General features: G+C 72.1%; 47 protein-coding genes, 1 pseudogene and 1 riboswitch (2 of these 49 only partly in view). Of the genes and pseudogenes, 12 read left to right on the top strand and 36 right to left on the bottom strand.

What is annotated here, in order from left to right; genetic code table 11:
* From OEIGOIKO_RS09580 to OEIGOIKO_RS09570, 4 genes are all read right to left on the bottom strand, one after another.
* Positions 1-1,214: the 5' portion of a metal-dependent hydrolase family protein gene (locus OEIGOIKO_RS09580; protein WP_125053689.1), read on the bottom strand. The gene continues 22 nt to the left of window position 1, outside the view; only the first 1,214 of its 1,236 coding nucleotides appear in the window; its start codon is at positions 1,212-1,214; its stop codon lies off the left edge, out of view.
* Between the two features lie 67 nt (positions 1,215-1,281).
* On the bottom strand, positions 1,282-3,030 hold the full coding sequence (locus OEIGOIKO_RS09575; RefSeq protein ID WP_170251673.1) for a flavin monoamine oxidase family protein: 1,749 nt from the start codon (positions 3,028-3,030) through the stop codon (positions 1,282-1,284).
* A complete protein-coding gene (locus OEIGOIKO_RS41525) occupies positions 3,018-4,529 on the bottom strand; it encodes a glutamate--cysteine ligase (protein ID WP_170251672.1) in 1,512 nt (503 codons plus the stop codon). Before OEIGOIKO_RS41525 ends, OEIGOIKO_RS09575 begins: the two co-directional genes overlap by 13 nt.
* 41 nt (positions 4,530-4,570) lie before the next feature.
* The gene (locus OEIGOIKO_RS09570; RefSeq protein WP_125053687.1) at positions 4,571-5,224 is read right to left on the bottom strand and encodes a hypothetical protein; all 654 of its coding nucleotides are present in this window, start codon (positions 5,222-5,224) and stop codon (positions 4,571-4,573) included.
* A 1,801-nt stretch (positions 5,225-7,025) separates the two neighbouring features.
* Between OEIGOIKO_RS09570 and OEIGOIKO_RS09555 the strand changes: the two genes are divergently transcribed.
* Complete coding sequence (locus OEIGOIKO_RS09555; RefSeq protein ID WP_125053685.1) at positions 7,026-7,352, top strand: hypothetical protein; 327 nt, start codon at positions 7,026-7,028, stop codon at positions 7,350-7,352.
* A gap of 511 nt (positions 7,353-7,863) precedes the next feature.
* Here OEIGOIKO_RS09555 and OEIGOIKO_RS09550 read toward each other — a convergent pair.
* The gene (locus tag OEIGOIKO_RS09550; protein ID WP_125053684.1) at positions 7,864-9,873 is read right to left on the bottom strand and encodes an endo-beta-N-acetylglucosaminidase; all 2,010 of its coding nucleotides are present in this window, start codon (positions 9,871-9,873) and stop codon (positions 7,864-7,866) included.
* Positions 9,874-10,032: 159 nt separating this feature from the next.
* Here OEIGOIKO_RS09550 and OEIGOIKO_RS43745 point away from each other — a divergent pair, with 159 nt between their 5' ends.
* Positions 10,033-10,233 (top strand): hypothetical protein, encoded by a 201-nt coding sequence (locus OEIGOIKO_RS43745; RefSeq protein ID WP_307721224.1) that lies wholly within the window; start codon positions 10,033-10,035, stop codon positions 10,231-10,233.
* Positions 10,234-10,247: 14 nt separating this feature from the next.
* Positions 10,248-10,523, top strand: a pseudogene (locus tag OEIGOIKO_RS43880) (IS5/IS1182 family transposase); the annotation flags it as partial.
* Positions 10,524-10,566: 43 nt separating this feature from the next.
* On the opposite strand, the gene OEIGOIKO_RS09540 reads toward OEIGOIKO_RS43880, so the two are convergent.
* The 3 genes from OEIGOIKO_RS09540 to OEIGOIKO_RS09530 are packed head-to-tail and all read right to left on the bottom strand — an operon-like array spanning position 10,567 to position 13,424.
* Positions 10,567-10,950 (bottom strand): hypothetical protein, encoded by a 384-nt coding sequence (locus tag OEIGOIKO_RS09540; protein WP_125053683.1) that lies wholly within the window; start codon positions 10,948-10,950, stop codon positions 10,567-10,569.
* 21 nt (positions 10,951-10,971) lie between these two features.
* A complete protein-coding gene (prpB, locus tag OEIGOIKO_RS09535; protein WP_125053682.1) occupies positions 10,972-11,877 on the bottom strand; it encodes a methylisocitrate lyase in 906 nt (301 codons plus the stop codon).
* Positions 11,877-13,424 carry an MmgE/PrpD family protein gene (locus OEIGOIKO_RS09530; protein WP_125053681.1) on the bottom strand — a complete coding sequence of 516 codons (1,548 nt, stop codon included), beginning with the start codon at positions 13,422-13,424 and terminating at the stop codon, positions 11,877-11,879. The genes prpB and OEIGOIKO_RS09530 overlap by 1 nt, the downstream gene beginning before the upstream one ends.
* Positions 13,425-13,613: 189 nt before the next feature.
* On the opposite strand from OEIGOIKO_RS09530, the gene OEIGOIKO_RS09525 reads away from it, so the two are divergent.
* Positions 13,614-15,074: a short-chain fatty acyl-CoA regulator family protein gene (locus tag OEIGOIKO_RS09525; protein ID WP_125053680.1), complete on the top strand. Its 1,461-nt coding sequence runs from the start codon at positions 13,614-13,616 to the stop codon at positions 15,072-15,074.
* Here OEIGOIKO_RS09525 and OEIGOIKO_RS09520 read toward each other — a convergent pair.
* From OEIGOIKO_RS09520 to OEIGOIKO_RS09495, 6 genes are all read right to left on the bottom strand, one after another.
* The gene (locus OEIGOIKO_RS09520; RefSeq protein WP_125053679.1) at positions 15,065-15,874 is read right to left on the bottom strand and encodes an enoyl-CoA hydratase; all 810 of its coding nucleotides are present in this window, start codon (positions 15,872-15,874) and stop codon (positions 15,065-15,067) included. The two genes, OEIGOIKO_RS09525 and OEIGOIKO_RS09520, sit on opposite strands and share 10 nt — an antisense overlap.
* Entirely contained in the window at positions 15,871-16,836 is a 966-nt protein-coding gene (mmsB, locus tag OEIGOIKO_RS09515) for a 3-hydroxyisobutyrate dehydrogenase (protein WP_281288345.1), read from the bottom strand. The genes OEIGOIKO_RS09520 and mmsB overlap by 4 nt, the downstream gene beginning before the upstream one ends.
* Positions 16,833-17,903, bottom strand: a complete 1,071-nt coding sequence (locus OEIGOIKO_RS09510; protein ID WP_125053678.1) for an enoyl-CoA hydratase/isomerase family protein — start codon at positions 17,901-17,903, stop codon at positions 16,833-16,835. Before OEIGOIKO_RS09510 ends, mmsB begins: the two co-directional genes overlap by 4 nt.
* Positions 17,900-19,111, bottom strand: a complete 1,212-nt coding sequence (locus OEIGOIKO_RS09505; RefSeq protein ID WP_371858903.1) for an acyl-CoA dehydrogenase family protein — start codon at positions 19,109-19,111, stop codon at positions 17,900-17,902. The genes OEIGOIKO_RS09510 and OEIGOIKO_RS09505 overlap by 4 nt, the downstream gene beginning before the upstream one ends.
* Before the next feature lie 5 nt (positions 19,112-19,116).
* On the bottom strand, positions 19,117-20,616 hold the full coding sequence (locus OEIGOIKO_RS09500) for a CoA-acylating methylmalonate-semialdehyde dehydrogenase (protein ID WP_125053677.1): 1,500 nt from the start codon (positions 20,614-20,616) through the stop codon (positions 19,117-19,119).
* Between the two features lie 205 nt (positions 20,617-20,821).
* Positions 20,822-20,994, bottom strand: a riboswitch (cobalamin riboswitch).
* 90 nt (positions 20,995-21,084) lie between these two features.
* Positions 21,085-22,494 (bottom strand): short-chain fatty acyl-CoA regulator family protein, encoded by a 1,410-nt coding sequence (locus OEIGOIKO_RS09495; protein ID WP_125053676.1) that lies wholly within the window; start codon positions 22,492-22,494, stop codon positions 21,085-21,087.
* Positions 22,495-22,846: 352 nt separating this feature from the next.
* On the opposite strand from OEIGOIKO_RS09495, the gene aceA reads away from it, so the two are divergent.
* Together aceA and OEIGOIKO_RS09485 are read left to right on the top strand one after the other, a co-directional pair.
* Positions 22,847-24,145: an isocitrate lyase gene (gene aceA / locus OEIGOIKO_RS09490; protein WP_125053675.1), complete on the top strand. Its 1,299-nt coding sequence runs from the start codon at positions 22,847-22,849 to the stop codon at positions 24,143-24,145.
* A gap of 98 nt (positions 24,146-24,243) precedes the next feature.
* The gene (locus tag OEIGOIKO_RS09485) at positions 24,244-24,612 is read left to right on the top strand and encodes a hypothetical protein (RefSeq protein WP_125053674.1); all 369 of its coding nucleotides are present in this window, start codon (positions 24,244-24,246) and stop codon (positions 24,610-24,612) included.
* 104 nt (positions 24,613-24,716) lie between these two features.
* Here OEIGOIKO_RS09485 and OEIGOIKO_RS09480 read toward each other — a convergent pair whose 3' ends face one another.
* The 4 genes from OEIGOIKO_RS09480 to OEIGOIKO_RS09465 all read right to left on the bottom strand — a co-directional run bounded on the left by OEIGOIKO_RS09480 (position 24,717) and on the right by OEIGOIKO_RS09465 (position 29,170).
* The gene (locus OEIGOIKO_RS09480; RefSeq protein WP_170251671.1) at positions 24,717-25,733 is read right to left on the bottom strand and encodes a zinc-dependent alcohol dehydrogenase; all 1,017 of its coding nucleotides are present in this window, start codon (positions 25,731-25,733) and stop codon (positions 24,717-24,719) included.
* On the bottom strand, positions 25,730-26,692 hold the full coding sequence (locus OEIGOIKO_RS09475; RefSeq protein ID WP_125053672.1) for an inositol monophosphatase family protein: 963 nt from the start codon (positions 26,690-26,692) through the stop codon (positions 25,730-25,732). The genes OEIGOIKO_RS09480 and OEIGOIKO_RS09475 overlap by 4 nt, the downstream gene beginning before the upstream one ends.
* Complete coding sequence (locus OEIGOIKO_RS09470; protein ID WP_125053671.1) at positions 26,689-27,957, bottom strand: aspartate aminotransferase family protein; 1,269 nt, start codon at positions 27,955-27,957, stop codon at positions 26,689-26,691. The genes OEIGOIKO_RS09475 and OEIGOIKO_RS09470 overlap by 4 nt, the downstream gene beginning before the upstream one ends.
* Positions 27,958-28,579: 622 nt before the next feature.
* Positions 28,580-29,170 (bottom strand): HAD family hydrolase, encoded by a 591-nt coding sequence (locus tag OEIGOIKO_RS09465; RefSeq protein ID WP_125053670.1) that lies wholly within the window; start codon positions 29,168-29,170, stop codon positions 28,580-28,582.
* A gap of 163 nt (positions 29,171-29,333) precedes the next feature.
* Between OEIGOIKO_RS09465 and OEIGOIKO_RS09460 the strand changes: the two genes are divergently transcribed.
* The 3 genes from OEIGOIKO_RS09460 (at position 29,334) to OEIGOIKO_RS09450 (ending at position 32,017) form a co-directional block, all read left to right on the top strand.
* A complete protein-coding gene (locus tag OEIGOIKO_RS09460) occupies positions 29,334-30,092 on the top strand; it encodes a DeoR/GlpR family DNA-binding transcription regulator (RefSeq protein ID WP_246177283.1) in 759 nt (252 codons plus the stop codon).
* A gap of 183 nt (positions 30,093-30,275) precedes the next feature.
* Positions 30,276-31,535, top strand: coding sequence for an MFS transporter (locus tag OEIGOIKO_RS09455; RefSeq protein ID WP_125053668.1), 1,260 nt, complete (start codon positions 30,276-30,278; stop codon positions 31,533-31,535).
* Positions 31,532-32,017 (top strand): PTS sugar transporter subunit IIA, encoded by a 486-nt coding sequence (locus OEIGOIKO_RS09450; protein ID WP_125053667.1) that lies wholly within the window; start codon positions 31,532-31,534, stop codon positions 32,015-32,017. Before OEIGOIKO_RS09455 ends, OEIGOIKO_RS09450 begins: the two co-directional genes overlap by 4 nt.
* A 31-nt stretch (positions 32,018-32,048) precedes the next feature.
* Here the strand turns inward: OEIGOIKO_RS09450 and OEIGOIKO_RS42095 are convergent, their stop codons facing one another.
* Entirely contained in the window at positions 32,049-32,438 is a 390-nt protein-coding gene (locus OEIGOIKO_RS42095; protein WP_174857141.1) for a hypothetical protein, read from the bottom strand.
* A 390-nt stretch (positions 32,439-32,828) separates the two neighbouring features.
* Between OEIGOIKO_RS42095 and OEIGOIKO_RS09440 the strand changes: the two genes are divergently transcribed.
* The 3 genes from OEIGOIKO_RS09440 to OEIGOIKO_RS09430 are packed head-to-tail and all read left to right on the top strand — an operon-like array spanning position 32,829 to position 36,708.
* Positions 32,829-33,665 (top strand): vWA domain-containing protein, encoded by an 837-nt coding sequence (locus tag OEIGOIKO_RS09440; protein ID WP_125053666.1) that lies wholly within the window; start codon positions 32,829-32,831, stop codon positions 33,663-33,665.
* Complete coding sequence (locus tag OEIGOIKO_RS09435) at positions 33,662-34,525, top strand: hypothetical protein (RefSeq protein ID WP_125053665.1); 864 nt, start codon at positions 33,662-33,664, stop codon at positions 34,523-34,525. The genes OEIGOIKO_RS09440 and OEIGOIKO_RS09435 overlap by 4 nt, the downstream gene beginning before the upstream one ends.
* A gap of 2 nt (positions 34,526-34,527) precedes the next feature.
* Positions 34,528-36,708: a protein kinase family protein gene (locus OEIGOIKO_RS09430; protein ID WP_125053664.1), complete on the top strand. Its 2,181-nt coding sequence runs from the start codon at positions 34,528-34,530 to the stop codon at positions 36,706-36,708.
* Positions 36,709-37,204: 496 nt separating this feature from the next.
* On the opposite strand, the gene OEIGOIKO_RS43475 is transcribed toward OEIGOIKO_RS09430, so the two are convergent.
* From OEIGOIKO_RS43475 to OEIGOIKO_RS09345, 17 genes are all read right to left on the bottom strand, one after another.
* A complete protein-coding gene (locus OEIGOIKO_RS43475) occupies positions 37,205-38,542 on the bottom strand; it encodes a GDSL-type esterase/lipase family protein (protein ID WP_170251669.1) in 1,338 nt (445 codons plus the stop codon).
* A 126-nt stretch (positions 38,543-38,668) separates the two neighbouring features.
* Positions 38,669-39,199 carry a hypothetical protein gene (locus tag OEIGOIKO_RS09420; RefSeq protein WP_125053662.1) on the bottom strand — a complete coding sequence of 177 codons (531 nt, stop codon included), beginning with the start codon at positions 39,197-39,199 and terminating at the stop codon, positions 38,669-38,671.
* A gap of 59 nt (positions 39,200-39,258) precedes the next feature.
* A complete protein-coding gene (locus OEIGOIKO_RS09415) occupies positions 39,259-40,860 on the bottom strand; it encodes a hypothetical protein (RefSeq protein ID WP_125053661.1) in 1,602 nt (533 codons plus the stop codon).
* Positions 40,861-40,865: 5 nt separating this feature from the next.
* A complete protein-coding gene (locus OEIGOIKO_RS09410; RefSeq protein WP_125053660.1) occupies positions 40,866-41,786 on the bottom strand; it encodes an ABC transporter ATP-binding protein in 921 nt (306 codons plus the stop codon).
* Between the two features lie 2 nt (positions 41,787-41,788).
* A complete protein-coding gene (locus OEIGOIKO_RS09405; protein WP_125053659.1) occupies positions 41,789-42,184 on the bottom strand; it encodes a hypothetical protein in 396 nt (131 codons plus the stop codon).
* Positions 42,185-42,419: 235 nt separating this feature from the next.
* Entirely contained in the window at positions 42,420-43,604 is a 1,185-nt protein-coding gene (locus OEIGOIKO_RS09400) for a sensor histidine kinase (RefSeq protein WP_125053658.1), read from the bottom strand.
* 92 nt (positions 43,605-43,696) lie between these two features.
* Positions 43,697-44,359: a response regulator gene (locus tag OEIGOIKO_RS09395; protein WP_125053656.1), complete on the bottom strand. Its 663-nt coding sequence runs from the start codon at positions 44,357-44,359 to the stop codon at positions 43,697-43,699.
* A gap of 101 nt (positions 44,360-44,460) precedes the next feature.
* The gene (locus OEIGOIKO_RS09390) at positions 44,461-44,676 is read right to left on the bottom strand and encodes an MbtH family protein (RefSeq protein ID WP_125053654.1); all 216 of its coding nucleotides are present in this window, start codon (positions 44,674-44,676) and stop codon (positions 44,461-44,463) included.
* 174 nt (positions 44,677-44,850) lie between these two features.
* Complete coding sequence (locus OEIGOIKO_RS09385) at positions 44,851-45,798, bottom strand: winged helix-turn-helix domain-containing protein (RefSeq protein ID WP_170251668.1); 948 nt, start codon at positions 45,796-45,798, stop codon at positions 44,851-44,853.
* A 95-nt stretch (positions 45,799-45,893) separates the two neighbouring features.
* Positions 45,894-46,736 carry an enduracididine biosynthesis enzyme MppR gene (mppR, locus tag OEIGOIKO_RS09380; protein WP_125053650.1) on the bottom strand — a complete coding sequence of 281 codons (843 nt, stop codon included), beginning with the start codon at positions 46,734-46,736 and terminating at the stop codon, positions 45,894-45,896.
* Positions 46,733-47,986, bottom strand: coding sequence for an enduracididine biosynthesis enzyme MppQ (gene mppQ / locus OEIGOIKO_RS09375; RefSeq protein ID WP_170251667.1), 1,254 nt, complete (start codon positions 47,984-47,986; stop codon positions 46,733-46,735). The genes mppR and mppQ overlap by 4 nt, the downstream gene beginning before the upstream one ends.
* Positions 47,983-49,134, bottom strand: a complete 1,152-nt coding sequence (gene mppP / locus OEIGOIKO_RS09370) for an enduracididine biosynthesis enzyme MppP (RefSeq protein WP_125053646.1) — start codon at positions 49,132-49,134, stop codon at positions 47,983-47,985. The genes mppQ and mppP overlap by 4 nt, the downstream gene beginning before the upstream one ends.
* Positions 49,135-49,346: 212 nt before the next feature.
* On the bottom strand, positions 49,347-50,369 hold the full coding sequence (gene gntD, locus OEIGOIKO_RS09365; protein WP_125053644.1) for a guanitoxin biosynthesis L-enduracididine beta-hydroxylase GntD: 1,023 nt from the start codon (positions 50,367-50,369) through the stop codon (positions 49,347-49,349).
* Positions 50,370-50,547: 178 nt separating this feature from the next.
* Positions 50,548-51,744, bottom strand: coding sequence for an acyltransferase family protein (locus tag OEIGOIKO_RS09360; protein WP_125053642.1), 1,197 nt, complete (start codon positions 51,742-51,744; stop codon positions 50,548-50,550).
* A gap of 455 nt (positions 51,745-52,199) precedes the next feature.
* Positions 52,200-53,606 carry an MFS transporter gene (locus OEIGOIKO_RS09355; protein WP_125053640.1) on the bottom strand — a complete coding sequence of 469 codons (1,407 nt, stop codon included), beginning with the start codon at positions 53,604-53,606 and terminating at the stop codon, positions 52,200-52,202.
* Positions 53,603-54,943, bottom strand: coding sequence for a serine hydrolase domain-containing protein (locus OEIGOIKO_RS09350; protein WP_125053638.1), 1,341 nt, complete (start codon positions 54,941-54,943; stop codon positions 53,603-53,605). Before OEIGOIKO_RS09350 ends, OEIGOIKO_RS09355 begins: the two co-directional genes overlap by 4 nt.
* A 3-nt stretch (positions 54,944-54,946) precedes the next feature.
* Positions 54,947-56,754, bottom strand: partial view of a non-ribosomal peptide synthetase gene (locus OEIGOIKO_RS09345; RefSeq protein WP_125053636.1) — the final stretch only. 9,241 nt of this gene lie beyond the right edge of the window; 1,808 of the gene's 11,049 nt are visible here — the last part of the coding sequence; its start codon lies beyond the right edge, outside the window; it ends in the stop codon at positions 54,947-54,949.

Below are 56,754 nucleotides of genomic sequence, written 5' to 3'. Positions count from 1 at the left end.
GGGGTGATGAGGTGGCCGTTTTGGATGACGTAGCGGGGGCGGCCGGTGGCGGTGATGTCGTGGAAGGGGTTGCCTTCGACCGCGACCAGGTCCGCCGTCGTGCCGGGTGTGAGGGTGCCCAGGTCCGGGCGTTTGAGCAGGGCGGCTGCGGTGCTGGTCGCCGAGCGAAGGGCGCGCAGGGGGGAGAATCCGTTGGCCACCAGGGCGGGGAACTCGCGCCAGTTGTCGGCGTAGGGGAACAGTCCGGCGTCCGTGCCGAAGGCCATGGTGACCCCGGTTCGGGCGGGCCTTTGCAGTCCTTCGCGCAGGTGCTCGGCGTGGGCCCGGTAGTTGCGGCGCATCGGGGCGCTGTCGCGGGCCCAGAAGCTGTCGTCGTCGAGCCGGTCGAGGAAGTAGGTCTGTACGTACTGGGTGGGTACGAGGAAGGTGCCTGCTTCCTGCATGGTCTGGTAGGTCGTGGTGGTGGCGAAGTAGCCGTGTTCCACGCTGCGCACGCCTGCGGCGACGGCGCGTCGTACGGCGCGGTCGCTCAGGGCGTGGGTGGCGCACGGCAGGCCGAGGTCGTCGGCGGTGGCGGTGATGGCGTGCATCTCTGTTTGGGTGTAGGAGGTGCTGTCGGGGCTGGCGACCGCTGAGGTGAAGCCTCCGCTGCCGGCGAATTTGATCCAGTCGGCGCCGGCCCGGGACTGTTCGCGTACCGCGCGGCGCAGTTCGTGCTCCCCGTCGGCCAGGGTGCCGATCCGGTGTCCGTAACGTTGGGCGAGTTCGGGTGCTTTGTCGCTGTGTCCGCCGGGCGGGGAGAGGATGTTCGGTGCGGCGATGATGCGGGGGCCTTCGATCAGTGCGTCCTCCACCGCCCGGCGCAGTGAGACGTTCAGGGGCAGGTGGGCGCTGCCCAGGTCTCGTACGGTGGTGAAGCCGTGGTGCAGCAGGGTGCGCAGGGCGGGGACGGCGGTGAGGGTCTGGTAAGCGGACGGTGCCGTCTCGGCCGTCTCGTCCAGGAGATGGACGTGGCAGTCGATAAGGCCGGGCATGAGGGTGCAGCCGGGCATGGCCACCGTGTCCGTCTGCGCTGTGGCGGTGAGGTGGTGGCCGACTGCGGCGATGCGGCCGTCACGTACCAGGACGGTCTGTTCCTCGACGGGGCCGTCCTGGACGGCGTCCCAGATGCGGTCGGGCCGCAGCAGGAGATCTCGGCCAAGGGATGCGGGCATGGTGTCTCCGGTAGAGGGCCAGGGGGGTGGACCGGGACCAGGCGGGCCGGGGCGGGGAGTGCTCCGGTCAGGGCACGGTGATCGGCACGTAGCGGGGATCGTTCCAGACGTCGCCGGGGCCCGGGTTGCCCGGCTCGCTGCGGGCGCCGAGCTGGCGCAGGACGCCCCAGGCGGCGTTGAGGCCCGAGGCCAGGGCGTGGTCGAGCCAGCCCGGGGACCAGGAGGTGTCGTCGCCGGCCAGGAACAGGGCGTTGGGAGGTTCGCCCGGCACAGCCGGCGTGCCGGTGAAGTCCTTCATGAAATGGCAGAACAGGTCGCGCTGGTAGGGGTGGTCGCCCGGCCAGGAGAAGCGGCACAGCCCCTGGAAGTTTCTCCTGTCCTCCCAGGAGACGGTGACCGCCGGGTCGGCGGCCGCGTGCGCGCGCAGGTCCGGTGCCGCTCCGGGATGGATGGCGGCCAGGTCGCGGACGAACAGGGCGACCCTTTCCTGCACAGTGAACGGTGCGATCTTCATCGCGTCCTGGGCCCAGGTGAAGCTGAGGTCCAGCACGGCCCGGCGGCCCCCGGGGCCGGGGGCGGGCCCGTAGTCGAGGGTGTAGCAGGCGCGGGGCAGCCGGTCGGTGAGGGTGACACCGTCCAGCGAGGTGCCTGCCCAGAACGGGCGCCGGGTGACGAGCGCGGTCTTGGCGGACTGGAAGTAGTGCAGCCGGCGTACGGCCCGCCACATCCGGGGCCCCAGGACCGGAGTGGCGCCGTCTGCCGAACATAGTCGAACCTCCGTCTCCAGCAGTCGCAGTTGCGGGGTGAACACGGCAGCGGCGAAGCGTTCGCTGCGGCCGTCCTCACTGTGCGCCACGACGCCCCCGGCGGCGTCCGCGGCGACGTCCAAGGCGCGCACGGCAGGCCGTAAGGTGCCGTGGTTGAGGTCTTCAAGGCTGTTGGAGTGTCCCTGCGCGGTGGTGGTGCGGTGGGCCCAGAATCCTTCGGCGAGGCGGCTGATGCCCTGGGGGACGTAGAGCTGGGTGCTTCCTTCGGTACACAGCAGCATGCGCCAGATCTCCAGGATGCTGAGGTCGAAGAAACAGTCCCAGGCGACCGGCCCCACCCCCGCGGTGCCCAGGAGCCGGGCCTGCTCGTGGGAAAGACCCGCGCCTTCGACATCGCGGAGGAAGCGGTAGAACGACCACTGTTCGAAGCGCGCCGTCAGGTCGCACCAGCGCCGCCGCACGGCACCCAGGTCCCGTGCGGCGACATCCCGCTGCAGCTGGAAGAGGCCGATGCGCGTCAGCGCGTTCTGCCAGCGGGTGTGTGCGGCCCGGAAGCCGTCGTGGAGGGCGTAGAGGTCAGTGATCTGCTGGGCGGGGTACTGCCGGCCGTCGACGTCCAGCACGGTCACCGGGGTACAGCCGGCGGCGTAGTTGTCGCGGAAGGGTACGAGCCGCACACCGAACGTGCGCGCGTACTGGCGCACCAGCGTCGCGGAGTCGGGGAACCGCATACAGCCCAGTTCGACGACGGCACTGTCCGCCTCGTCAAGGCGCCGGCTGTCCATACGCCCGCCCAGACGGCGCCCGCCGGGCCCGTCCGCGCTGCTCTCGGCCTCGTACAGCACCGGATGGCATCCTGCCCGCATCAGCTCATAGGCGGCCGTCAGACCGCTGCCGCCGGCCCCGACGACCGCGACCCGTGTGCCCAGAGCCTCGGCGGGCAGCCGCCCCACGCGCCGGTCGGCGCAGACGAACGCGGGGTAGTCGAATGGGAAGTCGACCTGCAAGTCCGTGGCCGGGGGCGCGCTGTCGTTCATCAGGGTCTCCATCGAAGGACTGTGGGAAGGTCCCAGGTGTGGACAGGGGCGCTGTGCTCCGCCAGCCGCGCGTAGCAACCGGTCAGCGCACCCAGCTCGCGGGCGCCGGCGGTCTGGCCGGGCTGGGCCCGCAGCTCTTCGCTGGCCTGCTGCTGCCACCATGCGCCTGTCCGGCCCGTGGCGACCCGGCGATCCAGCAGGTGCAGGAAGGTGTCCGCTTCGTCGGCGGCCACCCCCGCCAGCCGCAGCCCTGCCCGGGCCAGCGGCAGGAGCTGCCTGACGAGACCGGCCGCCTGATGCTCGCGAGCAGCGGTCTTCCGGGAACACGGGGGCCACCACAGGGCACAGTCCAGGCCGTCACGGGCGGCCCGGTAGAAGTTGGCTTTGGCGCGGGCGAACGGCAGGCATTGCGCCACGTCACGCTCGCCCGCCGCCAGCCAGTAGGTGAGGCCGATCAGGAATGCGGTGTTCGCCGCCATGTCCAGCGGGGTCGGTCCGGAGGGCAGCGCCCGGAACTCGATCCGCAGATTTCCGGCCGGGTCGTACACCGGCCGGTTCCACGGCCAGACGGTGCTCAGATGCAGCCGCAGTTCCTCCAAGGGCGGATACGGCGCTTGTGCCCCGCTGTCGCTGTCCGCGTCAGAGGGGGCGGGCAGCAGGACATCGTAGTTGCGCACCGCGTCCTCGAACGCCGCGAGCGGCCCGCCGCGCAGCCAGGCGGGGCCGAACCCGACCCGGGACCGGCTTACGCGATGCCTTGCGGGGCCTTGCCGGTCACCGAAGCCGTGCTCGTACAGCGGGATACGGGCTTCCTGCCACGCGCGGCGCCCGAACGGCAGAGGCGAGTTTCCCGCCGCCGCCAGGGCGGGGCCACTGGCCATCTGGGCGGCATTGAAGGTGCGGCAGAACCGGTCAGGAGGAACCGTCAGATGCACCTGCCAGGAGCACGCGGCTCCCTGCACCGCCACCGAGTCCGCCGCAACGACGCCCTGCGCCCCGTCTCCTACGCGCACGGCGAACGGTGCGGTACGGCGCCGAGCCCACGCGTCCTCCAGCGCGTGAAAGCGCGACTCCGGGGTCAGAGCGTCCGCCGTCAGGTCCGCCGCCCGGAGGGTGGGCAGCGTACCGATCGGCACAGCCCGTGCCCCGTATTGAGGCAGTGACACCGCGGTGATACGGGCCAGCATCAGCGTGGCCTCCCTGGCCAGTGCGGTGAACGGGTACCCCGCAAGGGCGACCGGCGTCAGATTCACCTCGACGTTGAACCGTGTCACCTCCAAGGCGATCCGGTCGTCGTCCAACCCGGCGCGGACGGCGGTGTTCACCGGGGCCGGCCGCCCGTCCGCACCCACCAGAGACAGCTCCAGCTCCGCGCCGACCATGGCGGGCAGCACACCGAAGTCACGATGCCCCACCACGTGCGGCAGGACGTCCAGGCACTGCGCCAGGCGGCTGCGGAAACGGAAGAAGTCTTCCTCGGCGAACGACACGCCACCGACTGGGCGACCCATACCAGCTCCCGCATCCGTTCACCGACGACCACGACCGCGTATCAGCCGGAGGTGGCCACGGCCCGCCACCACGCGCGCAGCGCCGGCTCCATCCGCACCGCGCTCCGGGTGATCCACTCGTCCGGTTCGTGCTGCGCCCGGCCGTACTCGATCACCTGCAGGACACCGTCAGCCACCTCCGGCGGGTTCTCCCGGTAGGCGTCGATGTAGGCCACCGCCTCGACGGGCGTGTCCTGCGCCTCGCGCAGCACGTCGGCGAGGACCGCGCACGTGTTGCACCACAGGGTGAAGTCGGTTCGGGCCAGCAGAGCCGCTTCCCCGGCTCCTGCGTGCAGTGCCACCCAGGAGATGAACTCCGTGAAACGCCGCACCGGCTCCAGCCGCGGCATGCGGCGCATCTCGTCCGGCGACATGCCCAGCGCCGGGGCCAGCCCGCTGACCATCCGGTGCCGCGCCTTCATCAACTCGTGCCCGACAAACGAGAAGAACCCACCGGGCACCTCGTGCGGGAACCGCGACAACAGCAACCCGTACGCGGTGAACTCGGCCTCCTGGGACTGGAACTCGGCGAGCGCAAACCGCTGCAGATGCTCTTTTCCGATTCCTTTCTCCCGGGCCAGGGAGAGAAACTCATTGGCGCTGAGATGGTCGGACACATTGAGGCCGACCCTTTCGATGAACTCGGTGGCAGGCATGGGCCGACCTCCTTACTCTGGGCGCACGCGCACCGACTGATGTGTTACGTAATGGAATCGGCCCGGCGCGCAGTCTTCGTGACCGTACTGTTCGATTTGGCCGCGGAAAGTTTCCGTATGCATGCGTTGTTCCCGTCGAAGCGCCATTCAGACCCCCGGGACAGTAACTGGCCATGACCGTCCTCTCCCGGGCCAACAGCCGCACTGTGCGCAGCCCGTGAGTGAGGCCGCCTCACCTGCGCTGAACCTGCCACGCGAGGCGGATGGTTTTGCACACAACAATCACGCAGTCCGGGCTGATTCGCGCACACACTGCCGCCACGGGGGAAACTCGACACACCCATGTATCCGTTGTCCGCCGCGTGGCCACTTCGGTGGTGCAGATCGAGTCAATCCGGAGACGGCGCAAGAGCGTGGCCCGAAAGAGGCATCACCACGGAGAGCCTCTCCGTGCACCGACACGACAACGGCCGCGATCTCCCTTCGGTGCGCGGGTACGGCGGAATCGGGCGGATGGGTACGGATACTCATGCGCACGTCGTGGGCACCGCCTACCTTCTCGGGATGTCCACGAACTCGACGCCGCAGCCCGCTGCCCCTTCCGGGAAGGGTTGGTGTTGCTGTCTGCCGTTCATCGCGCTGCCCGTCTTCTGGCTGGTGAGCGCTCCCGCCCTGCCGGAGAAGGTGCGCTGGTTCCCCATCTGGCTGGTGGCCGTGGTCTGGAACGGCACCGACGGGCGAACGGCGCCGGCCAGGGTCGGCAGGCGGACTTGTGCCGGGCGACGGCGGCCACGAGCGCCGAGCGGTCCGCCATGCTCACGTCTTCGGGTGTGGCGTGCGCCTGGACGTCCAAGAGCCAGGAGGCCACCGCCCCGGCGAACTCCTGGATCCGGTGGCGAGCGCACACGCTGCGGCTCGGCAGGAGCGTGCGGCCGCACGGGGCATTCCCGCCCCGGCCCGGGCAGGTCGCGCGGCACCGCCGATCAGGATCGTGCGCTTATCGGGTTGCGCTGTCACCCCTGCGAGGTATGCCCATTCCAAGGCGGCTCATTTACCTTGGCTCCAGGATGCACATCGAAGGGGCGAATATGCGCAGATTCATCGGTGCGGTGATCGCGATCCTTTCCCTGGTGGGGCTGATTCAGGCGCCTTCCGGAGCGGCGGCAGCACCCAGGACGAAAACCTCTCCGCCCGTCACTTCGCCGAAGGACGATCTGGACGAACCTATCCGCACGTTCGTGAGATGCGATGGCGGGCACATCACCTTCGGATACACGGGGGACAGGCGCACGGACAGTGACTGGTTCGGCCTGTACGTCGGGAAGGTGAACCGCGACAACCCGTACCAGAACATGGCGAACTATAGGGACTCCTGGGGCATTACCCATTGGATGTGGCAGTGGTCCTCATGGGAGAAGGAACGCCGATCGCCTTTCCAGCGAGGAAGGTTCCAAACCGTCTACTGGTCGACCGACGGGGGTAGTTACTACCCCTGGAGGATGACGGTCCCACAAAACTTCAACTGCTCTTGAAATAGCGAGAGGTGAGAGCAGAAAGCGCCACCCGTCGTTCTCCAGACTGTGACATGTCCCAGGGACGCTGGAGCGAGCGCCCAGCTCCACCCGGCGCACGGCGCGCTTCGAAACGACATCCTGCGTTCGAAGGCGTCGGTGCCGTCTCCGGCTCGTACCGCAGTTTCCGGCACAGTTTCTTCCGCGTGGCGACCCGGCCGCTGCGCCGAGCAGGACTCAACGGAGGCCGGTCGGCGTGCCCAGCCGGGGACACGGATCGTTGACGGAACATGAGACGCACCTGCGCTGTGATCGGCCTGACCGCCCTTGCCACCGGCCTGACCGCCGCTCCCGCCCTGGCCGGCGGCATTCTGCCGATCGCCTCACCCACCTTCGGCACCTCCTGCGCCAACCACGGCGCAGCCGGTGCCAGCGCAGCGACCGCCCACAGCACCGGCACGGCCGACGGAAACTCCGCCGGCCTGCCGGTCAGCGGTCCCTTCCACCAGTGCGGTGGCGCCGACTTCCCGAACCTGTCCGCCGCCGAACGCACGCTCCTGTCCGCCTCCGACCCTTTGCTCGACATCCTCAGCGTCCAGGTCCTGCCGCCGTCCTGACCCCACAGCAGGCGGCGCCCGGAAGTACCGGAATCCCGGAGTGCTCGGAGGAGAAGAGCGACAGCGCGCGGACGGTCATGGTCTGCTCGCCCGAATGCTTCAAGAAGTTCCATGCCGGCCCCGGGCCTGGGTCGGACGGCGAGAAGGCCCTCGCCTCCCGCACTGTCAAGAAACGACCACAACCGGTCGGAGGCCCGGCCGACACCTACCACCTGCAGGTGCGCGGCCCCGACGGCTTCTTGCACGAGTTCGCCGGCCGTGGCGCCACCGGGGCCGGCGAACCACGAGGCTGCCCCGGCACGTCAGCCCCGCACCGGGCGAGGGCCTCCTGGAGCTGGCCCTCATCCACCATGGCGCGGGTCGTGCGCGCATCGCCGGTCAGTGCGCGGGCACCCGCCGGACGCTGTCCCTCGCGGCAGGCCGGAGCATCACCTACCGCATCTCCTGCCGGGCCGGCATCCACTGGCACGAAGTACTGGTCACCAGCGCCGAGCGCCCCGGTTTCCGGCGGTCACCAGGTGAGGGTGGTGGTGGCGCCGGTGGTGGAGTGGGTGCCGTCCAGGCCGACGGAGGTGACGGTGAGCGTGGTGGTGGTGTCGCTGCCTTTGTCGAGCCGGTCGAGGTAGTAGACGGTGTTGGGGGTGGCACCGAGGTGGGCGGCAGTACCGGTGCCGCGGTGGAGGGCGTAGTGGCGGATGGCGCCGGTTTCGGCGGGGGGCGTCCAGCGCAGGCGCAGGGCCTTGCGGTCGGAGCCGGTTGCGGTGGCGTGGTCGATGGTCAGGCCGGTCGGTGGCGGGGGCGCGGTGAAGGTGCCGTTGTGCAGGGCCATCTGGCCGACCTTGATGTCGTAGGCGAGGTCGGTGGGCGCGCTGCGGTCCAGGTGGAGTTTGAGGCCGAGCTGGACGAGATTCTTCCCGCTGTAGGCGGACAGGTCGGCGGTGTAGGTTTTCCAGCCGCTGGTGTCGGTGGTGCTGAGCTTGACGGGCACCAGGTCGGTGGGCTCTCCCCCCAGGGCGATCAGGGCGCAAAAGCTGAACTTGGCATCCGAGGGGGTTTGGGCCCGCACGGTGAGTTGCGTGTCCGTGGCGAGGGCGAGCTGCGTCTGGTAAAGGCGTACGCAGGCCTCGTAGCGAGGGGCGAGGGCGCCGGTCAGACGCAGGCAGGAGCCGCCTTCCCAGGCGTCGTCGAAGGCCAGTGAGGCGGCCAGGCGGGAGTTGCCGGTGCAGCAGGTGATCCACCGGTAGGTGGGCAGGATGTCCTGCAGGGACAGGTTGGCCCAGCCGGCACCGCCCTGGCTCACCTTGGCTCCGGCGTGGTGGTAGGCGGTGCCGTGGCCGGCGTTGAAGTGGGTGACGAACGGCAGCGAGGTAATGGTGGTGCGCTCGCCGATGTGGGCGGCGATGCCGGGCCAGCCGGTGTCGGAGGGATTGTGGCAGGGGCCGGTCCAGAAGTCCGCCTCGGCGCGGTAGAAGTGCCCCAGCCAGGCGTCCTTGGGTTCTTTGGGCTGGTTGGAGACGGTGTGTGCGGCATACAGGGCCAGTGAGCCGCGGTGCGAAGCGCCTACGGGGCACACCAGCCGGGCCAGGGCCGGATTCTCGGGGACGTCGCGCACCAGCTCCAGCCCGTAGTAGACGTCCAGAGGGTCACGCGTGATCTTCTTGGCCGTGGCGATGGACCGCGTGATCGCCGCGTTGTCCCAGCCGTAGTCGATGAAGACCGAGTCGCAGACCCTCTTGCTCCCGTCCTGCAGGTAGAAGTCGTTCCTGCGGTCACCGGCGCCGGTCAGTTCGCGGCGGCCGCCCTCGTACCAGGTGAATTCCACGGTGGACTTGGCGCGCGCGTAGGCCAGGGCGGCGCGCAGGCCGGCCTCGGTCACCGCATCGGTGGGGGTTTCGTAGTTGATGAACCAGCCGTCGAAACCGAAGTACCGGGCGGCCTCGATCAGCTTGTCCGTCACCGGGTAGGTGACCGTGCCGTTGACGGTCTTCGTCCGCACGAAATCCTCGACCCACGCTTTGTTGCCTCCGTCGCCCGTGGGCGGGAAGAAGACGCTGCCGTAGACCTTGACGCCGTTGCGGTGGGCGGCGTCGGTGACATGCCCGTTGGGCGGGCAGATCAGCCCCGCGTCGGCCACACCGGCCCAGAAGACCAGCACGTCCAGATACTGCCAGTGGCTGAAGGCGTAGTAGCGGTGGTCCGAGACGCCCTGGGGCCAGTTCTGCCCGGTGCCCCAGAACTGTGCACACGACATGACGCGGCCCTCCCCGGCGCGGGCCCTGCTGTTCGCCCGCAGCTCCGGGGCCTGGTCCTTCGCACGCGGGCGCAGCGCAACGACGCTGCGGTTGAAGGGCGCGTTCACGTCCGTGGCCGCCGACCACTTCAGGATGCTCGCGCAGCCCGTGGGCAGTGTGGGGCCCGGATGCCAGTACGGCACATAGGGAGGCGCATCCTTGCCACTCGCGCGGTCCACGAGGGTGCTGGCGGGCCGAGGGGCCTCGGAGCCGGGAGGGTGGGTGGTCATCGTCTCTGCTTTCGTCGCCGGTAGACGCAGGTGCTGCTCCCAGCCCAGCAGCGGTCTCGGCGCCCGCCACCGGGGACCGGCAGATACCTCAGGACTTCACTCCCGCGTGCCGAACCGTCCTGTCCGGGCTGCTGCCTGCCCGGCGTTACCGTGCCCGGGATGGACGTGGGGGAGTGGCTGGCCCGGCGGCGCAAGCCCGAGGTGTGGGCGGCCGTGGCCGACGGGCAGCGCGAGCGCCTGGAGGCCGCCGGCGTCACCCCGCTGCCTCCGGCCCCGGTGCCGGTCCCGGCGGATCCGGACGTGCCCGCTGAGCCGTCCACGGCGCCCGTGAGCCCCTTCGAGAGGGACATCGGCCCTTGACGCAGCACAAGGGCGCAGCCGATGCCCGCTGTCGCCCCCTGACGTTCGTCCTCACCGCCGGGCAGGCCGGGGACGCACCCTCCTGCGAGGTGGTCATGGCCCGCCAGTGCGTTCCCCAGCGGCGTGGCCGCCCGCGCACGAGGCCGGACGTGGTGCTGGCGGACAAGGCCTACTCATCTCGCGCGACCCGTGCCCACCTGTGCAGGCTCGGCGTCCGGGCGATGATCACGATACCGGCGTGGCCACCGGCTGCGGCGCGGGACAGGCGTGCCGTGGCCGGGCCGCTACCGCGCCGCCATCGCCGTGGCTTGGTTCCGAGCGGCGGTACACCGGTTATCCGGTTGCGGTGCTGTCGGGAGGGAAGGGGGCGTCGTCAATCTGCCCCAGAATTTCCCACAGACCTTTGGATGCTTCGACGAATGTGGCCAGAGTACCCGCCACTCCGGTGTTATGGAGTTTCGCCGCGAGATTCGTCGCCGCTTCACTCCAGGGACTGAAGCAGACCTCTCTCACTGCACTTCGCGAAAAACGCAGTTCGACCATGCGCAGGGCTTCGAAAAGATAGTTCAACAGAAAATCGACGTCCTGGACGTGTCCTGGCAAGGTATCCGTCAGGTCGTTCGTCAGGATCTGGCCCTGGGCCTTCACCTTCCCCGTTCGGACTCTGAGGGTTTCGGGGTCGGGAATCGGTGAGGGGTCGGTGATGGCCTGCTGCATGTCGACGATGGCGCGTGCGGGTCAGTCGCCGGGTGGGAGTGTGAAGTCGTGGACGGACGAGTCGAAGGCCGCGTACTGGTCGTAGCCGAGGAGTTCGTACAGGCGGGAACGGGGCTGCATCCGGGGCAGCAATGCCTCTTGCGTGCCGTCGGCGGCGAGGGTGCGCAGGCCGTCCTCGACGGCGCCCATCGCCAGGCGCAGCAGGGTGACGGGGTAGAGGGCGATGTTGTAGCCGAGCCGTTCGAGGGTGGCCGCGCCGAGCAGCGGGCTCTTGCCGAACTCGGTCATGTTGGCCAGCAGCGGTACGTCCACGGCGTCCCGGAACGCGGCGAATTCCGCCTCGCCGCGCAGTGCTTCGGGAAAAATCGCGTCGGCGCCCGCGTCCACGTAGGCGCGGGCCCGGTCGATCGCCGCGTCCAAGCCCTCCACCGAGCGGGCGTCCGTACGGGCCATCAGCAGGAAGTCCGGGTCGCGGCGCGCGTCGGCGGCGGCCCGCAGCCGGCGCGCCATCTCCTCGCGCTCCACCACCGCCTTGCCGTCCAGATGACCGCACCGCTTGGGGTTCACCTGGTCCTCCAGATGCAGCCCGGCCAGTCCGGCGTCCTCCATCAGCTGGACGGTCCGGGCGGCGTTCATCGGCTCGCCGAAGCCGGTGTCGGCGTCGATGAGGGCGGGCAGGCCGGTGACCCTGGTGAACTGCTGGGCGCGGGCCGCGATCTCGGTGGAGGTGGTCAGTCCGATGTCGGGCAGCCCGAGGTCGGCGGCGAGCACCGCGCCGGACAGGTAGCAGGCGTCGAAGCCGGTGTCCTCGATGAGCTTCGCGGAGAGCGGGTTGAGCGCGCCGGGGACGCGCAGCAGCCGCCCGGAAGCGAGTTTCGTACGCAGGTCACGGCGCCGTTCGGCGGCGGTGGTGCGGGTGTGCAGCATCAGAACAGGCCCTTCGGGAGCGTGGCGTCGTACGCGGCGAGGGCGTCGGCGTCCACGGCGGGGAAGAGGCCGTCCAGTCCGGTCCCGTCCGGTCCGGTCCTGTCCAGTCCGGTCCCGTCCAGCGCGGGCAGCCCGTGGGCCGCCGCCAGGAACCGGTCCTGCGCCTCGCCCGTCACGACGCCCTCGGCCAGCGTGCGGAACTTGGCCGCGTAATCGTCCCGGCCGAAGGGCCGCGCCCCGGCGGGGTGCGCGTCGGCCACCGCCAGCTCGTCCTCGATCACCGTGCCGTCGGCCAGCGTCACCACGGCCCGGCCGCCGAACGCGCGCCGCTCCGGGTCCGGATCGTGGTAGCGGCGCGTCCACTCCGGGTCCTCGACGGTGCTGATCTTCCGCCACAGCTCCACGGTCTCCGGCCGCGCGGCGCGCTCGGGCGCGTACGAGCGTTCGTGGTGCCAGCCGCCGTCCTCCAGCGCCACCGCGAAGATGTACGGCACCGAGTGGTCCAGCGTCTCGCGGCTCGCGCGCGGATCGTACTTCTGCGGGTCGCCGGCCCCGGAGCCGATCACCTGATGCGTGTGACGGCTGGTGTGCAGCACGATGCCACGCACCTTCTCCAGCGGCCCGGTCCGCTCCCGCAGCCGCCGCGCCAGGTCGATGACGGCCTGCGCCTGGTACTCGGCGGAGTGCTCCTTGGTGTACGTGTCGAGAATCGCGCGCCGCGCCTCACCGGGCTCCGGCAGGCCGACCGTGTACACCGCCTCCGGGCCGTCCAGCAGCCACGCCAGGAACCCGTCCTCGCCCTCGTAGACGGGCGACGGCGAACCCTCGCCGCGCATCGCCCGGTCCACCGCCTCGATCGCGGTCTTCCCCGCGAAGGCCGGGGCGAACGCCTTCCAGCTGGAGATCTCGCCCTTGCGGGACTGCCGCGTCGCGGTCGTCGTGTGCACCGCCTGCTGTACGGCCTGGTACACCACCTCCGTCGGCAGCCGCAGCAGCGCACCGATGCCGCACGCCTGCGCCGCGCTCAGGTGGGCGACATGGTCGATACGGTGCCGGTGCAGGCAGATGCCCCGTACGAGCGCCACGTGCACCTCGTACGCGGCGATGATGCCGCGCAGCAGGTCGGCGCCGCCGCGCCCGGTGTGCTGGGCGACGGCCAGCAGCGGCGGGATGCTGTCGCCCGGGTGGGCGTAGTCCGCGGCCAGGAACGTGTCGTGGAAGTCCAGCTCCCGTACGGCGGTGCCGTTGGCCCAGGCCGCCCACTCGGGCGAGACCCGCAGACCGCCCGCACCGAAGACCGCGGCACCGGGCGCGCCCGGATGCGGCCTGGCCTGGGCGCGGGCCACGGCCACCGGGCGGCGGCGCAGCGAGGCCACGGCCACCGCGGCGTTGTCGACGATCCGGTCGGCGGCCGTCGCCGCCGCGTCCGGGTCGAGGTCCGGTGCGTCCTGGGTGCCGGTGGCGACGGCCGCCAGCTTCCAGGCCAGCTGCTCCTCGCGCGGCAGCCGGCCGGCGCTGGGGTGGACACGTACCTGATGGTCGATCACGGGACTCCTCGGAGACGGTGCGGGACACGGCGTCCCACGCTGCCGAGCCTGCCCCGCCGAGGGCCCCGCCGCGACCGCTCCATCCTGCGGATTTCCTCCCGTCCCGGACCGCCGACCGGCGAAACCTGCGAATGCTACGTTCGCAGCAGGCGACGGAACGACGGCGCACGCGACGAAGGGACCAGCCGCATGCCACGACCGCCCGTCCGCAAGATCTACGCACACGCCAAGCTGCGCCGGCTCCGCCGCGAACACGGCCTCAACCAGGTGCAGCTCGCCCGCGCGCTGGGCATCTCCACCAGCTACCTCAACCAGATCGAACAGAGCCAGCGTCCGCTCACCGCCCCCGTCCTGCTGCGCATCGCGGAGGTCCTCGGCGTCGACGCCGAGCACTTCTCGGAGGCCGACGAGGAACGCCTCACCACCGACCTGCGCGCCGCCCTCGGCGACGAGGCGTGCGGCACCCCGCCGCCCGCCGAGGAGATCGCCGAGGTCGCCCGCGACCACCCCGAGGTGGCCCGCGCCCTGGTCGCCCTGCACCGCCGCTACCGCTACGCCACCGAACAGGCCGCAGCCCTCGCCGGGCCGGACGACCCCACCGTCCTGCCGCCCGCCGAACCGCACGACGAGGTACGGGACTTCTTCCACGCCCACCACAACCACGTCGACGCGCTGGACACCGCCGCTGAGCACACCGCAGCCGAACTGGGCCTGCGCCCCGCCCGAGCGGCCGACGCCCTCACCGCGCGCCTCGCCGAACGACACGGCGTACGGGTCGTCCAGGCCGCCCCCGGCCGGTCCCCCGACGTCCGCCGCTACGACCCCGAAGCGGGCCTGCTCTTCCTCTCGCCCTGGCTCACCGAAGGCCGCCGTGCCTTCCAACTGGCAACCCAGCTCGCCCTGCTGGAACACCCCGGCCTCCTCGACACCCTCACCGCCACCGCCCACCCCTCCTCACCGGAATCCGCCGCCCTCACCCGCATCGGCCTCGCCGACTACTTCGCGGGCGCGCTCCTCATGCCGTACACCGCCTTCCACGCGGCCGCCGAGGAACTCCACTACGACATCGAACTCCTCCAGGCCCGCTTCGGCGTCGGCTTCGAAACGGTCTGCCACCGCCTCAGCACCCTCCAGCGCACCGGCCGGCGCGGTGTCCCCTTCGCCTTCCTGCGCGTGGACCGGGCCGGCAACATCTCCAAACGCCAGTCCGCCACCGACTTCCACTTCTCCCGTCTCGGCGGCACCTGCCCCCTGTGGACGGTCTACGAGGCGTTCGCCGCCCCCGGCCGCGTCCTCACCCAGGTCGCCGAGATGCCGGACGGCAAACGCCACTTCTGGATCGCCCGCACCGTGACCCGCGGCGGCTTCGGCCACCATGCCCCCCGCGCCGACTTCGCGGTGGCCCTCGGCTGCGAACTCCGCCACGCCCACCGCCTTGTCTACGCGGCAGGCATCGCCCTGGACGACCCCCGAGCAGCCACCCCCATCGGCCTCGGCTGCCGCCTCTGCGAACGCCGCGACTGCGCCCAGCGCGCCCGGCCCCCGGCAGGCGGCCGCCTCGCCGTCGACCCGGACCGGCGGACGCATGTGCCGTATCCGGTGGTCGGGGCCCGCCCCGGCGCGGCGGGCCCCGAGGACGCTCACCGGTGAGTGAACTCCGCCGCCCGCTTCTCCACGAACGCCGTCATGCCCTCCTTCTGGTCCGCCGTCGCGAACACCGCGTGGAACAGGCGGCGTTCGAAGCGGACGCCCTCGGCGAGGGTGGTTTCGAAGGCGCGGTTGACGGCTTCCTTGGCCATCATGGCGACCGGTGCGGACATCGCCGCCACCTGTCCGGCGACGGTGCGGGCCTCGGTCAGCAGGTCGGTGGCCGGTACCACCCGCGAGACCAGGCCCGCCCGCTCGGCCTCCGTCGCGTCCATGGTGCGGCCGGTCAGGCAGAGTTCCATCGCCTTGGCCTTGCCGACGGCGCGGGTCAGGCGCTGGGAGCCGCCGATGCCCGGGATGACGCCCAGTTTGATCTCGGGCTGGCCGAAGACGGCGGTGTCGGCGGCGAGCAGGATGTCGCAGAGCATCGCCAGTTCGCAGCCGCCGCCCAGCGCGTGCCCGGCCACTGCCGCGACGGTGGGGGTGCGCAGGGCGCCGAGGCGGTCCCAGGCGGTGAACCAGTCGCTGAGGTACATGTCCATGTACGACTGCGGGCGCATCTCCTTGATGTCGGCTCCGGCGGCGAACGCCTTCGCCGAGCCGGTGATGATGATGCAGCCGATGTCCGGGTCGCGGTCCAGTTCCTCGGTGGCCGCCACGACCTCGGTCATCACCTGGAGGTTGAGGGCGTTGAGTGCCTTGGGGCGGTTGAGGGTGAGGGTGGCGGTGCGGCCGGTGCGCTCGACGAGGATCGTTTCGTACGGGTGGGTAGGGGAGTCCACGGGAGTGGTGGTGTCGGTCATGCGGTGGTTTTCCCGTTCTCAGTGGTGGGGCCGGTGACGGTGCCGGAGCGCTGCCTGATGGTGCGGACGATGCCGGAGAAGTCCTCGGCCGCGCCGTCGCCCTCGGCGAACGCCGCGTACAGTTCGGCGGCGCGCAGGCCGAGTTCCGCGTCCACACCGGCGGCGCGGACCGCGTTGGCGGCCAGGCCCAGGTCCTTGGCCATCAGCGGCGCCGCGAACCCGGGGCGGTAGCCGTGGTTGGCGGGGCTGCCCGGTACCGGGCCCGGCACGGGGCAGTTGACGCTCAGGGCCCAGCACTGACCGCTGGCGGTGGACGCCACGTCGTACAGGGCCTGGTGGGACAGGCCCAGACTCTCCCCGAGGACGAACGCCTCGCTGACGCCGATCATCGATATGCCGAGGATCATGTTGTTGCAGATCTTCGCGGCCTGCCCGGCGCCCGCCGCGCCGCAGTGCACCGCCTTCTTGCCCATCGCCGCGAGCAGCGGCTCGGCGCGCGCGAACTCCGCCTCGCCGCCGCCCGCCATGAACGTCAGCGTGCCGGCCTCGGCCCCGACCACCCCGCCCGAGACCGGTGCGTCCAGCGCCTGGTGGCCGGCGCGTACGGCGGCTTCGTGGGCGGCGCGGGCGTCGGCCACGTCGATGGTCGAGCAGTCGACGAACAGGGTGCCGGGGCGGGCCGCCGCGAGCAGCCCGCCGTCCTGGTAGAGGGCCAGGACGTGCCGGCCGGCGGGCAGCATGGTGAGCACCACGTCCGCGCCCGTCACGGCGGCGGTCGCCGAGGCGGCCGCTTCGACACCGGCGTCGGCGGCCGCCGCCAGTGCCTCCGGTACGAGGTCGAAACCGGTCACCCGGTGACCGGCCTTGACCAGGTTGGCGGCCATCGGGCCGCCCATGTTGCCGAGGCCGATGAATGCGACGGTGGCGGGTTCGCTGTTCCCCTGCGGTGTCTCCGTGCTCACCAGGGCACCTCCTGCGTGGCGGCCCCGTCGGCGAGCCCCAGTTCGCGGGCGCCGAGCGGGGCGAAGAACCGGGCCACGTCCTCGTCCGTGACCTCGGTGAGGGTGGCGGGGGACCAGCGCGGCGCGCGGTCCTTGTCGATCACCTGTGCGCGGATGCCCTCGACCAGGTCCGGCGCGGTCAGCGCCGCGCACGAGACGCGGTACTCCTGGTCCAGGACCCGCTCCAGCGGCCCCAGGCCGCGGGCCCGGCGCAGCGCGGCCAGGGTCACCTTCAGCGAGGTGGGGGACTTGGCGAGGATCGTCTCGGCGGCCTCCTTGGCCTCCGGGACGCCGCTGCCGAGCAGCCGGTCCACGATCTCCTCGACGGTGCCGGCCGCGTAGCAGGGGTCGATCCACTCGCGGTGGGCCGCCAGTTCGCCCTCGGGCCCTTCCTGTACGTACCGGGGCAGTACCTCGGGCACCGCGTCGGCGGCGAGGTCCGTCAGGAGCCCCGGCACCCGCTCCGACGGGACGAAGTGGTCGGCGAGCCCGCACAGCAGCGCGTCCCCGGCCCCCACCGGCGCCCCGGTGAGCGCCAGGTGCGTGCCCAGTTCCCCGGGCGCGAGCGCCAGCAGGTAGGTGCCGCCGACGTCCGGTACGAAGCCGATGCCGGTCTCGGGCATGGCGACCTTGGAGCGCTCGGTGACGATCCGTACGCTGCCGTGCGCCGAGACGCCGACGCCGCCGCCCATCACGATGCCGTCCATGACGGCGACGTACGGCTTGGGGTAGCGCGCGATACGGGCGTTGAGCCGGTACTCGTCGCGCCAGAACGCGGCGGAGGCCGCGCCGTCGCCGGCCCGCGCGTCCGCGTGGATGGCGCGGATGTCGCCGCCCGCGCACAGGCCGCGCTCGCCCGCACCTGTGATCACCAGGGTCTCCACCGCGGGGTCGTGCTCCCACGCGTCCAGGGCCGTGGAGATCCGGCGCACCATGGCATGGTCGAGGGCGTTGAGGGCCTTCGGCCGGTTGAGGGTGAGGTACGCCGTGCGGCCCTCGGTCCGCAGCAGTACGGAGTCGTCGGTCATCGGGCGGCCCCCGCCCCGGCGCGGGTGCCGCCGGTCTTCGCCCCGGTCAGCCCGCGGGCCACGATCACGCGCATGATCTCGTTCGTCCCTTCCAGGATCTGGTGCACCCGAAGATCGCGGACGATCTTCTCGATGCCGTACTCGCTCAGGTAGCCATAGCCCCCGTGCAGTTGCAGCGCACGGTCGGCGACGGAGTAGCCCGTGTCGGTGGCGAACCGCTTGGCCATCGCGCACAGCTGCGGCGCCTGCGGATCCGCCCGGTCCAGCGCCTCGGCCGCCTGCCGCACCAGCGCGCGGGCGGCGGCCAGCTCGGTCGCCATGTCGGCGAGCCGGAACTGCAGCGCCTGCGCCTCCAGCAGCCGGCTTCCGAACGCCTCCCGGTCCGCGAGGTACGCCTGCGCCGCGTGGAGCGCGCTCTGCCCGCCGCCGAGCGAGCAGGCGGCGATGCCGAGGCGGCCGCCGTTCAGCCCGCTCATCGCGATGCGGAATCCGTCGCCCTCCGCACCCAGCCGCCGGTCGGCGGGGAGGCGCACCTCGTCGAGGATCACCTGCCGGGTGGGCTGCGCGTTCCAGCCCATCTTCTTCTCGTTGGCGCCGAACGACAGCCCCGGATCGTCGCGCTCCACGAGGAACGCCGAGATGCCGCCGGGGCCGTCCTCGCCGGTACGGGCCATCACCACGTACACCTGTGAGGTTCCGGCGCCGGAGATGAACTGCTTGACGCCGGTCAGCACGTAGTCGCCGCCGTCGCGCACCGCGCGCGTGCGCAGCGCCGCCGCGTCCGACCCGGCGCCCGGCTCGGTCAGGCAGTAGCTGCCCAGGTCGGCCATCGAGCACAGGCCGGGCAGCCAACGGGCGCGCTGCGCATCGTCGCCGTACCGGTCGATCATCCAGGCGACCATGTTGTGGATGGAGAGATAGCCCGCGATGGACGGGCAGGCGGTGGCCAGCACTTCGAAGACCAGCACGCCGTCCGCGCGGCTCAGCGCGGAGCCGCCGCACTCCTCCCGTACGTAGATCCCGCCGAGCCCCAGTCCGGCGGCCTTGCGCAGCACGTCCACGGGGAAGTGCTTGTCCTGGTCCCAGGCCACGGCGTGCGGCGCGATGTGCTCCTGCGCGAAGTCCAGCGTCGTCTCGACGATGGCGAGCTGGTCGGCGGTGAGCGAGGTCAGCGAGGCGGCCGTGGTGGCGGTGGTCATGACGCTCATCGCGCTCAGCCCATCGTCGGGAGGGTGAAGCTCGCGCCCTCCTTGACCCCGGAGGGCCAGCGCGAGGTGACGGTCTTCGTACGGGTGTAGAAGCGGATCGCGTCCGGGCCGTGCTGGTTGAGGTCGCCGAAGCCGGACCGCTTCCAGCCGCCGAAGGTGTGGTAGGCGACCGGCACCGGGATCGGCACGTTCACGCCGATCATGCCGGTGTTCACCCGGCGGCTGAAGTCCCGCGCGGTGTCGCCGTCGCGGGTGAAGATGGCCACGCCGTTGCCGTACGGGTGCTCCGTGGGCAGCCGCAGTGCCTCCTCGTAGTCCGCGGCCCGTACCACCGACAGGACCGGGCCGAAGATCTCCTCCTGGTAGATCCGCATGTCCGGGGTGACCCGGTCGAAGAGCGACGCGCCCGCGAAGAAGCCGTCCTCGTGGCCGGGGAGGGTGAAGTCCCGCCCGTCGACGACGAGTTCCGCGCCTTCGGTGACGCCGAGGTCCACGTAGGCGCGGACCCGGTCCAGCGCGTCCCGGCTCACCAGCGGCCCGAAGTCGGCGTGCGGGTCGTCGGAGCGGCCGATGCGCAGCGTGCCGACCCGCTCCTTGAGCCGCGCCACCAGCGCGTCGGCGGTCTCCTCGCCCACCGGCACGGCGACCGAGATCGCCATGCAGCGCTCGCCCGCCGACCCGTACCCGGCGCCGACCAGCGCGTCCACCACCTGGTCGAGGTCGGCGTCCGGCATCACGATCAGGTGGTTCTTGGCGCCGCCGAAGCACTGGGCGCGCTTGCCGTGCGCGGCGGCGGTCGCGTAGATGTGCGCGGCGATCGGTGTCGACCCGACGAAGCCGAGCGCCTCGACACACGGGTCCTCCAGAAGCGTGTCCACCGACTCCTTGCCGCCGTGCACGACGTTGAGGATGCCCGGCGGCAGCCCCGCCTCCAGGAACAGCTCGGCAAGCCGCAGCGGTACGGACGGGGCCCGCTCGGACGGCTTCAGAATGAACGCGTTGCCGCAGGCGATGGCCGGCGCGGCCTTCCACAGCGGGATCATCGCGGGGAAGTTGAACGGGGTGATCCCGGCCACCACCCCGATGGGACGGCGCAGCGAGTGGACATCGATGCCGGTCCCGGCGTTGTCGGTGAACTCGCCCTTGAGCAGGTGCGGGATGCCGACCGCGAACTCCACCACCTCCAGGCCGCGCTGGAGGTCACCGTGCGCGTCCGCGACCGTCTTGCCGTGCTCGCTCGACAGCAGCCGGGCCAGCGCGTCCCGCTCGCCCTCCACCAGGCGCAGGAAGTTCAGCAGGACACGGGCACGCCGCTGCGGGTTCCACTCGCCCCACTCGGGCTGGGCAGCCGCGGCGTCGGCGACGGCGGCCGCCGTCTCGCCCGGGTCCGCGAGCGGCACCCGGGCCTGCACGGTGCCGGTGTTGGGGTCGTACACGTCGCCGTGAGCACCCGATGTTCCCGGTACGTGCTTGCCGCCGATGAAGTGGGTCAGTTCTCGGACCATGGGGGCCTGCTCTCGTCAGGTGGGATCCGGGGATGGCACGGCCGGGCCCACGGGCGGCGCGGGTGGCGCGCGGACCGTGGCGGGGCCGTGGGACGCGAAAGGCGCGGAACCGTCAGCGCGCGGGCGGTGCCGCGGGCCGGGCCGGATCACCTGGGCTGTGGGTACGCACCGGTGCCATGCGTGTCTGCTCCATCCTCGTGGACAACACGGAACAACACCCGCGGCCGGTATCCTGGCTTCCGGATCTCCGTGCGCCGCCCGCCTTCCCGACGCGTCTGCGTCAGTGGCGTGTTGCTCGACGTCGCACTCCCCGGTCACAGTGGCGGGACCACGCCGGATTCGCACCGGCTTCCCTGCACCGCGGGCCTACGTCACGAACATATAGTTGGACGTCCTAGTAAGTCCAGGGGGATCGGCGATCGGTGATCCGCCGGGTGTCCCGGCGCGCGGACCGCCCGGGTACGCGTCTCAGTCCTCCCGCACCGGATACGGCACGAACGTGCTGCTGTTCTCGTCGATGACCAGCGCACGGCCGAGGGGCGGCACGGCGCGCTGCGGACACTCCAGGCGTTCGCAGACCCGGCAGCCCATGCCGATGGGGGTGGCGGCGCCGGCGTTGTCCAGGTCGAGGCCGTCGGAGTAGACCAGCCGGGACGCGTGGCGGAGCTCGCAGCCGAGGCCGATGGCGAAGGTCTTGCCCGGGTCGCCCCAGCCACCGCGGTGCCGGGTGACGGTGCGGGCCGTCCACAGGTAGCGGCGGCCGTCCGGCATGGCGGCGATCTGTACGTGGATACGGCTGGGCGCGGTGAACGCCTCGTAGACGTTCCACAGCGGGCAGGTGCCGCCCGCCCGGGAGAAATGGAAGCCGGTGGCGGACTGCCGCTTGGACATGTTGCCGGCCCGGTCGACGCGGACGAAGGAGAACGGGACCCCGCGCCGGCGCGGCCGTTGCAGGGTGCTCAGCCGGTGGCACACCGTCTCGTACCCGAGGCCGAACCGGTCGGTCAGCCGCTCGATGTCGTACCGCAGCTCCTCGGCCGCGGCGTGGAACGGGCCGTACGGCAGCACCAGCGCCGCCGCGAAGTAGTTGGCGACCCCGATCCGCGCCAGCGACCAGGCCGCCGTGCCCTCCTCGAAGTCCTCGCAGGCGGGCCGCGACAGCTCCTCGCCGGCCTCCAGCAGCGCCAGCTGGGTCGCCATGCGGAAGGCGCGCTGCCCGGGCCGCAGCCCCGCCGACAGGCGCAGCACCCGGGAGGACGGATCGTAGTGGTGCAGCGGCCCGTCGGGCGTGTCGACGAGGCGTACGCCGTGCCGTCCGGTGAGCCGGGCGGTCAGGGCGCGTCCCACCTCACCGGGGCGGATGCCCAGCTCGGCGGCGAGCTCCTCGGCGGCGGTGTCGGCCTCGTGCAGGTAGTTCTGCCGCCGGTAGAAGAACTCGCGGATCTCCTCGTGCGGGGAGAGCGGCGCGGCCGGGTCGGCGCCGCCGCCGTCCCGGCCCTCCGCCACCTCCGACAGCCGCTCGGTCAGCGCCTGGTTGCGCTGCCCGAGGCCGAGCAGCACCGACGCCACCGCCGGCTGCCGGGAGGCCAGTTCGGACAGGTCGGTGGGGGAGACCCGGCCGGCGGCCAGCTCGTCGGCGAGCACCTCGCGCAGGTCGGCCAGCACCCGGCTGGTGTCGCGCTCGGAGAAGAAGCCCGGATCCACCCCGAAGGTCTCGGTCAGCCGCAGCAGTACGGGCACGGTCAGCGGCCGTGAGTCGTGCTCCATCTGGTTCAGGTAGCTGGGCGAGATGGCCAGGACGCGGGCCAGTGCCGCCTGGCTGAAGCCGCGCTCCTCCCGCAGCCGGCGCAGCCGCGCCCCGGCGTAGATCTTGCTCACGGTGTCCCCTCCGTCGCTGCCGCCCGGCTCACCCTAGTGGCCGTACGACCGCCACGGGCCTTCGCAACCTTGGCAAAACAGCGCCACAAGATTGGCAGAACTTGGCTGCGGGCCACGGTTGATGGCACTGGGTGCCACTGTCAGAGTCGGCAGTGCGGCCCCCGGGCAGCATTGCTCACCCCGTCACCGGGATCTCCGGTGGGCCGCACTTCAGCAATGCGTGGCGCTTGTACGGCACTCGGTGCACTCGGTGCCGGGAATTCGCACCCTTCACCAGCAGTCCACCACAGCAGTCCACCCCAGCGCGTCACCATCCAGCACAGCGGTCCGAGCGAACATCCGGGAGATGGTCATGGCACAGGCAGGAACCGAGACGGCCGAGGAACTGGCCCGGCGGTGGGCGACCGACCCGCGGTGGAAGGACACCACCCGTACGCACAGCGCCGCCGACGTGCTGCGGCTGTCCGGCAGCGTCCGCGAGGAGCACACGCTGGCCCGGCGCGGCGCCGAGCGCCTGTGGCGGCAACTGCACGAGCAGGACTACCTCCACGCGCTCGGCGCGCTGACCGGCGGCCAGGCCGTGCAGCAGGTCAAGGCCGGGCTCCAGGCGGTCTACCTCTCGGGCTGGCAGGTCGCCGCCGACGCCAACCAGGCCGGCCACACCTACCCCGACCAGAGCCTGTACCCGGCCAACTCGGTGCCGCAGGTGGTGCGCCGCATCAACAACGCGCTGCTGCGCGCCGACCAGATCGCCACCGCCGAAGGCGCGGGCACGGATTCCTCGGCGGGGGGCACCGACTGGCTGGTGCCGATCGTCGCCGACGCCGAGGCCGGGTTCGGCGGCCCGCTCAACGCCTTCGAGCTGACCAAGGCGATGATCGAGGCGGGCGCGGCCGGCATCCACTACGAGGACCAGCTCGCCTCGGAGAAGAAGTGCGGCCACCTCGGCGGCAAGGTCCTGGTGCCCACCTCCCAGCACATCCGTACCCTGGGCGCGGCCCGCCTGGCCGCCGACATCGCCGACGTGCCGACGGTCGTCGTCGCCCGCACCGACGCCCTCGCCGCGAACCTGCTGACCAGCGACGTCGACGAGAACGACGCCCGCTTCTGCACCGGGGAACGCACCGCCGAGGGCTTCTACCGCGTCGAGAACGGGATGGCCCCCGCCATCGCCCGCGGCCTGGCGTACGCCCCGTACGCGGACCTGCTGTGGATGGAGACCGGCACGCCCGACCTGGCCCAGGCCCGCGAGTTCGCCGAGGCGGTCCACGCGCGGTACCCCGACCAGCTGCTGGCCTACAACTGCTCGCCGTCCTTCAACTGGCGCGCCGCGCTGGACGACGATCAGATCGCCAAGTTCCAGCGCGAGCTGGGCGCGATGGGCTACCGCTTCCAGTTCATCACCCTGGCCGGTTTCCACTCCCTCAACCACGGCATGTTCGATCTCGCGCGCGGCTACGCCGAACACGGCATGACGGCCTACGTCGACCTCCAGGAGCGCGAGTTCGCCGCCCAGCAGCACGGCTTCACCGCCGTCAAGCACCAGCGCGAGGTCGGCACCGGCTACTTCGACCTGGTCGCCGCCGCCGTCAACCCGGCCTCCGAGACGACCGCGCTGCGCGGCTCGACCGAGGAGGAGCAGTTTCACTAGAGACGGATTGCACTGCGGCCGGAGATGAGTACGGGCCCGTTCCGGCCTGAGTACCCGCACCGATGCCGTGCCGCGCCGCCGCGGACAGGATGACCGTCATGAGCACACCGGCCCCGTCCGCCACACCAGCACCAGCAGCCGCCTCCGGCGACCTGCCACAGCACGATCCGTTCGCGCCCTCCACGACGGCGCTCCGGGTGTTCGCCGGGCTCGGCCTCCCGCTGCTCGCCGTCGCGTACGTCCTCTTCATGGTCGTCGTCCTGCATCAGGCGTACAGCGGCGACGGCGCGAGCGGCCCGCTGGTGTACGCGGCACAGACATCGCTGGCCCTGTCACCCGTCGCGGGCCTGATCGCGCTCGGCGTCCCGGCCTCCGCGATGGGCCACGCGGCCCGGCGCAACACCGTAGGGCTCCAGTACGGCCTGATGATCGCCGGCCCGCTGCTGGCGGCCGTCGACTTCCACTGACCTGTCCTCCTGACGGGCGCGGGCCCTGTACGGGCACGCCGCGACGGCCCTTCCGGCCGGCACCGTTCGCCGGCCGGAAGGGCCGTTCGCCGTGCGCCCGCGGATCACTCCGGTACGAGCACCACCTTGAGCGCCGAGTACGGTGTGCCGGGCGACGCGGCCAGCGCCGCGAACGCCTCCTCGTGCCGCTCCAGCGGGAAGCGGTGGGTCACCAGCCGCTCCAGCGGCAGCCACCTGGCCAGCTCGATCGCCTTCGGGAACAGCTGACTGTTGTAGTCACCGGCCCCGATGATCTGGAGACCGCGCTGGAGGATCTCCAGCGGCCGCACGGTGGCCGTCGCCTTGCTGTTGTACCCCATGATCACCACGCGTCCGCGGGCCGCGGCGTACCCCAGGCTCTGCTCCAGCAGACTGCCGACGGTGTCGATGACCACGTCGCCGCGCCGCGCCGGCTCGGCCTCGTCCGGCGTGTGCACGGTCACCCGGCCGTCACCGTCCTGCGCGAACACCTTGCGGCACAGCTCCTGCCGGTACGGGTCCGGTTCGATGAGGAGGACCCGGGCGCCGTGGTGCCGGGCCGCCATCGCGCAGACCACGCCCACCGGCCCGCCGCCGACGATCACCGCGGTCTCGCCGGCCTCCAGCCGGCCCGCCTCGATGTTGTTCAGCGCGCACGCCAGCGGCTCCACGCCCACCGCGCGGTCGAAGTCCATGCCCTCGGGCAGGGTGTGGACGAACCGCTCGGGCAGCCGGATGAACTCGGCGAACGCGCCGTCCAGGTCCAGCCCGACCTCCGTACCGGCCTTGTTGGCACAGAAGTCCCAGTGCCCGCGCAGGCAGGACGGGCAGCTGCCGCAGTAGAGCGTCGGGTTGATGACGACCCGGTCGCCCGGCTTGTGCGCGGTCACCGCCGATCCCACCGCGTCGACGAAGCCGACCGCCTCGTGCCCCATCACCACACCCGGCTCGGCGGGGAACTTGCCCACCAGCACGCTGCGGTCGGTGCCGCAGATGCCGGTCTGCACGACCCGCACCACGACGTCGGTGGGCGCGGAAGCCTCCGGCTTCGGGTGGTCGACCAGCGACACCGTGCGCCGCTCGTTCAGGATCAGGGCCTTCACCGGGTTCCTCCTGTGGTGGTGGGGGCGGCGCCGGGGAGGTCCCACCGGATGGCGCCGAGCAGTTCCTTGTGGAGCTGGGGGGTGGCCGCCGCGATGCACGACTTCTGGTTCATCGGGTCGAGGTCGAGCAGCTGGGTGGTGCCCAGGTCGTCGCCGTAGGCGTCGGTGATGGTGACCCCGGCGCGCTTGGCGAGGTAGACCGCGGCGGCGATGTCGTACGGGAACAGGTGCAGGATCGAGCCGCGCCCGGCCTCCAGGAAGTCCGGCTCGGTCGACGGGTGGTCGCGCAGGACGCGGTTGCCGATGTCCACGTACGCGTCGAGCTGGCCGGTGATGAGGCGCGAGATCGAAAAAGTGGCGCTGTTGAACACGAAGATGCCGCCGGTGTTGGCGGACCGGTCCACCAGGTGCGCGTACGCCGCCGTCATCAGGTGCATGGGGTGGCCGTTGAACTCGATCGACCAGAACATCTTCGCCGGGTCGGTGGTCCGGCTGAGCCGGGGCAGCGCGTGCGGGAAGCCGCCGTGCGTCATCCCCTCGTCGTCGTCACCGTAGATCCACGCCCCCGACTTGATCTCCAGCAGGTACGCCGCCGTGACGTCGTCCAGCGTCGGCGCGGACCGCGCCAGCGGCGCCGCGGCGATCGAGACCATGCCCATCTCCAGCCCGGCCGAGGTCGGCCGGGTGCCGTCGATGGGGTCCACGACCAGCACGTACCGCGGATCGGGGGCCAGCTCGACCAGCGAGCCGTCCTCGGTGTAGACCGCGAGCGGTACGTCCGCGTGCTCGCGCAGATACGTCAGGACGGCCCGCTCGGCCACCTCGTCCACGTCGAACTGCGCGTCGCCGCCGGGGGAGTCGCCGTGCACCTGCCGGGCCAGGCCCCGGTCGGCGTAGGTCGTCAGCTCGGCCCTGACGTGCTGTCCCAGGCCCGTCAGCAGGTTCTTCAGCTGTGTCATGCGGCCAGCTCCGCGCGGAAGAGGTTCTCCAGGCGGTCGCACAGCAGCTCGGCCTGGTCGAGGGTGAGGATCAGCGGCGGCCGGATCTTGAGCACGTTGCCGTAGCCGTACCGGGAGGTGCGCAGGATCAGTCCGTGCTGCCCGGCCGCGCCCGCCAGGTGGTTGGTCAGCTTGACGGCGGGCTTGCCGTCGGGGTGGGTGAGCTCGAAACCGATCATGAGCCCGACGCCGCGGACGTCGGCGATGGCCGGGTAACGGGTCTGCATGTCCGCGAGCCGGCCGAGGATGTAGTTGCCCGTGGCCCGGACGTTGGCCAGGAACTCCGGCTGCCGGACGATGTCCAGGGTGACGTTGGCCGCCGAGGCCGCCAGCAGGTTGGCGCCGTAGGTGAAGGAGTGGTGGTTGGCCGGCAGGCCCGCCAGCCGCTCGTTGGTCAGGATCGCCGCGACCTGCGCGCCCGAACCGCCGAGCCCCTTCGCGGTGGTGATGGCGTCGGGCTCCACGCCGAAGTGCTGCGCCGCGAACATCTGGCCCGTACGGCCGATGCCGGTCTGGATCTCGTCGAAGATCAGCACGATGTCGTGCTCGTCGCAGAAGGCCCGCAGCTTCGGGAAATAGCCGTCCGGCGGAACGATGTTGCCGCCGTTGCCGGAGATCGGCTCCACGATGATGGCGGCGACCTGGCCGGTGCTGGCGTACTCCAGGAAGTCCTCGATGCGGTCGACGCACATCATCCCGCAACTGCCCTGCTTCTGCCCGTAGAAGCAGCGGAAGCAGTACGGGTCCGGCACCTGGAGCGTGCGCGGGAAGAGTGAAGGGAACGGCTCCTTGCGGAAGGCGTTGCCCGACATCGAGGTCATCATCATGGTCTGCCCGAGGTGGCTGCGGAACAGGGAGATGACCTCCGAGCGCCCTGTGGCGTGCTGCGCCATCTTGATGACGCCCTCGTTGGCGGTGGAACCGCCGGAGACCTTCGGATGGACCTTGGTCAGGTTGTCGGGAGAGACCTCCACCAGCCGGCGGACCAGGCCGTTGATCGGGTCGCTCTGCACGGAGGAGGTCAGATGGGTGAAGACGTCCAGCTGGTCCTTCATCGCCTGGATGACCGCCGGGTGGGAGTACCCGAGGCTGAGGTTGAAGGTGGCGGAGGCGCAGTCGAGGTATTCGTTGCCGTCCTCGTCGTAAAGGTAGACCCCTTCGCCGCGCACCATCTTCTGGGCGCTGACGGGGTAATAGAGCAGATCACGTACGTTGGTGGCGTCCATGAACAGTTCTCCTCGAAGAAGACATGCTGTGGCCAGACACGGGTGACGGGATGCGCGGGCACGCCTGCCTGGCCCCTGGTGGGCGCCGACCGTGCGGGCCTGAACGCCGGCCGGTGGCGCGGTGGTGGAAGGGGTGGCGTGCTGTCCGTTCGGTGGTCCGGACACCGCGGGGTGGTCGGTCCCCGGCCGGGCGCTTCAACTTCTGACGCCAACGACACTAACAGTCAGGATGTTCGTTTTTCATGATCCTTTGTGAATCGGCTGGAATCCATCAGATCGACGGTCGGCCGGCGCTTCGGGGTACGCCCTGCTGAGGCGCTTGAGCTGCACAGATGGGGCAGGTCGGCGAAGGGATGGAGTTCGGCCGGGCAGTGGCGGAGTTCCGTCGCCAGGGCCACAGAAGACTTCGACAAGGCTCTAAGGGGCGGCATACGGAGAGCCGGGACGTTCGTTTCACGGCCTTACGCAAATTTCAAACACTGTTGATGAGAACTTTGGCGGCGTTTTGGTCCGGGCCGGGCGCGCACGGCGAGGCGCCGGGGCGGGAGTGTCAGGTCCCCCGCCCCGGCGCCGGTATGGAAGGGTGCGCCGGGCGTCCGCCGGCCGCACCGGCCGGCCGTCGTCAGTCCAGCGCCGGGCGCAGCTTTGCGAGCGACGTGAACAGATGGCCGCGCATCCCCAGGGCCTCGGCCGCCCGGACGTTGTCCGCCCGGTCGTCGACGAACAGGATGCGCTCGGGCGGCAGACCGAACGCCGCACTGCACCACGTGTACGCGCCGGGCTCCGGCTTGGCGTGGCCGATGCGGCAGGAGAAGGCCAGGACCGAGAAGTGCTTCAGCCACTCCTGGGTTTCCTCGTAATGCGCCGCCAATTCCTCCGGGATGTTCGACAGCAGGCCGACGGTGGTGCCGCTGCCCGCGAGTTCCGCGACAAAGTCCACCATCTCGTCGTCGACCCGGCTCCAGCTCGCCACATCGGCGGCGATGAGTTCCGCGACGCGTTCCTCGTCGAAATGCGTTCCGAGCGCCCCGGCGACCGACCGCCAATACCGCGCGCCGTTCTGGTCGCCCCGGTCGTAAGGCTGCCGCAGTTCCCAGTAGCTCTCCCAGAACGCGGCACCGGGCCGTCCGGCCGTCTCCTCCAGCCGGGCGCAGTCGGCGGGGGACTGCTGCCGGGCGAGCACGCCGAACATGTCGAAGAGCACCGCGGTCATGACACACCTCTCCGGAAGCCGGTCCCGTATTCACACAGTGTGCGTGTGAGTACACACTCGGCATGGTCGGATGTCAACCGCCGATTACCCGACCGGCCCGGAAGCCCAACGGGCGGAAGGGAACCAACTCGCAGCGGACGTGTTGATGTGCTACATCAGCGGCATGAATGTCTCCGAACGCCACCGGTTCATCCTGGCCCTGCTGGCCGAGCGCAACCGGGCCTCCGTGGCCGAACTCGCCCGCTCCACCCAGACGTCGGAGATGACCATCCGCCGGGACCTGGAGCTCCTGGAGTCCCGGGGCGCGCTCCGCCGGGTGCACGGTGGCGCTGTGACCGCCCTGCTCAGCGGGGTGGAACCGCCGTACGCGGTGCGGTCCATGGTCGGCAGCGAGGCCAAGGCGAAGCTGGCGGACGTGGTCGTGCGGATGCTCAACGACGGGGAGACCGTCGCCCTGGACACCGGCACCACGGCGGTGGCCGTCGCCCACGCGATGGCGGGCCGCCGGCTCACCGTCACCCCGCTGTCCCTGCACGCGACCATGCCGCTCGCCGAACACGAGGGCATCCGCCTGCTGCTCCCCGGCGGGCAGGTCCGGCCGGGGGAGCTGTCCTTCTACGGCGAGACGGCGCTGCGCACCTTCGAGGACCTGCGGTACGACACCTTCATCCTGGGCTGCTGCGGGGTGGACGCGGCCAGCGGCGCCACCGCCTACAGCCTGGACGACGTGCACGTGAAGCGGGTGGCGGCGCGGGCCGCGCGGCGCATCATCCTGGTGGCCACCGCGGAGAAGCTGGGGCGGGTGGCGCTCGGCAGGATCTGTTCGGTCGAACAGCTCGACGTGGTGGTGACCGACGCGGCCCAGGGCACGACGGTGGTGGAGGAGATGCGCGCCGCGGGCGTGAACATCGTCCACGTGTGACGCCCGGCTGCGGCGCGCCCCCTTCAACCTCGCTGCCCGGCTGCCCAGTTGGACGCCGACCGGTAACCACCGCGGCCGGTCGGCGCCGCAGGACCCGTCCCGGCCCCGCCCCCGGCCCGGAGCGCGCCGGAAGTTGCCGGAAACCCTTACGCACACACTCGGTGTGCGTTATGGTCAGCCCTGATGAGTGAATCGACTGCCTCCACCACCGGGTCGCCGCCCTCGCGGCGCTTGCGAACGGCGCGTGCCTGCACCTTCGTGGCTTTCGCGCTCAACGGTTTCGTCATGGGGATGTGGATCGTGCACATCCCCGCGATCGAGCACCGGGTCGGCATCACCCATGCCGTCCTGGGCTGGCTGCTGCTCTTCCTGGGCGGCGGCGCCTTCGCGGGCATGCAGATCTGCGGGGCGCTGGCCGACCGGTTCGGCAGCCGCGCCATCGTGCTGGCCGGCGGCACCCTGTGCAGCGCCACGGTCCTGCTGCCCGGCCTGGCGGGCTCGCCGTGGGCGCTGGCGGCGGCCCTGCTGGCGCTGGGCTTCGGCAACGGCTGCCTGGACGTCAGTATGAACACGCAGGCTGTTCAGGTGGAGCGCGGTTACGGCCGTCCCGTCATGTCGGCCTTTCACGCGGTGTTCTCGGTCGGCGGTGTCATCGCCGCCCTGATCGGCGCCCGCACCATCAGCTGGGACTGGCAGCCCTCCCTCACCCTCGCCGTCGTGGCGGTGGCCGGTGTGCTGATCACGCTCGCGCTGGTGCCGGGCATGCTGCCCCCGGAGCGCCCCGCACCGGCTCCGACCGGCCCGAACGCGACGCGGTCCGGCACACCGGAGCCCCCGGCCCCGGCCGCCAGGCGCCGTACCCCGTCCCAGGTATGGGCCCTGGGCGTCCTCGCCTTCATGCTGATGCTGTGCGAAGGCGTGGCGAACGACTGGAGTGTGCTCCACCTCAAGGACGTGCTCGACGCTTCCGCCGCGACCGCGGCCCTGGCGTACGGCGGCTTCTCCACCGCCATGACCGTGGGCCGGTTCGTCACCGACCGGGTGGTGGCCCGCTTCGGCCGGGTCTTCGTCGTACGGTACGGAGCCGGCCTCGCGGCCCTCGGGCTCGCCCTCGCCTCGCTCTCCCCGTGGGTGCCCCTGGCCCTTCTCGGCTGGACCCTTTTCGGTATCGGCCTGTCCGGGTGCATTCCGCAGTTCTTCACCGCGGCGGGCAATGTCGACCCGGCGTCGTCCGGCGCGAATGTCTCCCGCGTCGCGGGCATGGGATATGTCGGAATGCTGGCGGGCCCCGCCGTCATCGGTCCGCTCACCCACCTGGTGCCCCTGAACCTGGCCTTTTTCCTGCCCGTCGCCTTCTGCGTGGCCGCGGTGTTCTCCGCCGGAATTCTCCGCCCGGCCCGCACGGCGGCGACCGCTCCCGAACCGGAGCCGGCCGAGGCATGACCCGCGCCCGTACGGTGGCCGGCGGCACCGGCAGCCTCGCCGACTACCTGGACAAGCGGCACATCCACCCCCGCGCGCAGGCCGCCACCCGGGACGAACTCCTCGAAGCCCTGGCCGGCGGCCTGCACGCCGCGGGCGCCCTCGGTGACGTCCGCGCCTTCGTCCGCGCGGTACGCCTGCGCATGGCACAGGGCGCCAACGGCTTCCACGGCATCGCCCTGCTGGCCGCCCGGAGCCGGGCGGTCAACGGCCCGGCGGCCGCCTTCGCGCGGGTACCGGCCGAACTCGGCTGGCGCGGTGCCGACGACCGCCCGGTCCGCGACGTGTTCCTCCTCGCGGCCCCCCGCAAGCTCCGCGACGCGGGCTGCGTACGGGCCTACTCCGTCCTCGCCCGCCACACCGCCCACCCGGGCTTCCGCCGCATGCTGGCGGCGGCCCGCACCACCGACGACCTGTACGACCTCTTCCGCCTCATCCGCTGAGCGGCTTCCCGCGCCCGTCCGCCCCGCGGAGCTACTGCGTCAGGCCGTACGCCAGAAAGCTCATGACGACGACGGACGCGACGGCGGCCACCACGTAGCGCGCGGGGAGCGGGTACTTCTCCCGCTTCACGCCCCGGTTGATTTCCTCGGCGTAGCGGCGCATGAGTTTGCGCGACGGGAACAGGCCGATCGTGATGCCGACCCAGGCGAACGAGTACAGCACCAGCATGTGCCGCGGGGACCAGTGCTGGTACTGGAACTGCCCGACCAGCACGATGCCGAGACAGCAGGCGAGGGAGACGAGAGGGAACACCACTTTCCCCCTGCGCCCGGGTATCCAGGCGGCCATGGCGGAACAGAAGACGAAGGTCGCCACAGCCGCCATGAGTAACAGCCAGGGGAGGGGGAGGGACGCGAGCACGAGACGGTCCTTTCGGCGCGTGGAGACGCGTGGCGGCGCGAGGGCGGGCAACGCGAGGTGATCGGCGCTGCCGACGGCAGTATGCCGCCCGCTCCCGTGCGGCACGGCTGTTGCCCCGCCCTTCGCAACCGGGCCCCACTTCGGTCGTTCCCTCCCGTACGCCGAAGCTCCGGCACTACGATGCCACCGGGGGGTCTCGTGGGGGGATCTCGCAGAAGTGGCACCTCGTGGGAGCGGGGCCCGACAGGGGACCGCGTCCTCGGCACGCGCCGTTCCGCCGGCCGGGACGTCACCGCGCCGTGAACGTTCCTTCCGACGATCTCCTCCCGCCGGCTTCCTCCCGACAACCCCCTTGTCTTCCTCGCCTTCGCCACCCGCCGGGAGCGCACCGTGCCGTACACGGCCGAGATCAGCCGCAGCAATCCGACGAGCATCATCTTCCTCGTCGACCAGTCGACCTCGATGAGCGACCCCATCGGCGGGGAAATCCCGCAGCAGAAGGCCGATGTCGTCGCCGACGCCATCAACCGGCTCCTCACCGAACTGTCGGTCAAGTGCGCCAAGGAGGAAGGCGTCCGGGACTACTTCCACGTCGCCGTCATCGGCTACGGCGCCACCGTCGGCTCGGCGTTCGCCGGCTCGCTCGCGGGCCGGGACCTCGTTCCCCTCAGCGAGGTGGCGGACCACCCGGCCCGGGTCGACGAACGGAGCAAGCGGGTGCCCGACGGCGCGGGCGGCCTGGTGGAGACGACGGTCAGCTTCCCGCTGTGGATGGACCCCGTCGCCAGCGGCGGTACGCCGATGAACCGGGCCCTGCGCTACGCCGCGAATCTCGTGGCCGGCTGGACCGAGCGCTACCCGGCCGGATTCCCGCCGATCGTCATCAACCTCACGGACGGCGAGTCGACCGACGGTGAGCCCAGCGCGGCCGCCGAGGCCGTCACCTCGCACGCCACGGCCGACGGTGCCGCCCTGCTGTTCAACCTGCACGTCTCCGCCGCCGGGGGCACACCCACCGCCTTCCCCGACACGGCCGACGGGCTCCCCGACAGCTACGCCCGCACCCTCTTCGCCATGTCGAGTCCGCTGCCCGGCCACATGCGTTCGTACGCCGCCTCACAGGGCCAGCGGGTCAGCGAGACCACCCGCGGCTTCGTCTACAACGCGGACATCACCTCGGTCGTCCAGTTCCTCGACATCGGCACCCGCGCCACCGAACTGCGGTGACCACGTCGCTCTCCTGCGTGTACGTCACGCACCTCGTGGCTCCCAAGTACGGGAGCACGGAGGCGGAATGCGAGGACGCGGTCGCCGTGCTCCCGGGCTGTGCGCACGACGACATGCTGCTGGGTCCGCTCGCCGCCGGGGTGTGCGACGGGGCGACGGAGAGCGCCCTGGCCAAGGACTGGGCCCGGCTGCTGTCCCGCACGGCGGCCGAGCAGGCCATGGAGCGCCCCGAACTGCTGGCGGGCGGCGCCGCGTTCGAGACGTTCGCGTCCTCGGCCGTGGCGCGGTGGGAGCCGTGGCTCGCGGCGTACACGCAAGCGCGCGTCGCGGACGGGCGCCCGCTGAAGTGGTACGAGCACACCAAGCTCGCCGAGGGCGCGTACGCAACCCTGCTCACCGTACGCATCGATCCCGAGGCCGGCACTGGCCCCGGCCCCGCCCCCGACGCGTGCGAGCCGACGGCCTGGCGCTGGCGGGCCGCCGCCCTGGGCGACAGCTGCCTGTTCCAGCTACGGGACGACCGGCTGCTCCAGGCGTTCCCCGTGGCAACGGCCGACGCATTCGGTACCGCCCCCGACCTGTTCGGCAGCCGCAACCACGACGCCCGTCTGCTGGCCCGCCGCGCCCGGTTCGCCCGCGGGCGGTGCGAGCCCGGCGACCGGCTGTTCCTGATGACCGACGCGCTGGCCGCGTGGTTCCTGACAGCCGCCGACCAGGGCAGCGCCGTACACGAACTCCTGGACTTCTCCGGCCCCGACGACCTGGATGCCTTCCGCGCCTGGCTGGACGGCCTCAGGGAACGCCGGCGGCTGCGCAACGACGACGTGGCCGTCGTGCGGATCGATTTCGAAGGGCGGTGACCGTGGGCCCGCCCGCCGGCCCGCAGCGGCAGTTCCCCAGCGGCGCCGCCTACGCGGAGGCCTTGCAGCACACCCGGTTGTGCTTCCAGCACCCCGAACTGAAGGGCGCCCGGACGGAACTGACCAAGCTCGGCCTGCCCCGGGCCGTCTCCGGCGCCTTCGCGAGCGTCTTCTCGCTGACGTCCGCCGTCTCGGGGCAGCGGTACGCCGTCAAGTGCTTCACCCGCCACGTCCCGGACCAGGAGCAGCGTTACGAGGCGATCAGCTCCCGCCTCGCGCTGCTGGACCCGGTCGAGCTCTCCCAGCCGTGGAAACTCGGCTTCGAGTACCTCCCCGACGCCGTTTGCGTCGGGCGACACCTCTACCCCGTCCTCAAGATGGACTGGGTCGAAGCCGTGACGCTGTCCGCCTGGCTCGACGCCCACCACGCCGACCGCCCGGCCGTCAGCGGGCTGGCGGACCGGTTCGCGGCGCTGACCCGGGACCTGTCGGCGCACGGCATCGCCCACGGTGACCTCCAGCACGGCAACCTGCTGGTCGCGAGCGACGGCACCTTCCGTCTCGTCGACTACGACGGCATGTACGTCCCCGCCCTGGCCGGGCTGGGCGGCACCGAACGGGGCCACCGCAACTACCAGTCGCCGCTGCGCGGGAACGACGACTTCGGCGCGGAACTGGACCGGTTCTCCGCCTGGGTCATCTTCCTGTCGCTCAAGGCGATCGCCACCGACCCCGCCCTGTGGAACCGGCTGCACGAGCCGAGCGGTGAGTTCCTGCTCCTGACCGAGGAGGACTTCAAGAGTCCGGCCGGCTCCACCGGCCTGCAGACCCTGCTCGCCCATGCGGACCGGGCGGTGAGCGACCTCGCGGAGCAAGTGAGGTCGCTGGCCTTCCAGCCGCTGGAGCTGCTTCCCCCACTGGACCGGGCCGTACCGGGACCGCGGGCCGCCGCCACGGCGACCGCCACGGCGCCGCCCGCGGGCGCGGCCGCTCCCGGCGCCGGCGGACTGCCCGGCTGGATGACCGGGCACCTCGCGGAACAGCCCGCGCCCGCACCGGCCGCCCCGCCCGTCCCGGCCTCGCCGGACGGCTTTCACACCCGGACGGCGCTCGACGTCGTCGTGGTCGTGCTGTGGCCCCTCGCCCTCCTGGCGACCGTCCTCCTGCCCCTCACCGGATTTCCGGCGGCCTTTCCCCAGCTCGTCGCCCCGCTCACGCTCGCCGCCGTGGCCACCGCGTTCGCCCGGAGCCGCCGTACCGAACGGGCCGGTGCACGAGCCGAGCTGGCCACCCTCACAAGGCAACTGGCCCAGGTCGAGGACCCGGTGAAAGCCGACGCGAAGCTGCGCAAGGAACGGGCGGAGTTCGAAGCGGCGGAGACGGACCGGCAAGCGGCCTACCCGAGGGCCCAGGACAGGCTCACGGCCCAGTACCACGCCGCGCTGCAAGAGGCCGAGAAGCGTAGGGCGCGCAAGCAGCGTGAGATCGCCAAGAAGATCGACGGCCTCCCGGAGGAACGCCGCAGGGCCCTGGCCAAGGCACTCGCCGACCAGCAGTCCGCATACGTACAGAACCAGCTCGCCCGTCGGCTCATCTCCCAGTCACCGCCGCACGGCATCGGCCCCAGGCTCGCCGGCCGGCTCGCCACGCACGGCATCCGGACCGCAGCCGACTTCACCAACTACCGCACCGTACAGAACAGCTCCTACAACAGCACCGGAGCCGTACTGGTAGGGCCCGGCGGCCGTTGCACCAGCGTCCACGGCATCGGCGAGGCCAAGGCCGCCGCCCTGGTCGCCTGGCGCCAGGACGTGATCGCCTCCGCCGTCGCCCGGCAGCCGACCGCCCTCGGCGCGCCGGAGCAACAGTCGGTCGAGCAGAACATCGCCCGCCGCCGGACCCAGCTCACGGCCCGGCGCACCGCTGTCGAGTCCGAAGCCGGCACCGCCCGCGCCCAGGCGAAGAAGCGCCTGGACGAGGGACGGGAACAACTCGCCAGGGAGAACACCGCCGCCGGAGACAGAGCCCGCCGACAACGTCAGGAATTCAGCCGCCGCACCGCCGAAATCCAGCGGAGCAGCGCCCTCCACGGGACCCTGACCACCGCCGTGGAGGCGGCCCGGAGCCGACGGAGCGGGCTGACCTACGTGTGTTACGTACGGTTTCTGTACAGCGGAGGGTGATGTGTGCGGCGCCTTCGGCTCTCGCCTCCTGGGGTGTTGCGAGGCGGGTGGCGTGTTCGGTCTCGGGTGGTCCGGCGAAGGACTGGCCGGCAAGAGCGGCCTTGCGGAAGATGCGTCACCAGGTGGCCGTCCGGCGACCAGCCCGGCGCCGGCGGGAACGTGCGGGGGATCACCGGTCCGAGCTCGTCGGCGCAGACGACCGTCGCACCCTCGGGCGGGCAGAGGCCCCGACCGGGGACGGGGGAGCACCCGGTCGGGGCGGTTCGGGGCGGGGCGCAATCGCCTCCGGGAGCCCCGGCCAGGGACGGGGGAACACCTGGCCGGGGCGGTTCGGGGGCCCGGGCGCTGGGGCCCGGGAGGGGCCGGACGAGCGGCCCGGGAGGGGGACGGGGTGTCGTGAGCGGTGGGGGGACGGGGGCGGGCTTGGGAGGGGACGGGAGGGGATGGGGGTGCTTCGGGGCGCGGGGAGGGGGCGGGGCGGACTTGGGGGCGGGGGTTATAGGTCGTTGAGGTTTACTGCTGAGGCGAGGGCTGCGTAGCCGGCGTCACTGGGGTGGAGGCCGTCTTCGGAGACGTAGCCGGGGGCGGTGCGGCCGGTGGTGGGGTCGGTGAGGATCTGGGCGGCGTCCAGGACGGTGTCGTAGGCGCCGCTGGTGCGGATCCAGGTGTTGAGTTCTTGGCGGACCTTGTCGCCGACGGCGTCGGTGAAGGGGAAGACGGCGCCGCGGACGGGGAGGATCGTCAGGCCGACGGCCTTGAGACCGTGGGCGTGGGCCTGGCGGATGAGGGTGCGGTGGGCGTCGATGAGCCGGCGGGCGGTCACCGGGGGGTGGGGCTGCATGCAGGGGTTGCCGGGGCCGGTCCTGGCCAGGTCGTTGGCGCCGATGTGGATGAAGACGGTGCGGAGGTCGGGGTGTTCGCGGAGGGTCTTCTCGAAGCGGGTGAGGGCCTTTTCGCCGTAGCAGGGGGAATCGCGGAGGAGGCTGTCGCCGGCCAGGCCCGCGTTGACGGCGCCTTGCGGGCGGCGGGCGGCGAGGAGGCGTTCGGCCAGCTTGTCGGAGAAGCGGTTGTCGGTGCCGGGGGTGGTGCCGACGCCGTCGATCAGGGAGTCGCCGAAGACGAGGAAGGACGGGGGAACGGGGCGGGCGAAGGGGGCGGGGGGCGCCTCGGCGGAGTCGGCGAGGAGGGCGGCGCGCTGGTCGGTGGGGGTGCGGGGGCGGCCGGTGACCTCGGCTGCGGTGAGGTAGTACCAGGCGTAGGACGTGTTCCGGTCGAAGGCGTCGGTGAAGACGGTGCGCAGGTGGTCGCCGGGGGCGCGGTAGGACGTGGCCGTGGTGAAACGGTGGACGGTGGCGGGGCCGGTGGGGCGGTCGAGGCGGAGGGAGACGGTCAGCTTCTCCAGGGCCGAGGTGGGGAACGGGAGGGCGTCGGTGACGAGGTCGCGGCCGACCGGGATGGTGGTGGCGCGTGCGCCGCGGAAGGTGAGTTCCTTGATGGTGCCGGGCCTGGCCTTCGGGCCGCCGTCGGAGCGGGCGAGGGTGGCGCCGGCGATGTGCAGGGGCTTGGTCCCGTAGGCGTTGGACAGGCGCAGGCGGAGCTCGGTGCCGCCGACACTGACCCGGAGGACCTGCCGCAGCGTCTGGTCGGCGAACCCCTCCTCGGACCAGTTGCGGTCGATGTCGGCCGGACCACTGGCCGCCTGCTGCACGGCCGCTCCCCAGGTGGTCGTCCACTGGGGAGCGGTGGCGGCGGGTGTCGCTCCTCCGGTCCGCAGCGCGGGGGAGGCGGGGGCACAGGCCCCGGCCACCGCCACCAGTGTGATCACGGTCAGCACGCTCCCGACTCCGTTCCGCAATCGCCACCGCATGTGCCAGTCCTCTCGGTCGTTCAGCCTCGCTGGGTCAGGTGATGCCCCCGTTCGCCGCCCTGTCGCCGTTCTGTGTCGCGGGCGGAGTGTCCGTCAGTGTTCGTCGTCGGGCCGGTGCGCCGGGCCGGGGCCGTTCTTCGCGAAGTACGTGGCCACCGAGACGAGGATCTCGTTGGCGCTGCGGAGTACGGCCAGTTCGGCTTCCAGTTCCGCTATCCGGCGGGCGGCTCTGCGGGCGGACGTGTCGCGGCGCCGCTCGCAGTCGTCCGTCAGCAGGCCGAACGGCCCGGTGGGGTCGAACGGCCCGGTCGGGTCGAGCGGTCCTGCCGGGGTGGACGGGCGCGTGAGGTCGCTCGTGTCGTCGAGGCCCTCGCTGCCTTCCTCGCGGCCGGACGGCCGGCCGTCCTCGCTCACGGACCGGAGTCCGGCCGCTCTTCTCGGGGCGGGTGCCTTCCTCAGGCTGTTCACCTCCCCCGCTTCCCGGGCGGTCGGTGCGCCGTGTGCGTGTGGCGGTTCGTCGTCCGCCTCTCCGACGTTCCACAGGCCGTTCGCACGGTGTACGTCGTTCGCGTCGCGCAGGTGGCGCGCGTTCTTCAGGTCGGTCGGGTCCTGTAAGGCGTGCACGTTCTCCGGCTCCTTCACCGCTTCCTCCCCTTCCCGTGACGAAGTGTCGAGCGTGGGTGTCAGTCCCGGCTGTAGCGCCGAAGGGTGCCGGTCACGAAGACGATGGCGAGCAGGACCGCGGCCACCGTCATGGTCACCGGCGGCTGGGCGGCGGCCAGTTCGCTGCTGTCGCGCAGGGCGCCCATGTAGTCGAAGACCGGCAGGCCGTTGGCGACCGTGTACCAGAGCGGGAGGTAGACCGCCTGGAAGAGCCGGTGCGTGCGGCTGAGGGTGCCGAGGGCCAGGGCCAGGGACGGGATGAACAGCACCCCGCCGATCCAGGAGGCGATGCCCGTCGTCTCGGACTCGATGATCATGCGGATGAGCGGGCCGATGCCGGCCAGGGCGGTGATGGTCAGTCCCGCCCCCCACTCGGCGAGCATCCGGCGGCGCACCGCGGGATAGGCGCCGAGGACGGTCTCGACGGCGTACTCGTGGCGCTGGGTGCCCAGGCGGGACCAGATGATGATGGGCCAGATCCAGGCCAGCGGCAGCATGACGCGGGAGGTGCCGTGCAGCGGGGCGGTGATGCCCAGCAGGACCAGGAACGCGGCACCCAGCCACCACCACCAGGGCACGCCCTTGAGCAGGATGCGGATCTCGCCGGCCCAGATGCGCGCGGTCACGCCGCCGGGTTCGGGGCGGGTGCGCAGGATGGCCGCGGGGCGGGTGGACGCCGGGGTCTGTCCCGCGACCTCGTCGATGAAGACGGGCTGGAACGCGCCGGCCGCGCTCTCCGGCTGCGGTGTGCGCTCGCGGCGCTGCCAGGTGCGGGCCGGGTCGAAGCGGCCGAACCACAGGGCGGGCAGGACGGCGACGGCCACGGCGAGGAGGAGCAGGGCGATGCGGCCCAGGAGGTAGGTCGCGGTGGGCGTGAAGCCGTCCCAGGTGAACGTGCCGAGCGGCTTGTCCAGGTAGGTCAGGCCGAGGCTGAACGAGCCCGTCATGTCGATCTTCTGGGCGACCATGTCGTCGTACATGGACCGGGCGACTTCGTAGACGCCGGTGCCGCCGAGCAGCTGGCCCGGGCCCTGGCCGACCGTCGCGATGACGAGCCAGACGCAGAACCAGACGATGTTGCCGAAGCCGGTGCGCAGGACCGGCAGGGTCTCGAAGAGCAGCGCGCACGCCGCGGTGAGGGCCGCGAGCGGCAGCGCCACCAGGAAGAACGGCTGCCAGAGGGCGTAGAGGTCGATGTCGTAGGACTCGCCGCGGGCCAACTGCATGACGAGCGCGGTGATCGCGAGCACGCCGAGCATGGACGACAGCAGCATGAGGTTGCTGAGGAACTTGCCCGCCAGGTACGCGGTGGTGCGCAGCGGAGTGGCGGCCACGAGCTGGCCGACGCGGGTGCTGCGGTCGCGTTCGACGGAGTTGCGGACGATGTAGAACCCGCCGAGCATGATCCACAGGCCGCTGGCCAGAGCGGTCACCATGCCGACGTACGCGCTGTTGTAGACGCCGCGGTGATCGCCGACCTGCATGATCATCCACTTGGCGTCCGAGTCGGGCACCGCGACGTAGCCGAGGGCCACCGCGGCGGCCAGGATGACGACGTACGCGGGCCGCCGGACACGGTCGCGGAAGTCGGCCACCGCCGGACCGGTGATGGTGCGGAGCATCGGGGTCACACCGCCCCGGCGCGGATCGGGCCGGCGCCGAAGCGCTGCGCGGACTCGCCGCCGGACGCGCCGCGGATGATGGCGAGGTAGGCGTCCTCCAGGTCGGGGGTCAGCCGCACCGCGCCGTCGTAGGGGGCCTCGGGGGCCAGCAGGCGGATGCGGACGCCCTCGGTGGTGCGCACCATGCGGCTGACGATGTACTGGGTCTGCACCGCCGGTACGGACGCGGGGTCGACCAGCACCTCCCAGACGTGTCCCTCCACCGAGCGCAGCAGTTCCTCGGGGGTGCCGCGGCGCTGCAGGCGTCCGTTGGCGACCACCGCGATGTCGGAGGCCACCGACTCGACGTCGGAGACGATGTGGGTGGAGAGCATCACGACCTTGTCCGCGGCCAGGTCGCTGAGCAGGTTGCGGAAGCGGACGCGTTCCTCGGGGTCCAGGCCCGCCGTGGGCTCGTCGACGATGATCACCTCGGGGTCGGCGAGCAGCACCTGGGCGATGCCCACCCGGCGCAGCATGCCGCCGGAGTACTTGCCCAGCGGGCGCTTGACCGCTTCGGTGAGGTTGACCAGCTCCAGCAGTTCGTCGATCCGGGCCTTGGCCGACCTGGCGGACACGCCCTTGGCCGCCGCGAGGTACATCAGGAACTCGCGGGAGGTCAGGTTCGGGTAGACGCCGAAGTCCTGCGGCAGGTAGCCGAGCTTGCGGCGCAGCACGTTGGGCTTGGCCACCGCGTCCTCGCCGTGGAAGCGGACGGTGCCGGAGGTGGGGCGGGTGACCGTGGCGGTGATCCGCATCAGGGACGACTTGCCGGCGCCGTTGGGGCCGAGCAGACCCAGCATCCCCGGCTGGAGGCTCATGGTCATGTCGTCGACGGCACGCTTGCCGCCCTTGTAGACCTTGGTGACGTTGACGAGGTCGAGCATGATCAGCTCTTGCCCTTCAGGTCGGCCTTCTTGCCGTCCTTGATGACGGTCAGGTCCTTGGGCACGTCCACCTGGAACTTGGCGTCGCAGACCGCGATGCCGCTGCAGCCGGCGTCGATGTCCAGGGTGTCGCCCTTGAGCTCCCACTTCAGGTGCTCGGTGCCGGCCGCCGAGTCGAACCAGCGGGTGACCTTGATGTCCTTGCGGTCGCCGGCGACCACCTTGGTGGCGACCTCGTGCGTCGTCAGCTTCAGGGTCTTGCCCTTGTACTGGAAGACCTTGGTGTCCGGCTTGACCTTCGACGCGTCCACGGAGCAGCCGGTCAGGCCGACGGTGGCGGCGAGCGCCGCGACCGCGACGAGGGTTGCGGACCGCTTCGAGGTGATGCCTGAGAACATCGGGGTTCCTCCATAGTGACGAGCTGGTGTCCGGTGCTCCGGACCTGCGTCCAGAGATTCGGACTGGCGCACGTCATAAGGATCGCCGGAGGGGGGACCGGGCACATCTGCCGAACGGCAGATATCCGGGAGGGGAGAGAGGGGCGGGTGCCGGAGGGGGCGTTCGTCCGGCGGGCCGACCGGTCATCACAGCGGCCCCGGCCCGCCCCCGGAACCTCACCCCTCTCCCCGCCCCTCAGCGCAATGCCGGTGCCGGCAGGACGCAGCGCACCCGCCAGCCCTTCTCGTGCGGGCCGGCCTCCAGGGTGCCGCCGAGGGCGCTGACGCGTTCGGCGAGGCCGGCCAGGCCGGTGCCGCCGCCGTGGCGGGTGGGGGCGGGAGCGCTCGGCCCGGCGTCGTCGGCGACGGCTATCTCGACGGCGCGGTCGGCGGTCCGGCCGGCGAAGACCTCGACCCGGGCGGCCTGCGGGGCGTGCCGCCGGATGTTGGTCAGGGCCTCCAGCACCACGCGGTAGGCGGTGTCCTCGGCCTCGCGGGCGAGGGTGCCGGCGATGTCGTCCTCCAGGGAGAGGTCCACCTCGGGGGCGGCCATGGAGGAGAAGCGGCCGACGAGTTCGGGGAGGTCAGCCATGCCGTAGAGGCGGGTCGGCGGGGGCTCGCCCCACTTGCGGCCGTCCGCCTCGCGCAGGGCTTGCACGGTCTGGTCCATGGAGTCCAGTGCCCGCAGTCCGGCCTGTTCGATGCGGACGAGGAGGGCGCGGTGCTCCTCCGGCCCGGACCCGTCCGCCTCCAGTTGTCCGGCCTGGGCCTCCAGGACGATGCCGGTCACCTCGTGGGCGACGAAGTCGTGCAGGTCGCGGGCCACTTCGAGGCGCTGTTCGCGCCGGGCCAGGGCGACCGCGCGGGCCCGGCGGTTGTCCAGGGACCGCAGGTACAGGCCGACGCCGGTGGCGGCGGCGGCCGGGAAGAGGGCCAGCGCGGCGACGAACACCGATTCCTTCAGGCCCGTCTGGGGCGCGTGGAGGGTGAAGCGCAGCGGCAGGGCGAGGAGGGCGGCGCAGGTCAGCGCGCCGGCCACGGCCGCGCGGGGCGGCGGGACATGGCGGACCACGCGGTACAGGAGGACGAGCAGCGCGGCGGCTTCGACGGGGAACCACAGGAGGACGAGTCCGGGCGGCCCGAAGTAGGCGGCGTCCGCCACGAGGGAGAGGGCCGCGATGCCGCCGGCCGCCCGGTCCAGGCGGCCGGCGGGCCAGGCCGGCATCGCGACGGCCAGTGCGAGCGCGGCCATGACCGCGACCGTCCAGGCGGAGGGGGGCGCGGCGACGGCGGGCGCGAGGACCAGCGCCACGGCCGCCGCGATCCAGCGGCGCCGGCGCCGGCCGGTCGCGCCGGAAGCGGGGTGTTCCTGGTTGTCCATGGGGCCGAGGCTACGCATTTTCCTCAGGGGCGGAGTGCCGGGCACGGACGGGAATTCCGGGCATCTGCCGAACGGCAGATATTCACCGCGCTTCAGCCAGGTGTCCGCCCGGTGGCGTATCCCATCTCCCAGGCGCGGACGGCCACTCCGACGCGATTGCGCACCTGGAGTTTCCGCTGGATGCTCGCGACGTGTGTCTTGACCGTGCCGGCCGAGATGAACAGTTCGTCGGCGATATCGGCGTTGGTCTTGCCCTCGGCCACCTTTCCGGCGATCTCCGCCTCGCGTTCGGTGAGGACGCTCTCGCGCGGGCGGCGCTTGGTGCCGGAGCCGGTGACGTGCTGAAGCAGCCGCACGGTGATGGACGGGCTGATCAGGCTGTCCCCGGCCATGGCGGCGCGGACGGCCTCCACCAGCAGCGTCGGGCCGGAGCGTTTGAGCAGGAACCCGGAGGCGCCGAAACGCAGCGCGGGATAGACGTATTCGTCCAGGTCGAAGGTGGTCACGACGACGACACGGACGGGATGCGCGGCGGCGGGGTCGGCCAGCAGCCGGGTGACTTCCAGGCCGTCCATGCGCGGCATGCGGATGTCCAAGAGCGCCACGTCCGGTTGCAGGGAGCGGGCCAGTTCGACCGCGTCCACGCCGTTGGTCGCCTCGCCGACCACTTCCATGTCCGGCTGGCTCTCCACGATGCGGCGCATTCCGCGGCGGACCATTTCCTGGTCGTCGGCGATCAGTAAGCGAATAGTCACAAGCGGATATTGTGCCGTACCGGGATCACGGGATGCCTTCTCGGTGGTGCGGTGTGGGCCGGGCTCCGGCGGGCCTCCGGGGAGGCCCGCCGCAGTTCCCCTTACGCGTCGCCCATCGCCGTCGCGAGGCTGCGCGGACGCATGTCGGTCCAGTGCGCGGTGATGTACTCCAGGGCGGTCCGGCGGTCGCTTTCGGTCAGGGCGACCGTCCAGCCCTGCGGTACGTCGGCGAACGCCGGCCACAGCGAGTGCTGGTGCTCGTCGTTGACCAGCACCAGGTAAGTGCCGTCCGGGTCGTCGAACGGATTCGTGCCCACAGTGTTCTCCTTCTTGCTCGTCCGTCGGGGGGGTCCGGCCGGGGCGGCCCGTGCCGGTCGCGGCGTCACGGGCAGCGGGGGCGGCGCGGGCGGTCTTCTCCGCCGGGATGCCTTGCGCCGGAGCGCCTTCCTCGGCGTCCGGTCCGCGGCGTCGGTGGTCGGCCGGTGGCCTCGTCACACCGCCTGGCGGGCGACGCCGGCCCCGACGCCGCCGAGCCGCAGGGGGCGTACGCGCTGCTGGGGCACGCCATTGGCTAAGGCCCGCGGGGCCGGGGCGACGAAGGGCTCGCACCTGCGCAGCAGTGCCTTGCCGAGGGGGGTCAGCGCGTGCAGCGCCGTGTTGCGGTTCCGCGAGGTGGTGACCAGGCCGGAGCGGCGCAGCACGGCCGCGTGCTTGCTCGCGCCGGCCAGCGATATCCCTAACCGGTCGGCGAGTTCCCCCGTGGAACATCCCTCGGCGAGCGCTTCCAGCGCCGCCGCCCTGGTGTGTCCGACCAGGGCACCCAGCGCCTGCTCGTCGTGCTCGGCGGGGCCCCAGAAGTCGCCCTGGGCGGCGGCCTTCACCGGGAAGACGAGGGCGGGCACGCCGTTCTCCCCCACCGCGTCCAGGAACGCGCAGGACTGCTCGGACAGGAAGAAGGACGGGCACAGCAGCAGTCCGCGTCCGTCCAGGTGGATGTCCCGCTTCTGACCGTGCCGGATCTCCAGGACCGGGGAGCGCCAGCGGACCTTGGGGTGGATGGAGCTGAGCAGCCGCTCCACGCCGTGCGCGATGGCGACCCGGCCCCATGCCTCCCGGGCACCGTCGAGGTTGCTGCGGATCATCGGCCAGTGCGGCAGGACGGCCACCTGGCACAGGTCGGCGAGCAGTTCGGTGCTGCGGCGGACGTCGGCGGACGCTTCGTGGGTGGGGTCGGTGCTCTGCGTGAAGGCGTCGGCGAACGCCACAGGCAGTTCGTACAGCGTTCTGAACTGCTGGGACAGGGCGGTGTAGCGGGCCGCGTCCTTGCCCAGCCCGGCGCGGACGCTGCGGCGCCACTGGTGGAAGGCGATGTCGCCGTTGCGTCCGAAGAGATACAGCGCGAACGCGGTCTCGGCCATCGGGCCGAGGGTCGCCAGCATCCGTGTGTTGGTGATGTCCTCAACAGTGAAGTGAATCCTCAGCAATGTGTTCCCCCGTGTTCATGACTGGTTCGGTCCAGTGCTTCGTGGCCGGCTCAGTCGGTAAGCAGGCGTCCGCCGTGGAGGGTCTCTCCGTACGCGAACACATGTCCATCTCCTACCTCCAACGGTACGAGTGAAGCGAAATCATCCCCAAGACCACCATCGAGGAAGGAGAGATTTCCGGATCCGGACCAGATCCGGGAAAACTCGACGTCACTGACCTCCGAGGCGACCAGCCGGGCGCGCGGGCCGTCGGCCGACGGGACCCACTCGGGGAAGGTCAGGGTGTGTGCGAGGGGGACGTCGTGCAGCGCCGGGGCCCGGTCGCCCGAGCGCTCCAGGGTCACCGATGCCTCCACGGCCCGCCGCCCGTGGACGGACAGCGCGCCGTCGAACCGGCCGCCGGGCTCCAGCCGGGAGCCCGCCCTGCCGACCGTCACCGGACGGCTCTGGTGGATCGTGCCGAACTGCTTGGGCATTCCCTGGACCCAGCCGCGCATCATGGGCACGGCCTGGTCGACCCAGGCGTACGGGCAGCGGGCCATGGGGCGGCCCTCGAACTCGCAGCTCAGCAGGATCAGGAACTCCCCGAACTGGCAGCGCCCGGGGTCGGCCAGCTCGGCGCCGTCCGCCGAGCACCACTGCCAGGTGGCGAACACCGCCGCCGCGGCGCCCGGGTCGGCACCCGGCGTCAGGCCCGGCGGCAGGAACCGGCGGGCGGCGTCCGGGTCGACCCGGTACTCGACCATGACGACCTCGCCGGAGAAGTGCCACGGCGGCGGGGTGAGCATCGACGACGCGCCCGTGGGCGAGAGCGGCAGGCTGTATCCGACGGGCCCGGCGCCCCCCGGCCCGGTGTGCGTGCGGGGGGTGCTGTGCCCGGTGGTGGTCGTCACGTGCTCTCTCCGATCTGAGGGGTCGGCGCGGTGCCGGTCCAGGCGGCGGCCAGCCGCCGCGCGGCCCGCTCCAGCGCCGCCGGGGGGTTGAAACTGAACGCCAGGCGCACACTGGGCCCCTGGGTGGTGCCGAAACGGGAGCCGGCGGCGACCCGCACGTGCGCCGCGGCGGCGCGGTCGAGCAGCGCCTCCTCGGTGGGTCCGGCCATGGACTCCAGCCAGAGGAAGAAGCCGCCTTCCGGGGTGCGCAACCGCACCCGGTCGCCCAGGGCGGCGCGCAGGGTGTCCACGAGCGCGTCCCGGCGCGCCCGCAGCCGGGTCCGGAACGCGTCGAGGTGCCGGTCGTAGGCGCCGGTGGCCAGCAGATGGCCCACGGCCAGCGAGGTGGTGTGGTTGAGGGAGCCGCCGCTGACGAACAGCCCGTGCCCGGAGAGCCGGGCCGCCACCTCGGCGTCGGCCAGCAGCCACCCCAGCCGCAGCCCGGGGCCCAGGGTCTTGGAGAAGCTGCACAGCCGCACCACGCCCCGGTAGCCGGCCAGGGCGGCGAGCGAGGGCGGCGGGGTCCAGCCGTCGGTCAGGGCGAGTTCCGCGTAGGCGTCGTCCTCCAGGATCAGCGTGTCGTGCCGGGCCGCCACCTCCACGAGCCGCCGCCGGCGCTCCGTCGGCACGGTGCGCCCGAGGGGGTTGTGGTGGGTGGGGGTGAGGTAGAGGAAGGCGGTCCGGCCGCCTTCCCGCCGTACGGCCGCCAGGGCGTGGTCCAGGGCGTCGGGCAGCATCCCGGACCCGTCCGTGGCGACCGTGCGCACCCGCAGGCCGCAGTCCCTGAAGATCCGCTGACCCAGGTCGTAACAGAGCTCCTCCGCCAGCACTGTGTCGCCGGGTGCCGCGAACGATGTCGCCAGCAGGTACAGGGCCTGGGACGTTCCCGAGGTGAGGACCACCTGGTCCGGCCCGCAGGGGTGCCCGCCGGCCGCCGCCGCGCGGGCGGCCAGCTCGGCGCGCAACGGGTCGGCGCCCGGGTCGTGGCCGTAGCCGAGCGCCGCGGCACCGTACTCCTCCAGCGCGCCCGCGTACGCGTCCCGCAAGAGGTCCACGGGCAGCAGGGCGGGCTCGATGTATCCGGGACCGAGGTCGAGGACCCCGGCCGGGGCGGCCTCCTGCACGACTCCCGCGTGCCACCGCCGCGTGTGCGACAGCGGGCCCGCGAAGCCGTGGGGTGGTGACGCCCCGTCCGCGACGGAGGCCGTCAACGCGAGGACAGGACGTGCCGGAGCGCGCGGACCGACCGGGTCAGCGGATCGGTCGAGCGGGCGAGCGCCAGCCGCAGGGTGTGGTCGCCCTGGGAGTGGTCGGCCCAGTGGAACGGCCGGCAGGGCAGCGCGTAGACGTTGTGCTCGCGCAGCAGCGCCCAGACCTGGGTGCCGGTGAGGTCGTCGATGCGTACCCGCTCGACGCTGGCGCGGCTGTCCGGGTCGGGGACGCTGACGCCCGGCAGGCCGGCCAGCTCGGCGCGGACCATGGCGCGGTGGCCGGCGATGAAGCGGTGCAGGTCCTCCAGGCCGCCGTTGGCGGCGTCCTCGGAGAACCGGCGGACCATGGCCAGGAGCAGCGGCGAGACGCCGAGCAGGATGTCGGAGTAGATCTTCTCGACCGGCAGGCCCAGGTTCTCGGCGTGCACGAGCATGCCGACCTTCAGGTCGAGGGTGGGCCACAGCTTGCCGGTGTCCTCGATGACGGCCCAGCGCACGCCGCTGGCGTTCAGCACCTCGTAGTGGTCGTACTGCGCGCGGGTGTCGAAGCCGCGGAAGCAGGTGTCCAGGGCGAGCACGACGCCGTACTCGGCGCACTGCTCGGCCAGCCGGGTCAGCCGCTCCTTGGAGACCACGCGGCCGGTGGGGTTGTTGGGCGTGGTGATGAAGACGCAGCCCACCGACTTGAGGAGGGCCGGGTCGAGGTCGGCACCGTGCAGCGGGTCCTCCTCCAGCGGGACCAGCTTGAGGCCGTTGCCGCGGAGCAGGTCCGCGATGTTGTCGAAGGTCGGGTGGACCAGCGCCACCGACTCGACGGTCTCGGCCAGCGCCCGGGAGAGGATCTCCATGGCGACCGAGGAGGAGTAGCAGCTCAGGACCCGGCCCGGGGTGGCGGGGTAGCTGTGCTGGCCCAGCGCGGTGAAGAAGGCGGCGTGCGCCTCGGTCTCCAGCTCCTCCACGGGGCGCTTCTCGCCCTCGGCGAAGAGCAGCGGCAGGTCTTCGACGATCTTGCTCTGGCCGGCCGTCAGCGCCTGCCGGGCGTGGCCGTCGGCGATGTTGAACTCGCTGTTGAGGGCGAGGAACTCCAGCTGGGTGAGGTTGCCGGAGTCGCCGCCGGGCGCCCGTACGTCAGTCTTGTCTCGCAGCATTCCGGACACAGGTGTACCTCGCAAAGAAGTTGGGTGGGCCCTCGTGTCGAGGGGAGAGTGGGCACGGCGACGCGCCGCTCGGCGGGCGCGTGCGGTCGTGCTGACCGCCCCGGGCGAGCCGCGGCCGGTCCCCGCGGTGACGCGTTCCGTCTCCGGGTGGCCGGTCGCGGCGGTGGGGTGTGAGCGGTGGTGGATGGCGGCGGGGCCGCCGGTCAGTAGATGACGCGGGTGTGCGCGGCCAGCCGGGCCTCGCGCGACTTGCGCAGGTCCCGGGCGACGTTCAGCCGCCGCAGCCAGCGGTCCGTGCCGTCGAACCGGGCCCGGAAGGGCTTGCGGCCGTGCACGACGCGGTAATTGTCCACGAAGACGATGTCTCCGGGCTGGAGCACGACGCCGGACATCGCCTTGTCGATGGCCGCGCCGATGGTGTCGAGTGCGCGCTGTTCTTCCTCGCCGTGAACACCGCGCATGTAGTGGGGGTCGATGCAGATGTACGGGTCGTCCGGGTCGCCGAAGAGCACGGCCGTCGGGTCGGGCGACTCCAGCGCGGCGGCCACGCGTTCCCGGCTGCGCCGGCGCAGCGCCGCGGTCCGCTCGTCCTCGTCCTCGGGCGCCTCGCCGTGGATGCGGTGGGCGTCGTCGGGGAGGATGCGGAAACGTTTCTGAGACAGGATCTCCCGTGTCTCGTCGTCGATCACCACGTCCGCGATGTCGCAGGTGGTGGTCTCCACGCCGTCCGGGTTCCGCAGGCACATCAGGCCCAGGTAGTCGGTGCGCAGCGGGTGGAAGGCGTCCTCCGTGTGCCAGGTCAGCGTCTCCTCGCTGCCCCAGCCGATCTGCTCGTGCTCGAAGCCCTGCACGGGGTAGATGTCGTGCATGATCCGGCCGTCCTGCTGGGTGGCCCATCCGATGGGATCACCCAGCAGGTTGGCTATCAGGTAGAAGGCGATGTCCTGGCGCAGCGACGTGGACTCCGGCTCGGTCCGGCGCTCCGCCGGGGTCCTGCCCAGCGTCGTGTCGTCCACCGGCAGGCCGCTGACGACCATGATCCCGGACTTCTCGGTGCTTCGGTATTCGTGGAGCGCCCGCCGCACCCGGCGTGGAAGCTCATCCGCGTAAAGGCGGCTCTCGGCCTGGAACTCCGTGGATTCCACGGAGTCGTGACGCCGGACGAGTTCGTCGACCACGGAATCAACCGCGGCGACGTCGTCATCCTGCAGGTGGAGCGTCAGCACGTACCCGTCCCTCCAGATGGGGCGCCGGATCGGTCTGGTCCGGCGCCGAATGCCTGGCCAGTCGGGATCATGTCGCGTTTCCGGACCCCGCTGTACCACCTTTACTCCTTGGCTAAGTTGCCCCCCGCTTCCCTTGCGGCCCGGGGATCGCGAGAGTCACGCGGGGCCGCCCAGGCCCTCAGGGCGCCAGTACCTCGCCGGCCGGAACGGCGTCGGCCGGGCGGGACGAGCCGCCCGCGGCAGCGGTCGTCCGGGCCTTGCGCGGCCGGGACCAGCGGCGCATGGCGGGCTTCTCCACGCCGTTGTGCAGCAGCCAGGCCAGCAGGACGGACACCAAGAAGCCGCCGGCGATCACGGCGACACCGCCCGGAACGTCCCAGGTACGGCCCACCTGCTCGCCGTCCACCTCGGTGTGGCCGAGCAGCAGGTGCCCGTACTTCAGGACGAGGTTGTGCAGCAGGTAGAACGCGAAGGACAGCTCGCCGAACCAGACCATGACCCGGTTCCCGAACGGGGTGCCCCGCCCCTCGGCGTCCGCCACCGCGACCGCGGCCGTCAGCAGCGCCACCGGGAGCACCGTCACCGCGCTCAGCCGGTACAGGTACGGCATCTGCTGCGCGGCCCAGTACGCGAGCACCACCAGGACGACGGCGGGCAGCACCGGCAGCCTGATCCACACACCGGTGAGCACGATCCGGGCCATCAGCATGCCGAGGAAGCACTCCAGCATCCGGAAGAGCGGGAGGAAGTACGCGAACCAGTACTGGCTCTCGGAGACCCCGCTCAGCGGCATCTCGGGGGTGTCCGGCAGCGCGGCGAGCCCCACCGCGGGCACGACGGCCGCCGCGACGGCGGTGCCGATCACCCAGTACCACAGCCGCTTCGGGGCGATCCGGTTCACCAGCGCCAGCAGCGCCGGGAACAGCCCGTAGAAGACCACGTCCACCGCGAGCGACCAGCTCACGCTGTTGCCGGTGTCGGTGTACGCGGGGTCGGGCACCCACGACTGGAGCAGGAAGAGCTGGGTGACCGACGGCAGCAGGCCGATGCCGGTGCCCACCGTCAGCACCAGCACCAGGGCCAGCGCCCAGGAGGTGACGTGGTTGGGGAAGACCCGGAAGAAGCGGCGCCGCCAGAAGGCGCGCGCGGTGTCGCCCGGCCGGACCGACCAGGTGATGACGAAGCCGCTCAGCACGAAGAAGAACGACACCGCCAGATATCCGCTGGTGCCCATCACGTTGAGGAATCCCCAGCTCGCGTCGGCGTCCGTGAAGACGCCCTCGAACGCCGCGTGGGTGAGGAAGACGGGCAGCATGGCCAAAAATCTCAGGCCGGTCAGGGACTTCAGGTTCGGTTTGGACGGTCTCGTCTGCATATGGACCTCTCGCCAGGTGCGCGACGAGCGGCGTGGCGTGCGGCACCCGCGTCCACGTCGTCGTCCGCGGTGGAAGCTTGTTTCCGGGCGCGGGCGCCCGCCCCCGATGTCCACCGCGCGCGCGGTCCCATGGCAGCGGCGGCCATGCGTCCCCCGTTGGGCGCGAGTCTGACCCGTGCACGCCACGCGGGCCAGATGTTTGACTTCGCAGCTAAGTTGCGGGGCCGGAGATGTAACTGGCGGCGCATCAGGGACCGGCGGCGTCGGCCGCGGCGGGGCGGTGCGCCGCCGACCGGGGCCCGGACAGCGTCCGTCAGCGGCGCGTGGCGCCGTTCACCGGCTGCCCCGGGACGCCGCCCGCCGGCGGTCCCCGCCGCCGTTCGCCGTCAGCGCGGGGCGCCGGGCCCGGCGCCCGGGGGAGCCCCGGGTGATGCCGGTCCGGCCCTCCGATCGCCCTACGGCGTACGGGAGCCGGGCGCCCGGGACTCCTCCGCCGCCCCGCCCCCCACCGGCGCCTTCTCCGCAGGCGCCTGCCCCGCAGGCGCCTGCCCCGCGGTCCCCTCCGGCGCCGGGAACCGCCGCAGGGTGCGGCCGGCCGTGGCCGCGACCGCCACCAGGGCCAGGCAGCCGGCGCAGAGCAGGACCGCCCGGGTGCCGCCGCCCGCCGCGCCGGTCAGCAGGCCGCCGAGAGAGGGCCCCAGGGCGCCGGCGCCGCCGGAGCAGAAGCCGGCCACGCCACTCATCCGGCCGCGCAGTTCGTCCGGGGTGACCGTCAACTGGTAGGTGAGCACCGTCGTATTGGCGAGCGGCGCGAAGAAGGCCATGAGACCCAGCAGCGCGCCCGTGGGCAGGCCGGTGGGCACCACCGCCATCAGGGCGGTGGCGAGGACCGCGGTCCAGCTGAACCCGATGATGATCACCGGTGGGCGGACCGCCGCGTGCATCCGGGCGGCGAACAGGCCGCCCAGCAGCCCGCCGGCGCCGAAGCAGGCCATCGTCAGGCCCAGTTCGCCGGCACCCACCTCGTCCTCGCCGGACATCGCGAGCAGGACGATGAGCAGGGCACCGAAGACCAGGTTCGTGATCATCATCCAGGCCATCGTCGTCCTGATCACCGCCTGTCCCAGCACCCAGCGGAACCCGGCCAGGAAGTCCCCCCACGTGGCGCGGCTCCCGCGCTCCGGCGGGTCGGCCCCGTCGTGCGCGCGCGGGGCGCTCCGGGGCAGCCGCAGAAAGCACAGCGCCACCGCGGACAGAGCGAACATCACCGCGTTGGTCAGGAACGGGCCCAGCGGGTACGCGGCGAAGAGGAAGCCGGCCACGCCCGGGCCCACGAGGGTGGCGACGTAGGGCCGGGCGGCGTTCCTGGCCACCGCCGTGGAGAGCTGTTCGGGCGGTACGACCTGAGGCAGCGCGGCGTGCTCGGCGGGGTCGAAGACCGAGCCGAGCACGCCTTCCAGCGCCACGACGAGCAGCAGGTGTGCGAAGGAGTACCGGTCCCAGAAGAGGGCGCCGGCCAGGCTCGCCACGGCCAGGACCCGCAGCACCTGGCACACCAGCATCAGGCGGCGGCGGTCCCAGCGGTCCGCCAGCACCCCGGCCGGCACCACCGCGGCCATGTGGGCCGCCGCCATCACCGACGAGGCCAGGCCCATCTCCAGCGGGGTACCGGACCGGGCCATGATCAGCAGGGGGACGGCCACCGCGCCGATCTCGATGGCCAGCTCGGACATGAGCTGGCCGGTCCACAGGATGGTGTAGTCGCGGTTGCGGGACAGCGGGACGGCCGGGCGGGCGGACGCCCGCCGCGGTCCGGCGCCGTGCCGCCCGGTCGCCTCCTCGTCGGCGGGCGCGGTGGTCATGCCGCCGGGCCGCCCTCGTCCTTGATCCGGGCGGCGAGCCGTCCGGTGATCTGGAGGTGGCCGATCCGGCCGGTGTCCTGGTCGGTGACGAAACGGCCGGGCGAGCGGGCGCCGCCGCCCAGTTCGCGCATGACGAAGCGCAGGTCCGGCCGGCACAGCAGCTCGGCGTGCGGCTGCCCGCCGAAGGACAGCAGCAGCCCGCCGTCCGCCCCGCGGACCACCGCGAACTCGGTGTCGCCGTTGGCGTAGTGGCCCAGGCACCCGTCCGGCGCGCGGAACTCCCCGGCGGCGGGCGGCCCGGGCTCCGGGCGGTCGCCGACCGGCAGCCCCAGCTCGCGCAGCCGGGGCCCCAGCGCCTGCCACAGCGCGGCTCCCGCGTTGCCGTTCGCGGTCAGCGCGACGGCGTTCCCGCAGACCGGGTCGAACCGCAGGTGGCAGGAGGTGCCGTCGCCGGTGCCGTCATGGCCGTACACGTCGGCCGGGCCGTCCTCGTACCGCGCCCAGCCCAGGCCCCAGCCGTCGGCCATGCCGTACGGCCCGATCCGGACGGCGGCGAGCTGGTCGAAGCACATGTCGTCGGCGGTGGCGCGGCCCAGCGGCCGGGGGTCACGGCACCCGGCGAAGTACAGCTCGGCGAACGCGGCCAGGTCCTCGGCGCTCAGGGCGAGGGAGCCGTTGGGCATCTCCACCTCGGGCAGGTCCTGTTCGGGGATCGGCACCACCCGGTCCCGGGCCGCCTGCACGGCGTGGCCCAGCGCCACGGTCCGTTCGCCGCGGTCCGGCCCGGTCACGTACCCGGGGCGGCGGCCGAAGGGGGCCAGCAGGACGGCCTCCAGCGCCTCCCGCCAGTCCATGCCGGTGACCGCCTCGACGAGCCGGCCGGCCACGAGGTAGCCGACGTTGGAGTACGAGAAGACCGTGCCGGGCCGGTGGGCCAGGTCGGCCTCACGGCCGTGGCGGGCCACCCACCGGGCGCGGTCCGTGGTCCGCTCACTGCCCTCGGGCAGGTCGGAGGGCAGCCCGGAGGTGTGGCTGAGGAGCTGGCGGAGGGTGACCAGGCGGCCGGCGCCGAACTCGGGGAGCTGGTCGCGCATCGGCTCGTCCAGGTCCACGTCCCCGTCGGCGACCAGCATCATCGCCAGCGCGGCGGTGAACGGCTTGGTCAGGGAGCCGACGGGGAAGGCCGTGTCCCGGGTGACGGGCGCGCCCGTGGCGGCGTCCCGCACCCCGTACGCGACCGAATGGCGCTCCCCTTCGAGGACGACCACGAGCTGCGCCCCGGGGACGCGGTGCTCGGCGGCCAACTGGGCCAGCGTGCGGCTGAGTCTGTCTTCCATGAATCACTGCTCCGTGATGTGCCGGGCGATGGCGCGCAGCGCGTCGGCGAACTCCTCCGCCACCTTCTGGACGGTGGACCGGTGATGGACGTCCTGCGCGAAGTACCAGGTGAAGCCGAGCCGTCCGGCGCGCGCCGCGCCGACCACCTCCACCAGGTGCCCGACCCGCTCGCGGGGGTCCTGCTCGCTGCCGACGGCGTCGTGGAACGCGTGGTACAGCGGGCTGTCCGCGTTCCGCTGCGCGTCGTCGGCCTGGCCGTGGTAGTTGAACACGACCTGCGCGGGGGCCCGTCCGGCGAGCGCCGCGCCCGGGGTGCCCCGGGGGGCGAGCCGGCGCAGCGCGCCGTAGCCGAATCCGTTGCCGGGCAGCTTGCGCATCTGCCGCCGGACGGCGCGGACGCGGCCGGCCCAGTCGTCCCCGCCCTGGTCCAGGTCGAGGGCGACGGGGTACTCGGTGGTGAACCAGCCGACGGTGCGGGAGAGGTCCACGTCGTCGAACAGGTCCTCGCGGCCGTGGCCCTCGGTGTCGAAGACGACCTGCCGTCGTCCGGTCCAGGTGCCCAGGGCGTCGGCGAGCGCGGCGAACAGCACGTCCTGGAAGCGGGTCCGGAACGCGCCGGCCGAGCGGCGCAGCAGGACCTCGCTGACGTCTTCGTCCAGCTCCACCACCACCGAGTCGACGGCTCCGACCAGGCCGGGCCCGTCGCCGTCCCGGGGGACCTCGGTGCCCGGCGGCAGCTCCTGCCAGTAGGCGGCCTCCTCGTCCAGCGCGCCGTCGGCGACGTGCCGGGCGAGCCGGGCGGCCCAGTCCCGGAAGGGGGTGGTGCGCTCGTCGAGGGACACCGGCTCGCCCGCCCGCGCCTGGGCGTAGGCGGCCTCCAGGTCCTCCAGGAGGACGCGCCAGGACACGCCGTCGACGACGAGGTGGTGGGCGGTGAGGAAGAGCCGGGCCCGTTCGCCGTCCCCGAAGGTGAACAGCAGGGCGGCCAGCAGCGGGCCGCGCTCCAGCGACAGGCCCGCGTCGGCGGCCCGGGCCAGCCGGTCCACGGCCTCCGCCCGCCCGGCGGCGGGGACCTCGGCGAGGTCGTGCCGGACCAGCACGTCGGCGGGCTCCGGCGGGAGCGCGTACTGCCGCCAGTGGCCGTCCTCGCCGCGCGTGAACCGGGTGCGCAGCGCGTCGTGGTGGCCGAGCAGCGCGGTCAGTGCCGTGTGCAGGGCCGCCTCGTCCAGGCTGCCGTCCAGTTCGAGGAAGACGGACTGGGTGAAGTGGTGCGGCGCCACCGGTTCGGCCGCGAACCAGTCGTGCTGGGCCGGGGTGAGCGGGACCTCGCCCCATCCGGCGGCGGGCTCGTCGGCGCCGTTCGCCGGGGTGTCGGTGGCCCGTCCGTCGGCGAGCGCAGCCAGCTCGCCGAGCGTCTGCCGGACGAACAGGTCCTTGGTGGTGACCGGCAGGCCCGCCCGGCGCATCCGCTGCACGGCCTGGATGCTGAGCAGCGAGTCGCCGCCGAGCGTGAAGAAGTTGTCGTCCGCGCCGACCCGCGGCACGGCCAGGACGGCGGCCCAGATGCCGGCCAGTGTCTCTTCGGTGGGGGTGCGCGGCGCGACGTAGGCCCGGGGTGCGTCCTCGTCCGGATCCTCGGCGTCCGGCGCCGGCTCCGACGCGACGGACCGCAGGGCGGCGAGCCGTCCGGCCTCGGCCGCGTCGGCGGGCGGGATGTCGGCCAGGGTGCGGGGGCCGTCCAGGACGGCGGCCAGCAGGTCCTGGAGGCGGGCCGCCAGCCGCTCGGCCGTCTCCGGGTCGAACAGGGCGG

Source organism: Streptomyces paromomycinus, assembly GCF_003865155.1.
Classification (GTDB): domain Bacteria; phylum Actinomycetota; class Actinomycetes; order Streptomycetales; family Streptomycetaceae; genus Streptomyces; species Streptomyces chrestomyceticus.
This window is presented reverse-complemented; position numbering and strand designations above follow the sequence as displayed.

What these genes read in the sequence shown, in the direction of transcription:
- OEIGOIKO_RS09575 (WP_170251673.1), bottom strand. Translation starts at nt 3,030, where the DNA reads ATGGAGACCCTGATGAACGACAGCGCGCCCCCGGCCACGGACTTGCAG.
- OEIGOIKO_RS41525 (WP_170251672.1), bottom strand. Translation starts at nt 4,529, where the DNA reads ATGGGTCGCCCAGTCGGTGGCGTGTCGTTCGCCGAGGAAGACTTCTTC.
- OEIGOIKO_RS09570 (WP_125053687.1), bottom strand. Translation starts at nt 5,224, where the DNA reads ATGCCTGCCACCGAGTTCATCGAAAGGGTCGGCCTCAATGTGTCCGAC.
- OEIGOIKO_RS09555 (WP_125053685.1), top strand. Translation starts at nt 7,026, where the DNA reads ATGAGACGCACCTGCGCTGTGATCGGCCTGACCGCCCTTGCCACCGGC.
- OEIGOIKO_RS09550 (WP_125053684.1), bottom strand. Translation starts at nt 9,873, where the DNA reads ATGACCACCCACCCTCCCGGCTCCGAGGCCCCTCGGCCCGCCAGCACC.
- OEIGOIKO_RS43745 (WP_307721224.1), top strand. Translation starts at nt 10,033, where the DNA reads ATGGACGTGGGGGAGTGGCTGGCCCGGCGGCGCAAGCCCGAGGTGTGG.
- OEIGOIKO_RS09540 (WP_125053683.1), bottom strand. Translation starts at nt 10,950, where the DNA reads ATGCAGCAGGCCATCACCGACCCCTCACCGATTCCCGACCCCGAAACC.
- prpB (WP_125053682.1), bottom strand. Translation starts at nt 11,877, where the DNA reads ATGCTGCACACCCGCACCACCGCCGCCGAACGGCGCCGTGACCTGCGT.
- OEIGOIKO_RS09525 (WP_125053680.1), top strand. Translation starts at nt 13,614, where the DNA reads ATGCCACGACCGCCCGTCCGCAAGATCTACGCACACGCCAAGCTGCGC.
- OEIGOIKO_RS09520 (WP_125053679.1), bottom strand. Translation starts at nt 15,874, where the DNA reads ATGACCGACACCACCACTCCCGTGGACTCCCCTACCCACCCGTACGAA.
- OEIGOIKO_RS09510 (WP_125053678.1), bottom strand. Translation starts at nt 17,903, where the DNA reads ATGACCGACGACTCCGTACTGCTGCGGACCGAGGGCCGCACGGCGTAC.
- OEIGOIKO_RS09505 (WP_371858903.1), bottom strand. Translation starts at nt 19,111, where the DNA reads ATGAGCGTCATGACCACCGCCACCACGGCCGCCTCGCTGACCTCGCTC.
- OEIGOIKO_RS09500 (WP_125053677.1), bottom strand. Translation starts at nt 20,616, where the DNA reads ATGGTCCGAGAACTGACCCACTTCATCGGCGGCAAGCACGTACCGGGA.
- aceA (WP_125053675.1), top strand. Translation starts at nt 22,847, where the DNA reads ATGGCACAGGCAGGAACCGAGACGGCCGAGGAACTGGCCCGGCGGTGG.
- OEIGOIKO_RS09485 (WP_125053674.1), top strand. Translation starts at nt 24,244, where the DNA reads ATGAGCACACCGGCCCCGTCCGCCACACCAGCACCAGCAGCCGCCTCC.
- OEIGOIKO_RS09475 (WP_125053672.1), bottom strand. Translation starts at nt 26,692, where the DNA reads ATGACACAGCTGAAGAACCTGCTGACGGGCCTGGGACAGCACGTCAGG.
- OEIGOIKO_RS09470 (WP_125053671.1), bottom strand. Translation starts at nt 27,957, where the DNA reads ATGGACGCCACCAACGTACGTGATCTGCTCTATTACCCCGTCAGCGCC.
- OEIGOIKO_RS09465 (WP_125053670.1), bottom strand. Translation starts at nt 29,170, where the DNA reads ATGACCGCGGTGCTCTTCGACATGTTCGGCGTGCTCGCCCGGCAGCAG.
- OEIGOIKO_RS09460 (WP_246177283.1), top strand. Translation starts at nt 29,334, where the DNA reads ATGAATGTCTCCGAACGCCACCGGTTCATCCTGGCCCTGCTGGCCGAG.
- OEIGOIKO_RS09455 (WP_125053668.1), top strand. Translation starts at nt 30,276, where the DNA reads ATGAGTGAATCGACTGCCTCCACCACCGGGTCGCCGCCCTCGCGGCGC.
- OEIGOIKO_RS09450 (WP_125053667.1), top strand. Translation starts at nt 31,532, where the DNA reads ATGACCCGCGCCCGTACGGTGGCCGGCGGCACCGGCAGCCTCGCCGAC.
- OEIGOIKO_RS09415 (WP_125053661.1), bottom strand. Translation starts at nt 40,860, where the DNA reads ATGCTCCGCACCATCACCGGTCCGGCGGTGGCCGACTTCCGCGACCGT.
- OEIGOIKO_RS09410 (WP_125053660.1), bottom strand. Translation starts at nt 41,786, where the DNA reads ATGCTCGACCTCGTCAACGTCACCAAGGTCTACAAGGGCGGCAAGCGT.
- OEIGOIKO_RS09405 (WP_125053659.1), bottom strand. Translation starts at nt 42,184, where the DNA reads ATGTTCTCAGGCATCACCTCGAAGCGGTCCGCAACCCTCGTCGCGGTC.
- OEIGOIKO_RS09400 (WP_125053658.1), bottom strand. Translation starts at nt 43,604, where the DNA reads ATGGACAACCAGGAACACCCCGCTTCCGGCGCGACCGGCCGGCGCCGG.
- OEIGOIKO_RS09385 (WP_170251668.1), bottom strand. Translation starts at nt 45,798, where the DNA reads ATGCTGGCGACCCTCGGCCCGATGGCCGAGACCGCGTTCGCGCTGTAT.
- mppP (WP_125053646.1), bottom strand. Translation starts at nt 49,134, where the DNA reads ATGCTGCGAGACAAGACTGACGTACGGGCGCCCGGCGGCGACTCCGGC.
- OEIGOIKO_RS09360 (WP_125053642.1), bottom strand. Translation starts at nt 51,744, where the DNA reads ATGCAGACGAGACCGTCCAAACCGAACCTGAAGTCCCTGACCGGCCTG.
- OEIGOIKO_RS09355 (WP_125053640.1), bottom strand. Translation starts at nt 53,606, where the DNA reads ATGACCACCGCGCCCGCCGACGAGGAGGCGACCGGGCGGCACGGCGCC.
- OEIGOIKO_RS09350 (WP_125053638.1), bottom strand. Translation starts at nt 54,943, where the DNA reads ATGGAAGACAGACTCAGCCGCACGCTGGCCCAGTTGGCCGCCGAGCAC.